The organism is Photobacterium sp. (assembly GCF_033720175.1).
GTDB lineage: Bacteria > Pseudomonadota > Gammaproteobacteria > Enterobacterales > Vibrionaceae > Photobacterium.
Genome location: NZ_JAWWDA010000004.1, coordinates 173,015 through 230,685, shown reverse-complemented (window position 1 = coordinate 230,685; position 57,671 = coordinate 173,015). Strand labels below are relative to the sequence as shown.

The window sequence follows — 57,671 nt, the reverse complement described above, 5'->3', positions numbered from 1 at the left end:
GGACAGTTCGCGTACCTGCTGGTTGTTATAAATACCCGACTCAGAAATGACAATCGTCTCTTGCGGCAGGCGAGGAGCCAGCACTTTGGTGCGGTTGAGATCAATACTTAAGTCGCGCAGGTTGCGGTTGTTGATACCCACAACCCTGGCCTGCAGTGCGATGGCGCGTTCCAGCTCTTGCTCGTTGCTGACCTCGGTCAAAATACCCAGGTTGAGTTTTTCAGCTACGGCGGCCAGTTCACGGTATTTATCATCATCCAGAACCGACAGCATCAGCAGGATGGCATCGGCCTGATAATGGCGCGCCAGATACACCTGATAGGTATCGATCATAAAGTCTTTGCACAGCACCGGTTGTTTTACCTGACGCCGAACCAGTGGCAGGAAATCAAAATTGCCCTGGAAGTATTTCTCGTCAGTCAATACTGAGATCGCATTGGCATGGCCGTTATAAACCTGCGCAATGTAATCGAGGTCGAAGTCATCACGGATCAGCCCTTTTGATGGCGACGCCTTTTTACACTCAAGAATGAAGACTGCCGTATCCGTTGACAGTGCGTCATAAAAGCTGCGATCGCTCGGCTTCAATTGTTCGATAAAGCTGTCTAATGGTTGTTGCTTTTGGCGTTCGTTAACCCAAATACGTTTATCAGCAACAATTTTCGCTAGTACTGTTTCCATGATTAACCTCGTGCTGCCAGTTTTTCAACCAGTTCATATGCTTTGCCAGATTGCATGGCATCAATCGCTTTTTGGGTGTTGGCTTTTAAATCCTCCTGGCCAAACAGACGCAGCAACAGTGCAACATTCACGGCGACGGCACCTTGCTGGGCGTCAGTCCCTTTACCGGTCAGGATATTGGTGATAATGGCGCAGTTTTCTTCCGGATCGCCACCTTTAATGGCTTCCAGAGGGTACGTTTCAAGGCCAAAATCAGCGGGTGTTAAGGTGTATTCTTTGATTTCGCCATTAATGATTTCGGCAACATGGGTTTCACCGTGAATAGCCACCTCGTCCAGCCCCGAACCGTGAACCACTGCCGCACGTTTCATGCCCATGGCTGCCATGGTTTCGGCGATAGGACGAACCAATGCCTCGTCATAGACACCCATCAGTTCAATCTTAGGGCGTGCCGGGTTGATCAACGGGCCAAGCACGTTAAAGATAGTCCGGGTTTTCAGTGTCTGGCGAACGGGCATCGCATGGCGGACGCCGCCGTGATATTGCGGCGCAAACAGAAAGCATACGCCCAGCTCATCCAACGCGCTGCGGGCATTCTCAGGGCTCATCGCCAGGTTGATACCGAATTTATCCAGCAGATCCGAGGAGCCGGATTTACTTGATACTCCACGGTTACCGTGTTTAGCGACTTTAACGCCGCAGGCTGCCGCAACGAAAGCCGCGGTGGTCGAAATATTGATGGTGTTAGCACCATCGCCGCCGGTACCAACAATGTCGGCAAAATCATAGTCAGGGCTTGGGAACGGATTGGCGTTTGCCAGCAATGCACGTGCTGCGCCTGCTATCTCTGCCGGTGTTTCCCCTTTAATTTTCAGCGCCGTCAATACCGCGGAAAGTAATATAGGGTCAACGTCACCTTTAATAATCGCATCAAACAGCGTCTGACTTTGATCCTGAGTCAGTGCTTGTTGCTGGTATAATTTATTTGCAATGGTGTAGATTGCTGCATCCATGATCTGTTTTCCTTTATCTTATTTGTTGCTGGTGCCCGCGCTTGTCTCTGCTGTTGACGTCACCCAGTCCAGTGTGTTGGTGAGTAGTTGTGCGCCTTGAGTGGTGAGAATTGATTCGGGGTGGAACTGGAAGCCACAAACGCGATCGGCATCATTGGTAACCGCCATCACCAGGCCATTCACATCGGCAATATTTTCCAGGCTTTCCGGTACACGGGTAGCGACTAAGGAATGGTAACGGGCAATGGAGAGCGGATTGGGTAAATCACCGAATACCGGGTGATGGTTATGGGTCATCATCGCCGCTTTGCCGTGAACGATATCACCGGCCCCTTCGACCTTACCGCCGTATGCTTCAACAATGGCCTGATGGCCGAGGCAGATACCAATGATTGGCACTTTTCCTTTAACGCGCTGTATCAGCGCTGGCATACAACCGGCATCGGCCGGTGCGCCCGGACCTGGCGACAGTACCAATACCGGATTGTCTTTTTCACCCAGCGCACGTTCCATCTGGATAACACTCAGGCTGTTACGGTAAATAGTGACCGGATAACCCAGCGAGCGGAATTGATCGACCAGGTTATAGGTAAAGGAGTCAAAGTTATCCAGCAGGACGATATGTGCTTGTGTCATTTCCGGCTCCTTATTTATTCGATTTATGGTGGGATTGGCAGTACTGAGCCTGAAGCGGTGCACTGTGCGCCTTGCGAATGGCGGTGATTACCGCTTGCGCCTTGCTACGGGTTTCATCGGCTTCGGCTTGCGGTATAGAGTCGTACACCACACCGGCTCCTGCCTGAACACTGGCGATCCCCTTTTCAACATAAGCAGAGCGGATAACGATACAGGTATCCATGTCACCGTGACCGGTCAAATAGCCCACCGCGCCGCCATAACTGCCGCGGCGACGCTGCTCGACATTGCGGATTAGTTGCATTGCGCGGATTTTGGGCGCGCCGGTCAGGGTTCCCATGTTCATGCATGCCTGATAGGCGTGCAGGGCATCTAAATCGTCGCGCAACTGGCCAACCACACGCGATACCAGGTGCATGACATGACTGTAGCGGTCAACTTTCAATAAATCAGCGACGTAACGACTACCCGGCGTACTGATACGTGCCACATCATTACGGGCCAGATCGACCAGCATCATGTGTTCGGCGTTTTCTTTTGTATCGCTGCGCAGTTCAAGCTCGATACGGCCATCTAAGTCGAGGTTGATTGAGCCGTCTGGATTTGTGCCGCGATGGCGGGTACCTGCAATCGGGTAAATTTCGACCTGATTGCTCTGGGTGCAGTATTTAAGTGCACTTTCCGGCGATGCGCCAAACAGGGTAAATTCAGCATCTTGCAGGAAGAACATGTATGGACTCGGGTTGCCGATTTTCAGCTCTTTATAAGCGATCAGAGGTGAAGGGCAAGGCAGGCGAAACTGACGTGAAGGTACGACCTGAAATACATCGCCGGCGATGACATATTGCTTTAACTTTTTGACCGTCTGGCAAAACTCGTTGTCACTGATGCTGACTTCCGGTTCGCAACTTTCCAGTAGCTCAGCCGCCGGAAGCGGTTTAGGCTCCAGACAGGCTTCTTTGATGTGCTGCAGACGACGGCTTAGCTCGAAATAGCTGGCGGCATAGTCATCACCACCAAACAAGGTTGCCTGCAATTTACCTTTACGACGCTGGTGGTCGATAACCAGCAGTGTTTCAGCAATATAGAACAGGTAATCAGGGCAGTTGTTATCCTGCTCAACGTCCGGTAGCGGTTCGAAACCGGCGACTAAATCGTAGGCAAATAAACCACCGAGGAACAGCGCTTCTTGCGGATGCCCTGAGGTATTGAATGCATGCTGGATCATACGCAATGCATCAAATGATGATGTCTGGCGCAGGCGGCTGTCTTCGTCGACGGCACGTTCAGCCGTTGCGAAATTCATGACTAAGCAGCGGCTTTCACGCTCTGTGCTAATGCCGTCAGAAATAGCGGTTTCTATGGTTTGCAGTACGCTCAGACCATTGTCGGTTAATGCCTCTAACCGGACTTCAGTACCGCGGCACACAATGCGTACCGCCGCATCAATCAGCATCAGGCTTTTTAAATCTTGTTTGGAATCGACTTCTGCTGATTCCAATAACAGGTTATGCGAGCGGTTGCCACAAACGGAGTAATAAAGTTCCGTCGGGTCCGCTACATAGGGTACATCAAGGCTGAGCACTTCTAGCTCGCCGACACCTACTGGGGTCGTATTCACAGCGTTCTCCCTGCCGCTTCTACAAACGGTTTTAGTTCTTGCATTAACTGTTCGAACATTGGACCTGTCAGTGCCTGGTGGCCATCGGATAACGCTTCACACGGGTTAAGGTGTGATTCGACAATAATACCATCAGCACCTACAGCCGCCGCCGCGCGCGATAGTGGAATAACCAGTTCACGCACCCCCGTTCCATGGCTGGGATCAACCACAACCGGAAGGTGGGTATGTTGCTTCAGATAAGCGACGGCGTTCAGATCCAGCGTATTGCGTGTTGCTGTTTCATAGGTGCGAATACCGCGCTCGCACAGAATAATATTCGGATTTCCTGCGTCGTAAATGTATTCTGCGGCCAGCAGCAACTCTTCGATAGTGGCTGAAAGTCCGCGTTTGAGCAAGACCGGTTTTTTACTTTCGCCTACTGCTTTTAATAGTGCGTAGTTTTGCATATTGCGGGCACCAATCTGTAAGCAGTCGACATATTCACACATCGAATCAACCTGACTCACTTCCATAACCTCTGATACCGTAGGCATGCCTAACTGATGATTGGCTTTTTGCAGTAATTTCAAACCCTCGATGCCAAGCCCCTGAAAATCATAAGGGCTGGTCCGTGGCTTATAAGCCCCGCCACGCAGAGCAACCGCACCGTGTTTCTTTACAACTTCAGCGACAGCCATCAGCTGCTCTTCAGATTCGACAGAGCATGGGCCCGCAATCACCGCAAACTTATTGCCGCCGACTGCGGCGTCGCCGAAGCGCACCACCGTATCGTGCGCTTGTACTTCGCGGCTGACCATTTTGTATTTAGTTAAAATAGGTTTAACGGTTTCAACACAAGGATAAGCATCAAGCTGAAGCTTTTGCAGTATCCGTTCATCGCCTAAAGCGCCCAGAACAATGCGTTCTACACCCGGCATATAAAGGGGTTTCAGGCCAGATGTTTGGATTCGGTTCAGAATTTCTTTTGCTTGTTCTTCTGTTGCATGTGGCTTTAGTACGATAATCATCATGTAATCCTGTTGAGTGCGACCCCTGATTGGACGCTGTTTGACCTTCATTGGTCCTGTTTAAGTTCTGGGCATCGTGCTGATAAAATTTTTGTTTAACTTGAATTTTTTATATAAAAAAACCCGCACCAGGCGGGTTTGTGTCTATTCTGTCCGTAAAGTACAGCTAATCACACTACCCGCAGAGGGAAGTGCCACCACCAAGTGATCAAGAAAGCGCAGAGAGGATGATGAATTTGCTGTAACATGTAAAAGTCCTGTGAGTGAATTCTTACAACGAGTAATTGCGTACTAGTAAACTAGTTCGTCAATGTAAAGTCAAGAGATAAAGTCAGAAATAAAATTATGTTGTTTGATTTACATAGTCATACCACTGCGTCTGATGGGAGCCTCTCCCCCCAAGAGCTGGTGAAAAGAGCGGTTGAACGTCGGGTTGATGCGCTTGCAATTACCGATCACGATACGGTGGCGGCGCTACTATTGGCACAACAGGCAATTGATGACGATAAATTGCCTCTAACTCTGATCAAAGGTATTGAAATATCGACGCTTTGGTGTAATTTTGATATTCATATCGTGGGTTTGAACATTGATCCGGATCATCCAGAAATGGTGACGCTGATCCGAGAGCAAGCAGAACGTCGCTCGGTGAGAGCCCAAGAGATTGCCGCCCGCCTGGAAAAAAACAATATGCCGGGTGCCTATGAAGGCGCGATGGCACTTGCTGCTGGCGCAACAATTACGCGTGCACACTTTGCTCGTTGGATCGTTGAGCAAGGTTATGCCAAAAACATGCAGGCAGTATTCAAGAAATTCCTAACCCGCGGTCACCCTGGTTATGTTCCGCCAAGTTGGTGTTCCATTGCTGAAGCCGTGGCCGTTATTCATGCATCCGGCGGACAGGCCGTACTGGCACACCCGGGTCGCTATAAAATGACAGCAAAATGGCTGAAGCGTTTGTTAGCAGCATTTGTCGCGGCCAAAGGCGACGCCATGGAAGTGGCACAGCCGCAACAAGGACAACAAGAACGTCGCACCCTAGGGGATTATGCGATCACTTATAATTTACTGGCTTCGCAAGGCTCTGATTTCCATTATCCGTCGCCGTGGACGGAACTCGGCCGTAACTTATGGTTACCGAAAGGCGTAACAGAAGTTTGGCAAGAGTGGAGTGTTGAAAAGAAGCGAGTCGATGAGCCGGTTCTGATTGAATCGGAATCGTCACCGGAGGAAGAATGAGTCAATTTTTTTATGTTCACCCAGAAACCCCGCAAACCCGTTTGATTAATCAAGCGGTGGCAATTGTGCGCAATGGCGGAGTGGTTATTTATCCAACCGATTCCGGTTATGCCCTTGGTTGCCAGCTTGAAAACAAACAAGCACTAGAGCGTATTTGCCAGATCCGCCGCCTTAATGATAAGCATAATTTTACCTTGTTATGCCGCGATCTGTCTGAGATAGCGACCTATGCCCGGGTTGATAACGTTGCGTTCCGTTTATTGCGTAATAATACGCCGGGCGCTTACACCTTTATTTTTAAAGGCACCAAGGAAGTCCCGCGTCGCTTGATGAATCCAAAACGTAAAACCATCGGTATCCGTATTCCGGATAATGCGATTGCCCTTGCTTTGCTAGAAGCGCTGGGTGAGCCACTGATGTCGACCAGTCTCATTTTGCCGGACAGCGATGTTGCCGAGTCTGATCCGGAAGATATCCGCGATAAATTAGAACATGCGGTAGATTTGATCATGAGCGGCGGTTATTTAGGCGAGCAACCAACCACGGTAATTGATTTCAGCGATGACGAAATGAAAGTGTTGCGAGTCGGAACCGGGGATCCAAGCCCATTTGAATGACGGTAATACTCCGCGGTATGCACAGTAAAGGTCATCCGGACTTATGGTGGTTTTTATGTTTACCGATAGCATCTATGCCAAGTTTTTGGCATAATGCGCGACCGCTTTAAGATGGCTTAAAGTGTTTTTTCGATGATGTTTCGACGCCTGTGAAGGTGACAAAGGTTTGTCTGATGAGTGAAAAATTACAGAAGGTGCTGGCTCGTTCTGGCCAGGGGTCTCGTCGTGAGATCGAATTAATGATCCAGAATGGTCGAGTGAGTATTGACGGTAAGGTGGCAAAATTGGGTGATCGTCTTGATGATCTCAATGTCACTGTTCGTATCGATGGTCACAAGATTGAAATGGTCGCAACTTCTGATGAAGTATGTCGTGTACTGGTGTATAACAAGCCGGAAGGTGAGTTATGTACTCGCAGTGATCCTGAAGGTCGTCGTACTGTTTTCGACCGCTTACCGCGTTTAGAGAGCGGTCGTTGGGTTTCTGTTGGCCGACTCGATGCGAACACATCAGGTCTGCTGTTATTTACCACTGATGGTGAATTGGCTAATCGCCTGATGCATCCAAGTCACAGAGTTGAACGTGAATATATGGTACGCGTTTTCGGTGAAGTGACTGAGCAGATGGTTAAAAACCTGGTTCAGGGCGTGAAGCTGGAAGACGGTATGGCACGTTTCGAAGACGTTGTGTATGCCGGTGGCGAAGGGATGAACCATACTTTCTACGTGATGATCACCGAGGGACGTAACCGAGAAGTACGTCGCTTGTGGGACTCACAAGGGGTAACGGTTAGTCGTCTGAAACGTGTACGTTATGGTGACATCTACCTAACGAAAGATATGCCGCGCGGTGGCTGGATGGAGCTTGAGCTTAAAGAAGTCAACTACCTGCGCGAAGCTGTTGAGCTTGCACCTGAAGAAACAACGTTGTTGACGGTCGAAGGCCTGAAACGCAAGAAAGGTGTTCGTCAGATCCGTCGTGCGGTACGCCGTCATGAAGAGCGTGCGAGCGAAGCGCCTCGTGGTCGTCGTGGTCGTAACAATGAGGAACGTCGTTCTTCAAGCCGTAATGCCGCTGAAGATCAGAAGGCTCAGGGCAAGCGTAAGCCGTCAAATGGCAAACCGAGCGGTAAACCTATGGCTAGCGGTAAACCTACCAGTAGCAAACCATCTACCGGTTCGGCCCCGCAAGGTAAACGTAAGCCTTCAGATAGCCAATCGGCATCTGGTACACCGGGCAAGCGCAAACCTTCAGGTAATGCTGCTAACCGCCGCAACCCGTTAGCCAATAAGCCGGCTAAACCACGTACTCGTAAGTAAGATCCGTCTTACCACGTGAGAATAATAAAGCCGACGCAATTGCGTCGGCTTTTTGTTTGGGGTAAAAACTGGATCGGGTTTGCTCGGGATCAGATCTCAGTCATCTAGTTTCTCGCATCTCGAACCTTGTATCTCATTCCTAATCTTTAGGCTGCGCATCAATACACTGGCCATTCACATCTTTGCTTTCCGGCCCAATCAGATACAGATATAGCGGCATAATATCTTTAGGTGTTTTTAACTGGCTGGCATCTTCTGCAGGGAAGGCCTTGGCTCTCATACCAGTGCGAGTCCCCCCCGGATTGATCGCATTGACACGAACGTTACTGTTGCTGAGCTCGTCAGCCAGTACCTGCATCATTCCTTCGGTCGCAAACTTAGAAATAGAATACGCCCCCCAGAATGCACGGCCTTCATGACCAACGGTTGATGAAGTGAACACAATACGGCCGTCTTCCGCTTTTTTGATTAAAGGCATAACTGCTTGGCTCAGTAGGAACTGTGCTTTGACATTCACCTGCATAACCTCGTCAAAGGTATCTTCGCCCAGCTGATCAAACGGGCTTAATACCCCGAGTAAACCGGCATTGTGCAACACACCGTCTAAACGGCCGAATTGTTCTTCAATGGTTTCAACCATATCAATATAGTGCTGTTTGGTCGCGCCTTGCAGGTCGAGCGGGATGATAGCTGGCCGGGCATATCCTTGCGCCTCTATTTCATCGTAAACGGCTTCCAGTTTTGCAACAGTGCGACCCAGCAAAATAACCGTTGCGCCATGCGCGGCATAGCTAATGGCTGCCTCACGACCAATGCCTTCACCAGCCCCTGTGACCAAAATGACACGATCTTTGAGCGAATCTGCAGCAATTTGATATTCCACGTATAACTTCCTTATCAGTTTTTAGTTTTTCCTATTGTATTGCCATAGCGGTACCGGTGACAACTTGGTTACAATGGGAAATACCAATCGTATGAAATAAGTGCCGTGGGCAACGATTAAATACGAGAGGGATTTACTTCCAAAATGAGGACTCAACATTGGAATTTTTGTTTGATTATGGGCTGTTCCTGGCCAAGATTGCGACGGTTGTCATTGCGATTGCCGGTATTCTCGTTTTAGCGAAAGGGCTGAGCGGACGTCATGGTGCACCAAAGGGTGAGCTTGAAGTCACTGATTTGACTGAGCAGTATAAGCATACGGTCCATCAGATGGAGTCTCATTTATTTGATAAACCGCTTTTAAAAGCGCGTGAAAAAGCAGAGAAAAAAGCGGAAAAAGAAAAAGATAAAGCCCGTCAGAATGAAATTAAAAAGGCGGCGAAAGAAGGCGATTTAGATCATGCACGTGAGTCGCGTCTGTTTGTCCTCGATTTTCACGGCAGTCTTGATGCCCGTGAAGTGGCCTCGTTACGTGAAGAAATCAGTGCCGTTCTTGCTGTCGCGGTTGAAGGTGACGAAGTATTGCTGCGCCTTGAAACCGGCGGTGGCATGGTTCACGGTTACGGACTAGCGTCCTCTCAGTTAGATCGTCTGAAAGCGGCGGGTGTTAAGCTAACCGTTGCGGTTGATAAAGTGGCAGCCAGCGGCGGTTACATGATGGCTTGTGTGGCCGATAAAATCATCTCTGCACCTTTTGCGGTTGTCGGTTCTATCGGGGTGATTGCGCAGTTGCCAAATTTCAATAAGGTATTGAAAAAGAATGATATTGAGTTTGAACAAGTGACCGCGGGGGAGTTTAAACGCACGCTGACCATGTTCGGTGAGAATACCGATAAGGCCCGGGAAAAGTTTCAGTCTGAGATTGAAGAAACCCACGGTCTGTTTAAAGATTTTATTGCGGTACACCGCCCGGAACTTGATCTGGAAAAAGTCGCAACGGGTGAGCACTGGTTTGGTCAGAAAGCCAAAGAATTAGGGCTGGTGGATGAAATTGGTACCAGCGACGATTTTATTGTTCGGGCATGTAAAGAACGTGAAGTACTAGGTATTCACTTTGCCAAGCATAAAAAACTAGCCGAAAAGCTGGCTGGCGTTACGGGGGATGCGGCTGATAACTTGCTATTAAAGTGGATTAGTCGTGGCCAGCGCCCGTTCATGTAATGCGTCAGGCAGAAGGTTGTATTATGGATCAGAAATGGGCGTTATTTTCTCTTAAAGGTCGGTTACGTCGCAGGGATTATTGGCTGTATAGCCTGCCGGTATTACTGATGACTATTCCGGTGTTCTGGTATACCCATCCCGATAATTTGAGTAATAATTCAGTACTGAATATTTTATCAATGCTGATTATGGGGTTTGTGTTTTGGTCATCCATCGCCTTAAATGTAAAGCGACTGCATGACCGAAATAAAAGTGCTTTGTGGGTATTATTGACATTTATGCCTTTGATCGGGCCGGTTTTTGCTCTTGTGGAGCTAGGTATTCTTAGCGGTACCAGAGGAGCGAATATGTATGGTCAGGATCCGAAAGGGCCGACTGAGCCGCCGTCTCAACCCAATAAAAAAGATGAAACGATGACGATTGAAATATAGGATTTGTCGCATCGATTATTAAAATTAACCCGCTGATTATGCGGGTTAATTTTATTTCAGCTTGTTTTTTTCTAGACAGTAACCGGTATTATTGATCTAGAGTGAACTCAGGTGATAGTTGATGCGCCAGATATTTAAACATATTAAATACTGCCGTTGTATTTCCCGTTGGAAGGCCTTTATCGTCGAGGAAATATTCACCCTTAAAGACAAGTACATCTGCTTTTTCTTCAACAGCAGTCGCTCGCATGCCTTCAATATAAGCATCGTGTTCTTGAATAAGTTGATTTGCAATCAGTAGGAGATCGTCTGAAGAAATAGTTTTTTTTCCGCTCATAGTGACTTCTCTGGTATGAAAAACACCGAGCAGTGTATTGATCTTGCCGGTAGAAAACAAATCCTTAATTAAAGACGGGGTGTGGCAAAAATGATGAATGGGTGGTTAAACTAAAGGCAGAAAAAAGTTGATTCTGTGAGCGAAGACAAATAATCGTCAGTTTGAATAGTCAAAGACTATGTGAGGTGGTAATGATTAGCGCCTTCAATGTTATCACTCAGCCTATATTAGATGAATTAAGGGTGAGTTTTGCTGAAAAAAGATGAAATCTTGTTTTTAACTTATGATTAACAACTGGGGAAGGGACAACCAAACAGTTCAATTTCGTCAAAAACCAGTTGACCTTCTTGTAGAGTAGATCACTATTGTAATAGCGTTGCCGTGCCTAAATGATGTTTTTTAACGTGCAACATTATGTTTTTAATTGAAAATTTTGCGAGCACGAGGACGTAATAGAGTCATTATGGGTAAATCTCTCGTTATCGTGGAGTCCCCTGCCAAGGCTAAAACAATTAACAAGTACTTGGGGAAGGACTTCATTGTAAAGTCAAGCGTTGGTCACGTACGTGATTTGCCAACGGGTGCGCGTAGTACCGGAAAGAAAGCAGCTGCGACTTCAACCAAAGGGTTAAGCGCAGAGGAAAAAGCACGTCTCAAAAAACAAAAAGACCGTAAGTCGCTGATCGGTAAAATGGGTGTTGACCCATACAACGATTGGGATGCGCATTACGAAGTGCTTCCGGGCAAAGAAAAAGTCGTAAACGAATTGCAAAAGCTAGCTGCCGACGCTGACTATGTTTACCTAGCTACCGATTTGGACCGCGAAGGAGAAGCTATTGCGTGGCACCTTCGTGAGATCATCGGTGGGGATGATGCACGTTATAAGCGAGTGGTTTTTAACGAAATCACTAAAAATGCAATTCAGCAGGCGTTTGAACAGCCGGGTGAATTGAATATTGATGGTGTTAATGCTCAGCAGGCTCGACGTTTTCTTGATCGCGTAGTGGGTTTCATGGTGTCGCCGCTTCTCTGGAAGAAGGTTGCACGAGGCCTTTCCGCCGGTCGGGTACAGTCAGTGGCGGTAAAGCTGATTGTTGAACGTGAACGCGAAATCAAAGCGTTTACGCCGGAAGAGTTCTGGGACATTCACGCCAATACCTTAACGGTCGGTGAAGATGCACTGCGCCTGATGGTGGCTCAACAGGCGGGTAAAGCTTTCCGTCCGGTTAATGAAGCACAAACCATGGCGGCTAAGTCGGTACTTGATAGTGCGACTTACAAGGTGGTCGATCGAGAAGATCGCCCGACCAGCAGCAAGCCTTCAGCACCGTATATCACATCGACCCTGCAGCAAGCGGCAAGTACCCGTCTTGGTTATGGTGTAAAACGTACAATGGGTCTGGCTCAGCGTCTGTATGAAGCGGGTTACATTACCTATATGCGTACTGACTCGACGAACCTGTCAAAAGAAGCCGTTGAGTCTGCTCGTGAATTTATCGGTAGTGAGTATGGTGAGAATTATCTCCCTAAAGCGCCGATTACTTACGGCAGCAAAAAGAATGCACAGGAAGCGCACGAAGCGATTCGTCCTTCAAGTGTCGACGTACTAGCTGAAAACCTGGAAGGCATGGATAAGGATGCGGTTAAGTTGTATGACTTAATCTGGCGTCAGTTTGTCGCTTGTCAGATGGTTCCGGCTAAATACGACTCCAGCACAATCACTGTTCAGGCCGATGAGTTTACGCTGAAAGCGAAAGGGCGTACTTTGCGCTTTGCAGGTTGGACACATGTGCAACGACCTTCTGGCAAGAATGAAGATACGACGTTGCCTATAGTTCACGTAGGCGATACGTTGAAGCTAGAAGACGTTGAGCCTAAACAACACTTCACTAAGCCGCCAGCGCGCTTCACAGAAGCGGCATTGGTTAAAGAGTTAGAGAAGCGCGGGATTGGTCGTCCTTCTACCTATGCATCGATCATTTCAACGATTCAGGATCGTGGCTATGTCCGTGTTGATCAGCGCCGTTTTTATGCTGAAAAAATGGGTGAGATCGTTTCGGACCGTCTTGACGGGAGTTTCCCCGATCTGATGGACTTCGACTTTACCGCTCGCATGGAAGGTAACCTGGATAAAATCGCTGAAGGTGAGAAGAATTGGAAAGCGGTTCTGGATGACTTCTTCCGTGACTTCAGCGCCGAGCTTGAAAAAGCCGAGTTGGATGAAGATCAGGGTGGGATGCAGCCGAACAATATCGTATTAACCGATATTAAGTGTCCGACTTGTTCCCGCCCGATGGGTATACGTACTGCGTCGACAGGGGTCTTCCTCGGTTGTTCAGGTTACGCATTGCCGCCTAAAGAGCGCTGCAAAACCACCATTAACTTAGGTGATGAAGAAGGCATTGTTAACGTTCTTGAAGAAGACGTAGAAACCGCGGCTCTTCGTGCCAAAAAGCGTTGTCCTAAATGTGACACGGCAATGGATGCTTACCTGATTGATCAGGATCGCAAGTTGCACGTTTGTGGTAACAACCCGAGTTGTGACGGTTACATTGTCGAAAAAGGCGAATTCAAGCTGAAAGGCTATGATGGCCCTGTGATCGAATGTGACAAGTGCGGCTCAGACATGGAGCTGAAAACGGGTCGCTTCGGGAAATATATGGGTTGCACCAGCGAAAGCTGTAAGAACACCCGTAAGATCCTGAAGAGTGGTGAAATTGCACCGCCGAAAGAAGATCCGGTTCACTTGCCTGAGATCCCTTGCACCCAGGATCCGGATGCCTATTTCGTTTTACGTGATGGTGCGTCAGGTCTGTTTATGGCTGCGAGTACGTTCCCTAAATCACGCGAGACGCGTGCTCCTTACGTCGAAGAGCTGGTTCGCTTTAAAGATCGTTTACCAGAGAAGTTTAAATACCTCGCCGATGCACCAACCGAAGATCCGGATGGTCGTAAGACGGTTGTTCGCTTTAGCCGTAAGAGCAAAGAGAACTATATCCGTTCGGAAATCGACGCGAAGCCTTCTGGCTGGACGGGTTTGTTTATCGATGGTAAGTGGGTAATTACCGATAAACGGAAAAAACCGAAGAAAGAGAAAGAAGAGAAATAATAAAAAACCGCCGGAAGGCGGTTTTTTGTTTTTAAGAGCCTAATCCTCGTATCTGGAATCTCGATACGGCTACGCCGGTACGCCACTATGAAAACGGAAGGTGTTATCCGGCGTTACAATGAGTTCTGCTTCCTTCGCGCCAATCGCCTGTATCCGATCTGATATGTCATTGCCGGCAATTTGTTCGGCTAATGCCAGGTAGTCCTGATAATGGCGAGCTTCTGAACGTAGTAATGAGATGTAGAACTTCTTTAGTTCGTCATCCAGATAGGGGGCTAATTTAGCAAAGCGCTCACAGGAGCGGGCTTCGATATAAGCTCCGATAATGAGCTTGTCGATCAGGGTTGCCGGTTCATGCGTACGTAACGTTTTCATTAAGCTTTTGGCATAGCGGCCCGCATTCAAATTTGAGTAGGGGATCTGGCGGTTTTCCATGATCTCCAATACCTGCTCAAAGTGATGGAATTCTTCTTTGATCAGGCGAACCATTCTTTCAATCAGCTCTTGTCCATAAGCGGTATCCGCTTTTGGCACTAACTCGCCAGATAAACCATTTTTTTTACCGTGAAAGGCTGTCGTGCTGTGCGCTCTGCCGTAAACAAAATCTTCATAAGGCCTTGCCCATTCCAGTAACGCGTTGCCGCTTTCTGTATCTACTGCATATTTACGGATCAGCCAGATTGCGGTCTGGCTGGCTTTGAGTTCACAGTTACAATGATCAACCAGTAAAGCGGTGAGGATTTCAGGTTTTCGGGCCTCATCAATCCAAGCGTCGGGTGTTTCACACTGGAGAAATTGATTAATCGGGGCGAGCAGTCGATCAATCATAGGTTGAGTGTTGTTCATGGGCTATTTTTGCCGAGTTATGTCTTTTAGGTATAAAAAGTAGCGATTAAAAAAGGCCGCATCAGCGACCTTTGGATAACGTGGTGGAAATTACCACTTCTGCTTTGGCTGGAACAAGACATCGAGTTCGTCATGCTCTTTGTCATTCATCAGCTTTCGTTCTTGCTCATGGCTGAGCGATTGATTGCTATCTATCTCACTAAGCATGAGTTGCAGCTTCTCGCGCGTTGTATTCGCGTAGTTATCATTTCTCGTCGAAAGTACATCAATACCTTTCTTTAATAGCTGTTTCGCGGTACCAACCTGACGCTTTAGGATGGAATCATTAGCCCGCTTAATCACGTTTTCTATGTTGATGCGAAGCTGGAGCCCCTCAAGGCGGGCGTTTTCCGTGACAAAGAGCTGAGTTGAGAAGCGGCCTTTACTGTGTTCATTTTTGATAATGTTTTTCAGCCGTTTAACCAGTTGTAGCATGCCAATGGCTTGCTTGTCTGTCGTCGGTACTTTAAAGCCGGCCACATCACTATTTGAATAGTTTGCCTGCAGGTGGCTGATTTGTTCGGCGACATTTTTTATCCGAACCGATAAGCTCTTATCTGAAGGATCGGCTTCCTTCATGCTTTGCAGTGCAAATAAGATACGCTGGTTCAGACAGACCAGCAGTTCTTTACTGTACGGCAAGTGGTGAGCATTACCAATAAGCTCTTCAGTGGCATCGATGATCGAAATATGCTTTGCCATTTCTTGGTTTTTCGCACTTTCTAAACGATGGCGATACTGGATTAATATGTTGTAGCCAACAATTAGCACCAGCAACAAGACGAAAAGGCCTATAGCTAAAGGTATACTCATAAGATATGTTTATCTTCCATGCATTTTTATACAGGGGTTATAAGATACACTATCTGACAATTTGGGGATAGCGAGAACCTTAAAATTGCTACCAGTATCTATGAATAGGTTGTTTTTTCCTCCCGCAGAGAGTGATGCCTGCCGGTTCAATTCAAGGATCATGGGCAAAGGAATGAGACGGGTCATGTCGAGTGTATTTAACCCAGAAGTGGGCAGAGTAGGCCCCCCCGATGAGTGAATTTCCTCCGGAACGCATGCTGAGTCGCTGATTTTTGATGTGAGCAAATTATATGAAACGAGCATCTTGAGCTAACGTGGGTATACTTGCACAGATAAGACTGGCTACATTGAATAATTTCTGCTGAAAGCGCATTTTTCTAATTCAATTGGTACTAAGATGTAACGGACTATAGGCTGGGCGGTGCCATGAAACTACAACAATTAAAATATATCGTTGAGGTTGTTAATCATAACCTGAATGTATCCTCAACGGCGGAGAGCTTATACACCTCACAGCCGGGGATCAGTAAACAGGTACGTTTGCTTGAAGATGAGCTGGGTATTCAGATTTTTGAACGCAGTGGCAAGCACCTGACCAAAGTGACGGCGGCGGGAACGGATATTGTGCAAATTGCTCGGGATATTTTATCGCGGGTTGAAAGCATTAAAACGGTGGCGGGGGAGCATACTCATCCTGAGATGGGAACGCTGAATATTGCCACGACTCATACCCAGGCTCGTTATGCTTTACCCCCCGTGATTGAATATTTTATGACCCGCTATCCGAAAGTGTCGTTACATATGCACCAGGGAACGCCATCCCAGATAGCAGATGCGGTGGCTAAGGGCACCACGGATTTTGCGATTACGACAGAAACGGGGCATCTGTGTCAAAATATGATTATGTTGCCTTGCTATCACTGGAATCGCTCTATTGTCGTTCGCTCCGATCATCCGCTGGCAAACAAAGCTGAAATCACGATCTATGATTTGGCTGCTTATTCCCTGATGATATATGTATCTGGTTTAACGGGTCGCTCAGAGCTGGATAGTGCGTTTCACCGTTCAGGTTTAACGCCTCGGGTGGTCTTTACCGCCACCGATGCTGATGTCATTAAGACCTATGTCCGGCTCGGAATTGGGGTGGGCGTTATGGCCAGTATGGCAATGGATCCTGAAAAGGATAGTGATCTGGTTGCTATCGATGCCAGCCACCTTTTTGCAGCGAGTACAACTCAGATCGGCTTTAAGAGAGGCACCTTCCTGCGTAGCTATATGTATGACTTTATAGAGCATTTTGCACCTCATCTGGTACGGAATGTGGTCGAGCAGGCTGTTGCGCTAAAAACCAGTGGCGAGATTGAGGCGATGTTCGCCAGTATGGACTTACCGGTCCGGTGATAAATTAAAGATACCTAAGTACCTTAAAGTCGCTGAGAGATACATATTTATGAAGCCGCAGGATCCTGCGGCTTTTTTATTGCATGACAGTTATGACTTTTTTCATCACTGTAATTGGTTGGAATTTCAAATCAGAACCACTACTATAGCCGGTCGATTTAGTAACTACCGCAACCTAAGAGCCACCTCATGCCAGGGCATATCCACCAGTTTCGCCAGCTAGATAAGTTATTGACGAAAAATCGTGAGTTTTGGCAGTTTATGCCCTTTGCCGAACGGAGTTTTGTCTGGGGGCAGACCCATCCGGCGTTGTGTCAGTGGCTAATCAGCTTAACTGAAGAGCAGACCGCGTATTTTAATGAAGATAATGCAGCGTTAGCCGAGGCCTTATCAACGTGGATCCCCGATGCTCCTGAGCTGTATCAATTATCGCAATGCCCATCACTGCCAGTTAAAAATGCCGCTATCCCCAAAGGGCTTGATGTTGGTATTCCGGGCCGGAAGTGGACCCAAATCTGTGCATTTAGCGCGGTGCTACCGCAGCTACAATTACCGTGGTTAGAATGGTGTGCGGGTAAAGGTCATCTGGGTCGGGTACTTGCTGCGAACCATCACATGCCGGTAACCAGTCTTGAATGGCAACATCAGTTATGTATTGAGGGTGAGGCAACGGCTAAGCGATTAGGTTTACCGATCACCTTTATTACTGCCGATGCCTTTGATAAGAGTAGCGAGCAATATATTCAGCCCCAGCAGCATGCGGTTGCTTTGCATGCCTGCGGTGATTTGCATGTATCACTGCTGCAGCGTGTCGTTGCTGAACAAGGCGCCGCGGTCAGTATTTCACCTTGCTGCTACCACCTGATCCGCGCAAAACACTATCAGCCCCTGTCAGATATTGCGAAGCAGAGTGGGATCACCTTGTCTAAGCATGATCTGCGTTTGCCTCTGCAAGAAACGGTTACGGCTGGCCAGCGTGTTCGCCGTCAGCGTTTTGTGGAAGTCAGCTACCGTCTTGGCTTTGACTTGCTGCAGCGTGAATTACGCGGTTGCGATGATTATTTACCAGTACCTAATGTACAGAAAGCGTTGCTCAATGAGGGGTTTGCCGCCTTCTGTTTCTGGGCGGCTGAGAAAAAGGAACTGTCGTTGCCTGGCGATACCGACTTCGCTTATTGGCAGCAAGAAGGTGAAGCAAGATACCGGATCACTGAGCGCATGGAGTTAGTTCGCCAGCTATTTCGGCGACCGCTGGAAATGTGGCTGGTCTATGATCGGGTCTGTTTCTTAGAACAATCCGACTATCAGGTTTCACTCGGTACATTTTGCGATAAACCGGTCACGCCGCGAAATATACTTATTCATGCAGAGCTGAAATAATCGCCGTCATTCCAGAAACAAAGCAAATAGCCAGGGATGCAAGACGAACCGTCTTCCTGGGAATCCGGTCGATATAATGCATTGCTGCTCTGTAACCCAGAAATGAAGCCGGTAATAGAGGTAGTGACAGATAAAAGTGGTGAAGGCTCATATAACCAATCGGTACTTGTACCGCTAACGAGAGCAAACTGCTGACCACAAAAAATGCAGATAGGTTTGCCCGGATCAAGTTGGCTTCCTGATGTTGCAAAAGCAGTGCTATCGGTGGGCCTCCGATCCCTGAGCTGGTACCAAAGAAACCAGAGAAAAAGCCTGCAATCATCATTCTGTTGGGATTTGGCTGGATACGAATAGGGAGCAAGCTGATGCCGACCGCTAAAAGAACCATCACCCCGAGCCAGAGTGATAGCTGATTCGCATCGACCCAATATAAAAGAAAACCACCAGCGATAGAGCCGGGTACACGGCCAAGAAATGCCATCCATAAACCGTTCAGCGAAATCGTTGCCTTGTGACGATTTGCATTTATCAATGACAGGAATAAAGCCACAGTGGTGATGGGTGCCGGGACATAATCCGGTGAGATTTGAAAAAGTATCGGGGCGGTGACAATGGCCAAGCCAAACCCGATAGAGCTTTGAACGAAAGAGCCGATAAAAATCAGCATCATCGCGAGTAAAATCCCTAAATCCATTTTATCTTCTCATGCGCTACCCAGACGCGACATTATGTAGCAGTCAGCGGTATAACTCACGGTAATTTAGGCATTTAACCTCTAATCAGGAGCGACGTGTTAAAGCGCGCTATATTAATGCTTTTTTCAGTTTTGTCTTTACCGAGCGCCAATGGGTTGTTGGAATTTTTGGTGCACGGTTGAGTAAGTATTGGAGCTCCTGTTCCGAGGGATGAACCTCACCACCATGGGCGAGAAAAATTGAATCTGGCTGTAGTGCTATGACTTTGTTTAATGAAGTACGATATCGGTTGGGATAAAAAACAGGGAATGGGGGAATATAGCGGCCTTTTACCTTGACCATTAAATCTGCGACATAAATACGATTGCTAGGGAGGTGGAGCAAAGACAAATCTCGGTCGGTGTGGCCTTGCGTCGCAAGGGCGACCCATTCAGGAAAGTCGGGTAAAGGATCACCGTCGCCAAGTTTATAGTCAGCGTGAAGCCTACTTGAATACCATACATTGCGCCGTGGCTTGTTCATGCGTTTTGCTACCCATTTCGCCAGCAGCATATCGGTGAAATGCATTAACAGGCCGTCAAGCCCTGCATACCACTGCCCAGACACATCGGCGGCTGCAATTTTACAACCGGTTAAACGGCGTAGCCTGTGGGCGGCTCCTGCATGATCTGGGTGCATGTGGGTAACAACCACGAGGCTGAGATCATTTATAGACCTTTGCAGTGAGCCTGTAATAAATTGTGTTAACAGGGGTATATCAGCACGGCTACAGCCATCGAGTAATAAAAGCTTATCTTGATATTCAGCTAAATAAATCGATTGAATATAACCTTCTAGGTGATGTAACTTCATAAAGTAAGAGGGTCTTTTAATTACTGATTATTTAAGCAATTATTACGGTCTTAAAAATTTATTATGGTCTAACTCATCCGCCCACACAAGTTGCCAGGTTTGTTGGCTTCGCCTACCGAGAGCACTATTGACGATTTTCCCATACCGCGGCAGGCATCAATGTCACTTCAATGCAAACAAGGGAACCACGGTGGGCTCCCAGTCTGGCAAGAGAGAAGGGCTTGCAAGGGAGCACCTTGATAGCGTATGTACGCTTCTCGCATAATCAGCAAGCTACTGGCTGCTCCCCTTGTTGGTCGAAAACCGGTTACTGCAACCTGAATTTCCCAACAATCGATTTTAATTGACTGTTTGCTGCAGCCAGATTGATGGTTTCATTTGTTGTCGCTTCTCCATTAGAAGACAGACTCTCTACGATTTCACGAATAGCAGCCATATTGCGGGTGATTTCGTCTGCAACAGAGCTTTGCTGTTCGGCTGCGGTAGCAATATGGGTATTGAGGTCATTAATGTGGGTGACTGAATGGGCGATAGTATCAAGGTCGCTCTCCACCTGAGACGTACTCTCTGCGGTTTTTTCACATGTTGACTTGGTCGCAGCCATAGCAGCCATTGCGGAGCATGAACCGTTACGTAGTTTACTTAGCGTTTGTTCAATTTCTGCTGTACTTGTCTGTGTTCTGGCTGCCAGTGCCCTTACTTCATCAGCAACAACGGCAAAGCCCCGGCCTTGCTCTCCGGCTCGGGCCGCTTCAATGGCGGCATTTAACGCCAGCAGATTCGTTTGATCGGCTATTTCACCGATAACATTCAGTACATTGGTGATCTCTAAGGTGTCTTTTTCTATTTCGGCAATACTGACAGAGGTGTTTTCAACATTATCAACAAGTTGAGAGACTGTATTTGTAGCAAGGGCGACAACATTTTTAGAGTCTGCCACGCGTGAATTGGTTTTATGGGTAAATTGGGAAGCTTCTGACGCATTACTTGCGACATCATTCGCAGTAGCGCTCATCTCCTCAATCGCAGTAACAATTTGCACCGTCTCAGTCGCATGAGCTGTTAACACCTCGTTGTTTGCGTCGGTTTGGTTTTTAAGCTGGTCGACACTGCGGGAAATATGTTCAGAAGACTGCGAGACCTCAAGCATCAATGATTGCAGGTTCTCGATAAAAATATTAATCCCCTGTGATATTTGGCCAAGATCGTCATTGCTAGTAACAGGTAATCGTCGGGTGAGGTCGCCGTTTCCTTTTGATAAATCAAGTACCACGTCTTTAAGTGTAAGGATTGGACGGTATAGCTGGTTTAACACCACAATGACAATCAGGAGTGCAATGATCAGAATGACAGCGGATGTTGATAATGCATTGACGAGTGCCGCTTCAACATCGGCATAGACCACCGATTTATCAACGCCGACGTAGAGATACCATTTATGGCCGTCAACAAGTGGAATTTCAGAAAAATAGGCGCGTTTATCAGCTCCTGCCCACTGGTAATCGGCAGCACCGGAGCCTAAGCTTGCCATCTGCTGTTCCAATGTCGGAATATCAAAATAGATCCCCAGCTCATCACTGGGATCTGAGGATGCCAGCTGAGAAAACTGTTCACTAAGAATTAAGATCACTGCTCCGGGAAAATAAACATTGTTAATAGCGTAATTAAGACTTTTCAATGAGATATCACCGACCACTACACCCTCGCTGCCCATTGGGGTCGCGATGCTCACCATCAAATCGCCGGTCGTATCATCGGTATAGATATCGGTCAGTATGGTTTCTTTTCTCGCTAATGCTCGCTGGTACCAATCACGGGTACGCGGATCATAATCCCGGACATCAAAGACACCATTGTTACCACCGGAGTCACCGAAGGCACGGCCATCACTGTAGCCCACGGTAAAGCTGGAATATCCAACCGATTCGGTGAGCAACCTTGCTATCTCGACATATTCGCTATTTGAGTGGCTGGATCGGAAAAAGGCTTTGCTTGAGCCCAGTGCATCAATTTTGGTCTGCATCGATAATTCGATTTCACGCTTTGCACTTTTTACAATTAATTGCGATTGTTCTTCAATCGAGGCAATTTTGTCGTTTTTGAAATTGTTATAAGACAGCCAGTTGGTGACCAACAGTGCCGCGGATACCAGTAGAGCAACGGTAAAAATAATACGTTGCTTAAAACCAATACGTCGAAATGAGAGGTCTTTCATATCTGCCTTCTTAGTGACTGCAATAAAAAATATATAAATTATCAAACAGATAAAGATTCTAATCTTAAATTGATGCACTGTAGAGGGATGAAATGACTAAGACTCTATCAGATTGAAATACCAGTAGAATATTATGATAAAGGATACTTTTGGTGGTGACGCGATGTTTTATCTTTCTATACAATAAATTAGCGAATAATTTAGCGGCTTACATAAGCTAAAATCAGATGGTGAGTGAAAATATAAACAATCCTGTTGCATACAAAACTACATGCATTTGTGTGTTGAAAGTTTATGATATTGTCAGTTTTGTGATGTGTGACCGATTGGGTAGCCGTATTACTGGCTCTGTACTAAAGCTGGGCGTTGTTTTTAATAAAGGCTATCGGTGAAATAAGGCCCGTTAGCGGCCTTATTTGTTAGTGGATGTATTTTGTTACGGGGATCTCATTGAGCAAGGCAAACTTAGTTGCTTCCAGTTCCCCCGGCGGCATTGGCTTGCCGAGAAAGTAGCCCTGGCAATAATCGAAATTACATGTTTGCAGGTATTCCAGCTGGCTGGCGGTTTCGACGCCTTCTGCTATGATTTTCAAATCGAATTTTTCACAGATGGCCCGAGTTGCTTCAACGATAGCCTGGCTGCCTTTGTGCTCGCCCTGAACAAAACTTTGGTCCAGTTTGACCGTACTGATTGGCAGATCCTGAAGTTGTGAAAGAGAAGAGTATCCGGTTCCGAAATCATCAAGATAGAGCTCTAATCCCAACGCTGCCAAATCTTCCAGACACTGTTTAGCGTCGTCATATTCCTGCAGCATGGTTGATTCAGTTAGCTCCAGCGCTAACTGGGCAGGATCGATATCAAACTGCTCTATTATCGATTTAATTGTCGGCGCCAGAGTGGATTGAAGCTGGGCACGTGACAAGTTAATGCTCATTATAAATTTATCATCATACCGGCTCTGCCATGAGGCAAGTTGCTGGCAGGCCGTTTTCAGAATCCAGGTCCCCAACGGGACTATTTGACCTGTTTCTTCCGCCAGTGGAATAAATTCAGCCGGCGAAACCTGTCCCAGCTCTTCGTCGTACCAGCGAATCAATGCTTCAAAGCCTTTTAGTTTCCTGGCTTTTAAATCAACAATTGGCTGGTAGTAGAGTTCAAAAGCGTCAGCTTCAAGTGCCAATGTCAGGTGATGACGTAACGTCATCTTTCGATATAAGGCATCAGCCATATCTTGCGAAAAATGGTGACTGCGATTACGGCCTCGTAATTTAGCCCGGTGCATTGCCATATCGGACTGGGTGATCAGCGTTTCAATCTCTTGGGCATCAACGGGGTAGCTAGTCGTACCGATACTACACCCAATAGAAAGTTCACCGACTTCTTTGATATGAAAAGGTTTATTCAGTTCTTTGATGATTGTCTTTGCAAACGATGGGATGTTTGGGACATTACGATGTTCAACCTGAATAATAAACTCATCGCCACCAAAACGGGCTAACAAGCCTTTGTGTTGCAGCATTTCTGTTAACCGTAGTGCAATGGCGCGTAGCAGCTTATCGCCGATGGCATGGCCATAGGCATCATTCACCAATTTAAATCCATCAATGTCGAGAAATAGCAAATCGTAAGGTTGCTGACTATGATGCGACTCATTTATCGCACTGGAGATCCCATGACGGCTCAACAATCCAGTCAAAAAGTCATGTTTTGCATGGTGTATAGCTTGTTTAAGCCTTTCTTTTTCAGGGCTAATATTGATCAGATGAAGTAAAAGCTGCTGGTTGTCTTGCAGCCATTTTCCTCTGATGTCAAACCAAAGGTGGTTTTGTCCGGTCCAGCACAATTTTTCATGGTTAATTGAACCTTGCTGCTTGGCATCTTCTATCCATGCACTCGCGAGCTCAGTATCACCAAGGAAGCTCCCAAGATCATGCAAAGACTGACCAAAAGAGTGACTAAAGGTATTATTGGCACTGATCAGATCGCCTTGGTCGGAAAATAGCAGAGCAAGATTGGAACAATCTGAAAAGGCAAGATCGCGACGCATGCTGGATTCTTCGGCAATCACTTCAACCAGCATCACAACACGTCCATCAGGTAAGCTAATCCCCGAGAATATGCAGAGAGCATTTTTCAATATTTGCTTAGGGGTAAAGTTCCACCACGTTTTAATCGCTTCTCCGTTCTCAAATCGCTGGCGATAACCCTTCAAGGTGGCTTCAACGGCCTGTGACATGTCCTGGGCGAAATCTCGGGCAGTTAACTCTTCTAAAGACCTGGCTTCCCATAAAGATAAAGAGGTTTTGTTGGCCCAGATTATTTTTTTGTAGTCGAGATCAAACACCCATATTGGCGATTGAATATGATCAAAAAGAGAAAAGGTATCGTTCATCACCAGGGTTTAGGCATTGATTGGCTTGAAAGTAACAGGAGAGTAACGTAAAAATAATGGTATAAATATTGAATTAATAGAAAAGCGTGATATTACTTCATCAACTGCAAAAGTTTGCGTATAAATTCTTGAAAATTAAAGGTAAAAGTTGTATATATAAGATTGTTAATATAGTAAATATAGTTAATATAGTTAATATAGTTAATATAGTTAATATAGTTAATATAGTTAATATAGTTAATATAGTTAATATAGTTTTACTATGTACTGCTGTATTTGTTACTTAAATTCGATTTTTAACTCTAAGCCAATAAACTGTTTGTCATACGGTGCGCCAGCCTCTAATGCAAAATTTGCCGCATTAGCATTCCCAAACCAAGGGGTATAGATAAAGCTGACGTTGGTATCACCTTTCCACCAATCTGAAACCCAATAATGGATATGACCGACGGGGTTGAGGAAAAACAGGCTGACTCTGCCCAGAGTTTCAGAGCCGAGTACTTCACCACCATTTGCTGTGATATCTAATTCAGTCTGGAACATGGCCTCACCCACCGCAGCACCGAATAAAGGTGTGACGATAATATCCTGTATCGAGGGGACTTCCGCGAAGGCTTCGACGCCATATTCATAGAAGAATGTTGACATAGTGGCTGAATATAAAAATGATTCCCATTCATCAAAACCTGAATGACGAGCCGCCGTATAGTAAACACCACCAAAATAAGGGTGCATGATGTAGTTCAGATAATGATCGTCATTATCCCATACCGGACCCTGGCTGACGTTATCCCACCACTTGCTGCCGAGATTGCTTAAGTTGCGATCTTCTTCATCCCAATTGGTCACACTTTCAGGCAGTAAGGTCATCATACCGACCATTGCCACACTCAGGCCTAAAATGGTGTAAGACTGTTCCATAAGGTAATCCCAGTTCTGTTCTGGTGCCGCAGAAAGATGCATTGGAATCGTATTGACGGAATTCGCAGAGAATAAAGGGTCGACTTTTATATTGCTGTGATTTGTATTGCCATCATCAGATAAAGCCTGGTAACCGGAGTGAAAATTATACTCGAGAAAAAGACTCTGGCCATCATAACGGTTGTTGCTGACGGGGGGCTCACTCCGTGCATAAGCCGGAGCGGTTAGCGTGCAACTAAGTAAAAATGATGCGTAAAATTTATTGCGCAACTTATGCTCCAGAAAGTAAAAACGAAGGCTGGTTCCAATATTGATGAGTGCAAATAGCCGTGACTTAATGGGTGTACTGATAATTATTGATAAAACTTAAAGCAATATATGCACAATAAGTATCCCGTACAATCAGTAATATTCCTAGCATTAATATGCGTTTGATTGGCTATGTTAAGGCTCGTGCTGCCGAGCCTTAACAAGGGGAGGAATGGGGATTTAATTAGCAGGATAAATAGTTGCGTTGAAAGATGAACAGACCCTAGCCAACCGCAGGAATAAGGCCGGCCATCTGCAGGAACTGTGCGCTGATAATAAGAATACCTGCGCCAGTAACGGCAATCAGAGCTGGCGTACCACCACGAACACGATAGCCCAAGCCCGTCTGTTTCCGCTGCACGTTCACCATGGCTACCGGTAAGAAAATAGCCAGAATTACCAAAGCAACTGCCGCATAGCCCAGTGCCGTAATAAAGCCTTGTGGATAGAAAAGTGCAAAACCCAATGGAGGAATGAAAGTGACCAGCGCAGTTTGCAGGCGCCCTTTTACTTGATTGTCGCGGCTTAAAATATCAGATAGGAAATCAAACAGGCCCAGGCTTACACCAAGAAAAGAGGTCGCCAGTGCCAGATCCGCAAAAACAGAGACCGATTTACTGACCAACGGGTTATGAAGCATTTCACTTAACGTGCTAATGAATGAGCCTAGTGTGGTGCTGGCCATTAAATCAGGCTGACTCAATACTCCCTGACTGGCAATTTGCCACAGAATATAAACGGTCAGCGGAACAGCTGAGCCTATCACCATTATTTTGCGCAGCACTTTAATATCTAACCCGACATAACGAACAATTGAAGGGATGCTACCGTGGAAGCCAAAAGAGGTGAAGATCACTGGCAGAGCAGAAATAATGAGTCCGTTCTGTACGGGCATATCAACGAGGTGCTGGCCTTGAACATGCGGAACGAGTAAACCAAGCATTACAGCCAGTGCAATGACTTTCAGGGTGAACAGAATACGATTCACGATATCGACCGAGTGTGTACCAATAGAGACAGCTGTCGCAATAATCAGGGTAAAGCTAATTACGCCAACCTGAGGAGCCACGTTCAATCCCATCCAGTTATTGAGTTTGTTGTTTAACTGCTCGCCGCCACCGGCAATGTAAGCTGCACATAATGCATAAAATAAGAACATCATAGCAAAGCTGGCGATAATTTGACCTTTGCGGCCGAGTAGCTGATGGGCCAGGCTATGTAAGGTCGCATTTTGGTCCGCATGCTGGTGGACTTCGAGCATGAGCAACGCGGTATAAATCATTAAAGCCCAAATGGCGAACATAGTGAGAGTTGCAGCGGTAAACCCAAGCCCGGCAGAAGCCAGTGGTAATGCCAGCATGCCTGCGCCGATCGTGGTTCCGGCAATGATCAGCATGCTGCCGAAAGTTTTGTTCATGGTCATTAAAGTTGTAGTTCCCAGATTTATAATCGTTTTTGTGGTTAGGGAGAGGCGTGTACACCCGTGGTTAATCTCCCTGTCGGAAAATAAAGCCACAGCGGCGTAATCGAGTTCAAACTGTTAATTTAAGTTTACACCTGATCGTGCCGTTGTGGCTGGCGATAAGAGATGTAGTAATAGGTGATATTCACAATTCTTGCTCTTTAATTAGTGGTAACGGGTAGTATGAAGATGAAAAGGTACTTTTATCTGCTGGTCGATACCTTAAAGCCAGTTAGCTTGGCTGTCAACTTTAACGATCACGGGTGTAAATTTATATTTACAGTTAAGGGTGTTTTCTTGTGTGTCTATTGTGTTTCGATCCTGTGGAGTGGTTCTGTAACCACTGAATGTCGCATAGTGAAGTAATTTGGGTATATATTGTTAGCTGATCAATTACAGAAGAGGGAAGTCATGTTGCAGATTGCGATGATCAGTACTGGTGAAGAAGTGCTGCACGGAGATATTTTGGATACGAATGCGGCATGGTTATCACGTCTTTTTTTTCAGCAAGGCTTTGCGTTATCCCGTCGTACGACGGTGGGTGATCAGCTAGAAGCGCTAGCGACTGAAATAGAACACTGCAGTCTTACCTCTGATATTGTTGTTATTAATGGCGGTTTAGGCCCAACCAGTGATGATTTAACGGCCCAGGCAGCGGCGATAGCCAGCGATGTCGGCCTTGAGCAGTCTGATTACTGGGTAGAGCAGATGCAGGCTAAGTATCAGAAATTGGGCCGGGAAATGCCAAAGACTAACCTGAAGCAAGCCATGTTGCCTGAAGGGGCAGAGTTGTTAGAAAACCCGGTAGGTACAGCTTGTGGTTTTGCGATCAAACTGAATCGCGCCTGGTTGTTCTTCACCCCGGGAGTTCCCAGTGAATTTAAACAGATGGTGCAAGTTGAAATTATTCCTCGCTTAACCTGTGCCTTTCCTACGGTAGCAGCGCGTGATTGCCTCCGTTTTTATACGTTTGGTTTATCCGAATCGGGCATTAGCGAGACATTATCTCCGCTATCTTTGCCCAAAGGGTATGAAATTGGCTACCGCTCGGCATTGCCGTTTATTGAGGTAAAACTGTTTGCACCGAGAGGAAATGAGCACGCCCTTTCTTTGCAGCAAACAATGGTGTTACAGCTGGGTGATAATGTCGTCGGTGTTGGAAAAACGCTGCCTGAGCAGGTTGGAGAGTTACTGGTTAAGCAAGATCTTAGCTTAACCATTGCAGAGCAGTCTACCGGTGGCTGGTTAACCAGTTGGCTGCAGGACTTCCCGAACGCCAAGGCTAAACTCCGCCAGGGCTGGATGCTGGCGGCGAATGCCGAGCCTGAGATGGCGACAAAGGATCTGCTGGCGTCTGCGTTCGCCATGGCGACAGCAGCCAGGGGTGATACGGCATCCGATATTGTATTGGTATCAGGGCCTGTTCACGACGATAAAGTTGCTGTGGCATTATCTACGCCACAAGGTGATTGGGCGCAGCTAATTAAAACCAAACGTCGCTATGGATCAAATGACTACAGGAATGTGGTCGCGACAGTGATGCTTGATATGTTACGCCGCTGGCTGGATGACAGAGAGGTGATCGGTCAGTATGAATCGATCCAGCGTGAGAGCGAGATGTTTTTGCCAAAGGGTTGACTGAAAAAGTACGCAATGCCTACCCGGAGGAAAATATACCGGAGCCGGAAGTGATTGAGTTGCAGAAAGTAGTGGAAATTTATCGAGAGGAGTAATTAGGCTCTGTTGCCAAGCCTCGTAAAGATGCGAGGTTCAGGACTTACGACTTACTCCGGGAATTCTCGTCGAACGGAATGTGTGCAGAAATCGCAATCCCTTCGTGGGAGTGGGTTCCCTAAGCAACTCTCAAAGGGGAGTTTGATGTGCGGCATCTCAGCCCGCTTGAGACTTCAAGGAAGCGATAAGTTGGTAATTGAACGCTATCTCGACATCTGCCTTGGGGATTGAACGGCAAGCCAGAATTTCATTTTGACCAACAAAAGCCATAGCATTTTGCTGATCGACAGCGCCGGCTGTGAGTTGGCAGCGGCAAGCGCCACACATGCCATTGCGGCATTGGTACTCTGGCTGTATTCCGGCATTTTCTAACTGTACGAGCAGAGGTTCACGGCTATTGCCATGAACCTCTTGTCCGTTAACCGTAATGGTTAGTCGACTCACAGCTCGAAATCAACCAGATCGTCGGCACTGACATCGTTATCAATCTGGCCGACAAGGTATGAGCTTATCTCTGCTTCCTGCGGAGCAACCTGAACATTGTCTGATGACAACCAGGAGTTAATCCACGGAATTGGGTTTTGCGTCGCGCCCGGGTAGGCATGTTCAAGACCCACCGTGTTCATGCGCAGGTTAGTGATGTACTCAACGTACTGGCAAAGAATATCTTTGTTCAGACCAATCATCGAGCCATCTTTGAACAGGTATTCAGCCCACTCTTTTTCCTGCTCTGCCGCTTCTTTGAAAATATCAAAGCATTCTTGCTTGCATTCCGCGGCAATCTCTTCCATTTCAGGATCGTCATGACCGTAGCGAAGAAGGTTAAGAATATGCTGGGTTCCAGTCAGGTGCAGAGCTTCATCACGGGCGATCAGCTTGATGATTTTCGCATTGCCTTCCATTAGCTCGCGTTCAGCGAAAGCAAATGAGCAGGCAAAACTGACATAGAAGCGAATCGCTTCCAGCGCGTTCACCGACATCATGCAGAGGTACAATTTTTTCTTGATCTCACGAAGGTTTACCGTAATGGTTTTGCCATTAATGGTGTGCGACCCTTCGCCTAAGCGGTGATAATCGTTGGTTGCTGCGATCAGATCGTCATAGTACTTGGAAATGTCACCTGCACGTTTGATGATGTATTCGTTTTCGACGATATCATCAAAAACTACCGCAGGATCATTAACAATGTTACGGATGATATGGGTATAGGAACGCGAGTGGATCGTTTCAGAGAACGACCATGTCTCAATCCATGTCTCTAACTCTGGGATAGACACAATGGGCAGCAGGGCGACATTCGGGCTACGACCCTGAATAGAATCCAGTAACGTCTGATATTTGAGGTTACTGATGAAAATGTGCTTCTCATGATCAGGCAGATTGTTGTAATCAATACGATCGCCTGATACGTCTACTTCTTCTGGTCGCCAGAAAAAGGAAAGCTGTTTTTCGATGAGCTTTTCAAAAATCTCAAATTTCTGCTGGTCATAGCGAGCAACGTTGACTGACTGGCCAAAGAACATGGGCTCTTTTAGCTGATCGTTATTGGTTTGACAAAAAGTGCTATATGCCATCATTTCCTCAAAATCAAAGGGGAGCTGACGCTCCCATTTAATGTTTAAATACTCATTGTTCAGTGCTGTGCAGTTCACACAAGATCTGGATCAAAAAAGCGCATCTGTCGCTGTATTAACCTATAGCGCTTAGATCTTACAGCTGGTGCAGTCGTCTGTAGTATCGTTCTGGCTATCAGAAGCGCCATCACGCGTATTATGGTAGTAAAGCGTTTTTACGCCAAGCTTATACGCGTTTAGCAGGTCTTTTAGCAACAGTTTCATCGGCACTTTGCCACCAGGTTGACTGCTTGGGTCATAATTGGTGTTGGCAGAAATCGACTGATCAATAAACTTCTGCATAATGCCCACAAGCTGCAGGTAACCATCGTTGCTGCCGATATTCCACAGTAGTTCGTAGTTATCTTTGTACTTGGTGTACTCAGGAACAACTTGCTTCAAGATACCGTCTTTCGAAGCTTTCACTGACACATAGCCACGTGGCGGTTCAATACCATTGGTTGCGTTAGAGATCTGAGACGATGTCTCAGAAGGCATAAGCGCAGACAGGGTTGAATTACGCAGGCCGTGAATCTTAATTTCCTCACGCAAGGTTTCCCAGTCGTAGTGAAGCTCTCCACTACAGATTTTATCGATCTCTTTTTTGTAGGTATCGATAGGTAAAATCCCTTGCGAATACGTTGTTTCATTAAACGCAGGACAAGCACCTTGTTCTTTTGCCAAGCCGACAGATGCTTTCAACAGGTAGTACTGAATCGCTTCAAAAGCCTGGTGAGTAATATTGTTTGCACTGCCGTCAGAATAACGAACACCGTGTTTGGCAAGATAATAGGCAAAGTTGATAACACCCACACCAAGGGTGCGACGGTTCATGGTTGAACGTCGTGCAGCCGGTAGCGGGTAATCTTGGTAATCCAGCAGGGCATCTAACGCACGAACCGTCAGATCGGCAAGCTCTTCAAGATCGTCTAACGTATCAATGGCGCCTAAGTTGAATGCCGACAGCGTACATAGTGCAATTTCACCATTTTCGTCTTCGACATTGCTTAATGGCTTGGTTGGCAATGCAATTTCAAGACATAAGTTAGATTGACGGATCGGCGCCACACTTGGGTCAAACGGGCTGTGGGTATTACAGTGATCGACGTGTTGAATGTAGATACGGCCGGTAGAGGCTCGCTCTTGCATAAGCAGCGAGAATAGGTCGATGGCCTTAATGGTTTTACGTTTGATGCTGCTATCTTGTTCGTATTTGACGTACAGACGTTCAAATTCGTCTTGATCGGCAAAGAATGCGTCATAAAGACCCGGTACATCAGAAGGCGAGAACAAGCTGATGTTTGCCCCTTTGATCAGGCGGGTGTACATCAGTTTGTTGATTTGTACGCCGTAGTCCATATGACGGACACGGTTTTCTTCAACACCACGGTTATTTTTCAGTACCAGCAGCGATTCAACTTCGCCGTGCCAGATTGGGTAAAACAAGGTTGCTGCGCCGCCGCGAACACCACCCTGAGAACAGCATTTAACTGCCGTCTGGAAGTACTTGTAGAATGGAATACAGCCGGTGTGGAAAGCTTCACCACCACGGATTTCAGACCCTAATGCGCGAATACGGCCGGCATTGATACCGATACCAGCACGCTGAGAAACATAACGAACAATTGAACTTGCGGTTGCATTGATTGAATCGAGGCTATCGTCACATTCGATCAGGACACAAGAACTGAACTGGCGCGTTGGCGTACGTACACCAGACATAATTGGCGTAGGCAGTGAAATCTTGAATGTTGATGCCGCATCGTAGAAACGTTTGATGTAGCTAAGGCGCGTTTCTTTTGGATACTTACCGAACAGGCAGGCAGCAATCATGATGTAAAGGAACTGGGCACTTTCAAAGATCTCACCGGATACACGGTTTTGTACCAGATATTTACCTTCAAGCTGCTTGACCGCGGCGTAAGAGAAGTTCATATCGCGCCAGTGATCGATGAAGCTGTCCATCAGGGCAAATTCTTCTTCGCTATAGTCTTCAAGCAGATGTTGGTCGTACTTACCTTTTTCAACAAGCGTAGTAACGTGCTTATAAAGTGTTGGCGGCTCGAATTGACCATACGCTTTCTTACGCAGGTTAAAGATCGCGAGGCGTGCTGCAAGGTACTGGTAATCTGGTGACTCTTCCGAGATTAGATCTGCTGCTGCTTTGATGATGGTTTCGTGGATGTCTGCAGTCTTAATACCATCGTAGAACTGGATGTGAGATTTCAGTTCAACTTGAGATACCGATACGTTGACTAGGTCTTCTGCAGCCCAGGCAATAACGCGGTGAATTTTATCTAAATCGATAGTTTCTTTGCGGCCATCACGCTTGGTAACAGTGAGTTGTTGATTCATTTTTTGTCGTTTTCCCGAAATTTCATACATCCGGTGTTTTTTTGCAACTTTAATAATAAGGGTAGCAAAGATTGTGATCTTTGTTACATTTCTTGTTGCGTGTGAAAACACTATATATGGTGGTGTTGAGCTTATGGGGTTACAAGATAGTGATGAAGAGACTACTTTGCAAGGTGGTAGTTTTTGACCGGTTGTGGATAACTTGGGGATTCAAAATAAATAGTTAGTGCCTACTAACCCGTTCTGGTTAGATGTAGCAATATTAATGAAAAAAGCAACCCGTATATGATTGCTTTTTTTTAAAATAAAAATTTATTTTTCTTGATTTTTAGTGGTTTTAAAGCAGCTCGGTCAACCCCTGAAAATTGCTTGAAATATAGCTTATTTGCGTTCATTTTGACTTTTCAGGGTGGTGATAAATGCTTCGGGTGTTTGCAGAATGCCATGCGCTTCCCAGTGCTCCGGTGTATGCGATTCGCCAATATAGCCCCAGCCAGCAATATAACGATGCATATTTGCTGCACGAGCAGCAATCATGTCTTTTTCGATATCGCCAATATAGGCACATATCTCGTGGTCGACACCAAGTAACTTACTGGCATAAAGCAGGGGCTCGGGGTGAGGCTTCGCTAAGGCGAGCGTATCACCACATACGATGGCTTGTGCTTTCAGCAGTTCCGGAAAAAACGGCAGCAGCATATCTGTCAGGAACCGAGGCTTATTGGTCATAATGCCCCAGGGGATCCCTTGTTGTTCAAGGTATGAGAGTAATTGACGAATACCTTGGTAAATAGACGTGCCGACACAGATATTTTGCTGATAGTAATCGAGGAACTCCTGCCTGAGCTTGTGCAGATCAAGATGCGGAGGTATAACGCCGAAGCCTGCAGAGAGTAATCCTTTTGCACCATAGCTGGTATTGGCTTTAATTTGGGGGGCGGTGAGCGGGCCATGACCATAATCGGCCAGTACTCGGTTGGCCGCTTCTGCCATATCTGGCGCGGTATCTAATAAAGTGCCGTCGAGATCAAACAGAACGGCTTGGATAATTTTTATCATGCTTAAATGTCCATATAACAATCACAAAAAGAAAGCTCTAATAGAAAGCATATACTCAAAACATCTCAAGATGTAGAGACGAGCAAGGATTCATTAGCTTTTAGTCAAGACGCTATCTGAGTGAATAATGGTTCTTTTTGGAGTAAGGTCGTGAATGGGGGGATCTGAATGTTGAGCTGAAATAACAGTAGGATACATAAAAGGGCAATAGCATGCCCTGTTATGAGAAACTCAATACTGAAGTGAAAAAATTAAGCTTTGACAGTGTGGACAATATAATTCACATCAACGTTGTTACCTAACCAGTAGTGATCCGTTAACGGATTATAGTGAAGGCCAGTAATGTGGCGATCTTGAAGCGGGGTCGGGTCAATCATGCCAATCAATTCCGAGGGACGAATAAACTTTTTGTGATCGTGTGTCCCTTTAGGTACCAACTTGAGTAGGTGCTCTGCACCCACAATGGCAAAGAGGAAAGATTTGGTATTGCGGTTCAAAGTGGAAAAGAACACATGGCCGCCTGGTTTAACCATCTTGGCACAAGCCGCAATCACTGACGCCGGATCGGGGACGTGCTCCAACATTTCCATACAGGTGATCACATCATAGGTTTGCGGATGCAGCTCGGCGTGTTCTTCCGCTGTGCATTGGACATACTCTAGTTTTGTACCTGTCTCTAATGCATGCAGGCGGGCAACGGTCAGGGGTTCTTTGCCCATATCTAATCCGATAACATCGGCACCTTCCACAGCCATGCTTTCTGCCAGAATGCCGCCTCCACAGCCAACATCCAGTACTTTCTTGCCAAACAGCCCGTCGCAACGGTCAATAACATAATTCAGGCGAAGCGGGTTGATTTGGTGAAGGGGTTTGAATTCGCCTTCGAAATCCCACCAGCGTGACGCCATATCTTCAAATTTACTGATTTCTGCCGGATCGACATTTAACTGCTTGGTCATTGTTATCGCCATTTTCCTTAACTGGATGGCGCATTATATACCCAAACTATCTCAAGATGCAGAGTTCAGCGACAATTATTCTGACGATTCAATGATAGGAAAAGCCAGCACTTCAGGATTAAATGAACCTGAAAAAATGGTCATTGCTGCCAGAATTAGCATAAGTACATATTTCCCGCAGATGATGCACAATCCGATGGTATTTATTACAGAACTTAACATGCCAACCCCACTTATTTATTTACGATAAATTTCCCTGTGTGCAAGATCGATTTTACGCCTGGCGCTGACAAGAAAGGTGACAGCGGTCTGAATTCACTCAGATCATGTGCTCAATGTGCATAAAAGTCGCATCGATCGAATATTTACAATTGGTTGCAATTTTGTGTCCAACACAGGGGTTAAATAGAGTTTGGTGGTCAAGAATTAACCAGTAAAGGTTAGGAATTCACCTAAATGTCGATCGTATGGTTTCTGATTTTTCGTAAATACGCTAAATTACTCACAACTGCAGTGAAAGGTGTGCCTATTAAGTCGGAATTATGCTACATTCTCGCACCTTAACGTATTATACCTAACGTCATAGTTATCTGCTCCAATCAGAGCGGTCTCAGCAGTTTGAGAGCAATCCAAAAGGTTGAAGATGTAGGGGGCTACATCAAAGCCATTTGAGGCCGTTATCAACGAATGATGCGCTGATAGGCGAGATAACTATGCCGTTTGGTATACGTATACGACAGAAATTACCTGAGGGATATTGGCTCAATGAGCGATCTTGCAAAAGAGATCACGCCCGTCAACATTGAAGATGAGCTGAAAAGCTCTTATCTCGACTACGCGATGTCAGTTATCGTGGGTCGTGCTCTTCCGGATGTGCGTGATGGCCTTAAGCCAGTGCACCGTCGCGTATTATTCGCGATGAATGTGCTAGGCAATGACTGGAATAAAGCTTACAAAAAATCTGCCCGTGTGGTTGGTGACGTAATCGGTAAATATCACCCCCATGGTGATAGTGCTGTATACGATACTATCGTACGTATGGCGCAACCATTCTCGCTACGCTACATGCTTGTCGATGGTCAGGGTAACTTCGGTTCCGTTGACGGCGACTCAGCTGCAGCAATGCGTTATACCGAAATTCGTATGGCAAAAATTGCCCACGAACTTTTGGCAGACCTCGATAAAGAAACGGTCGACTATGTGCCTAACTATGATGGCACAGAATATATCCCGGCGGTTATGCCAACTAGGGTTCCTAACCTTTTGGTTAACGGTTCATCGGGCATTGCGGTTGGTATGGCAACGAACATACCGCCTCATAACCTGGGTGAAGTCATCAATGGCTGTCTGGCATATATCGATAATGAAGAGATCACTATCGATCAGCTGATGGATTATATTCCTGGCCCTGACTTCCCGACGGCGGCACAGATCAATGGCCGTAAAGGTATCATTGATGCCTACCATACTGGTCGCGGTAAAGTTTACATGCGTGCCAAAGCTGATATTGAAGTTGAGAAAAATGGTCGTGAAACCATTATTGTCACTGAGATCCCATATCAGGTGAATAAAGCCCGTTTGATCGAAAAGATCGCCGAGCTGGTTAAAGATAAGAAAGTTGAAGGCATCAGTGCATTACGTGACGAGTCTGATAAAGACGGTATGCGTATTGTTGTTGAATGTAAGCGTGATGCGGTTGGTGAAGTTATTCTCAATAACCTTTATTCACAGACTCAGCTGCAAACGACATTCGGTATTAACATGGTTGCACTTGACCATGGCCAGCCGAAGCTCTTTAACTTAAAAGAGATGCTGAAGTGCTTCGTGAATCACCGCCGTGAAGTGGTAACGCGTCGTACAATCTTCGAATTACGTAAAGCGCGTGAGCGTGCACACCTCCTTGAAGGTCTGGCCATTGCACTGGTTAACATCGATCAAATTATCGAGTTGATCCGTAATGCTCCAACACCACAAGTTGCGCGTGAAGGGCTTCTTGCTCGTCCGTGGCAGTTAGGTGATGTTGCTGCCATGCTTGAGCGTGCTGGTGTTGATGCTGCACGTCCTGAATGGTTAGCGCCTGAGTTTGGTATTCATGGCGGTCAGTACTTCCTGACAGAGCCACAAGCACAAGCCATTCTTGAGCTGCGTCTGCACCGCTTAACCGGTCTGGAACACGAGAAGATCCTTGAAGAATACAAAGGTCTTCTTGATGTCATCGAAGAATTACTATTCATCCTTGGTAGCCCTGAGCGCCTGATGGAAGTCATTCGCGAAGAACTCTTTGCCGTTAAAGAGCAGTTTAACGATGAACGTCGTACTGAAATTACGGCAGCGAGCCATGATATCGATCTTGAGGATCTAATTACTCAAGAAGATGTGGTTGTTACGCTTTCTCACGAAGGCTATGTGAAGTACCAGATTCTGAGTGACTACGAAGCTCAGCGTCGTGGCGGTAAAGGTAAAGCGGCTACGCGCATGAAGGAAGAAGACTTCATCGAGCGTCTGCTGGTAGCCAATACTCACGATACTATTTTGTGCTTCTCTAGCCGTGGTCGTATGTACTGGCTGAAAGTGTACCAGTTACCATTAGCGAGCCGTACTGCTCGTGGTAAGCCAATCGTGAACATTCTTCCGTTGGAAGAAGGTGAGCGCATTACCGCGATACTGCCTGTACGTGAGTACGAAGAAGATAAGTTTGTCTTCATGGCAACCGCTGACGGTACTGTGAAGAAGACACCTCTGACTGATTTCAGCCGCCCTCGCAGCGCTGGTATCATTGCAGTGAACCTGCGTGAAGGAGATTCGCTGATTGGTGTCGATGTCACTGATGGCACACGCGATATCATGTTGTTCTCTTCTTACGGTAAAGTGGTCCGATTCTACGAAAGCCCTGTCATTGACGAAGACGGCAATGCAAAAGGCGGTGTTCGTGGCATGGGCCGTACTGCAGCGGGTGTTCGTGGTATTAAGCTGGCTGAAGGTGACAAAGTTGTCTCACTGATTGTTCCACACAACGAAGGTGACGTATTGACAGTAACTGAAAATGGTTACGGTAAACGTACTTCACTAGAAGAATACCCAGCGAAGAGCCGTGCGACACAAGGTGTTGTATCTATCAAGGTTTCTGATCGTAACGGGAAAGTTGTTGGTGCAATTCAGGCTGAAGATGGCGATGAGTTCATGATGATCACCAATGGTGGTACATTAGTACGAACTCGTGTTTCTGAAGTAAGCCGTGTTGGTCGTAACACTCAAGGTGTAACGCTGATTCGTACTGCTGAAGAAGAACTTGTTGTTGGTCTTCAGCGTATTGATGAGCCAGAAGAAGTTGAACTGGATGAAGACGCTATCGAAGATGGTGAAATCGCAGTCGACGGTGAGCAGGCGATTGATACGGAAGCGACGCAACAACCTGAAGCGGATTCAGAGCAAGACGCATCAACTGACGAAGACTAATCGTTAGTTTGCTATGCTGATAAAAACGCAGCCTACGGGTTGCGTTTTTTTATACCTGAAAAAGCGGAAACTGCCGATGATGGCAATGATCACAGCCGAGTCGACCTTTTTTCGACAAATAGTTGCCTCCAGGGGTTTTCAGATCCGCGATAAAGGTGTAAAAAATGATAAGTTGATCCTTGTCACAGCCTGTTGCCCTAAAGGCTTGTGATAAGAAATATAAATATCCCCCCAATTGCACTGCAGGAGCACGTTTTTCATCATGGAAAAAGTCTATAACTTTTGCGCTGGCCCAGCGATGATCCCAGCGGAAGTTTTAAAAAAGGTTCAGGAAGAGCTCGTTAACTGGAATGGTTTAGGAACATCGGTGATGGAAATCAGCCACCGCAGTAAAGAGTTTCTTGCGGTTGCACAGCAATCAGAAAAAGATCTGCGTGAGCTATTAGCAATTCCTGCCAACTATCATGTTCTTTTTTGTCATGGCGGTGCACGTGGTCAGTTTGCTGCAGTACCAATGAATTTATTGGGTGAGGCTCAAACGGCCGACTATATGGATGGTGGTTATTGGGCACACAGTGCGATTGCTGAAGCGAAAAAATATTGTGAGCCCAATGCGGTGGATATCACTTGTGTGCGTGATGGTAAAAAAGCGATTCTGCCAGCCAGTGAATGGTCACTTTCTGATGATGCACCTTTTGTCCATTTCTGCCCTAATGAGACGATTGACGGCATTGAAATCCGTGATTTACCGGAGACGGACAAACCCATCGTTGCAGATATGTCATCAACGATTTTGTCTCGTCCTATCGATGTGTCAAAGTATGGTGTCATTTATGCGGGAGCACAGAAAAATGTGGGTCCTGCTGGGTTAACCATCGTCATAGTTCGCGATGATTTACTGGGTAAAGCGAAGCAAGAGATCCCTAGTATCCTTGACTATAAAGTACTGTTCGATAAAGAGTCGATGTTCAATACACCGCCGACATTTGCCTGGTATCTGGCTGGTGAAGTGTTTAAGTGGCTGAAAGATCTCGGTGGCTTGGAAGCGATGCAAAAAAGGAATGAAGCAAAAGCGAATTTGCTTTATGACTTTATTGATAGCTCAGACTTCTATGAGAATAAAGTACATCCGGATAACCGTTCATTAATGAATGCACCGTTCCAGTTAAAGGCTCCGGAACTTGACGGAAAATTCTTGGAGCAAGCTGATGCTGCGGGCTTGAAAGCGCTGCAAGGTCACCGTGTTGTTGGCGGTATGCGGGCATCGATTTACAATGCGATGCCGATTGAAGGCGTACAGGCCCTGGTTGATTTCATGTTGCAGTTTGAGCAAGAAAATGCGTGATCTTACTTGAATATGGGAAACCGCCATTTGGCGGTTTTTTTTATTTATTTATGCAGAATTTTTTTGTGAGATAACAGCGAATCGATTGTTCGCTGGCATCAAAATGCGGGTAGGGTAGACGGTTAGGTTCGACCCACTGCCAGCCCTCACATTTGTCGGGCTCTTTTAATTCCGGCTCACCGCTGAAGTCGGTCACAAGCAGGGCGACACTGATGTAATGCTTGCCTGATTCCCGGTAAGTCGCGAGGTTATTGGTCACTGCAATAACTTCTGGGTTATAAATGGTTAGTCCTGTTTCTTCCATCATCTCCCGAATGGCACATTCAGAGAAGGTTTCGCCAATTTCCAGGTGGCCGCCCGGTATTGAATAGTACGGTGCATGGCTGTTCTTTCGTTTGCCGATAAGGATCTCACCGCTGTCATTGACAACGATGATGCCAATGCCGACCTTGGGTGTCACAAAACTCACGTTTGATCCCTTTTTTTATGATTGAAACTTAGTACAGGTATTGCCTGTAATAATTCATAAGATTGATCCGGTTAGGTTACCTTCAGGTTTGGCCAAAATCTATAGGGATATAACCCAAGCCACTTCATTATTCAGTGTTCAGTGAGAATCCGGGCCTTTTCGGCAAAGGTACTAGCGAACTGAATCATTATTCGCTAATCTGCAGGAACGCCCAAAATACAGGATTGAATAAATAACAGATGGAAAGTTTAACGTTACAGCCGATAAAGATGGTCAATGGGGAAGTGAATTTACCGGGTTCGAAGAGTGTTTCTAATCGCGCACTATTATTGGCAGCGTTAGCGCAAGGTAATACTCGCCTCACTAACTTGTTAGACAGCGATGATATCCGCCATATGCTGAATGCACTAAAACAGCTGGGTGTGAATTATCAATTATCGGCTGACAAGACCGTATGTGAAGTGGAAGGATTGGGCTCAGCATTTCAAGCGGAAAAAGCGCTCGAGTTATATTTAGGCAATGCCGGAACGGCCATGCGTCCGCTAGCTGCGGCGTTATGCTTAGCGGATGGTGAGTTTGTACTGACGGGTGAGCCCCGCATGAAAGAGCGGCCAATCGGACATCTTGTTGATGCATTACGTACTGCGGGCGCAGATGTGACTTATCTGGAGAGTGAAAACTACCCGCCGCTGAAAATTAAAGGGACAGGATTGCAAGGTGGTGAGGTTGACATAGATGGCTCGATTTCTAGCCAGTTTTTAACCGCATTTTTGATGGCAGCACCATTGGCTAAATCAGAGACCGTTATTCGTATTAAAGGTGATTTGGTTTCAAAACCTTATATTGACATTACGTTGCATATTATGGCGCAGTTCGGTGTCACCGTCGAAAACCGGAATTATCAGGAGTTTGTTGTTCCCGCCGGTCAGACTTATCAGGCTCCTGGCGAATTTCTGGTCGAAGGGGATGCGTCATCGGCATCATATTTCTTAGCCGCAGCGGCGATAAAAGGCGGCGAAATTAAAGTAACCGGCATAGGCAAGAAAAGCATTCAGGGTGATGTACAGTTCGCTGATGCGCTTGCCGCCATGGGCGCTGAGATTGAATGGGGTGATGACTTCGTGATTGCCCGTCGAGGTGAATTGAAAGCCATTGATATGGACTTTAACCATATTCCTGATGCGGCAATGACGATTGCCACCGCGGCCCTTTTTGCTGAGGGTACCACCTCTATTCGCAACGTTTATAACTGGCGTGTGAAAGAGACGGATCGATTAGCCGCAATGGCAACAGAGTTACGTAAAGTGGGGGCTGACGTTGAAGAGGGCGATGACTACATTACGATTACGCCTCCGACTCAGCTTAAACATGCCGCCATTGATACCTATGATGATCATCGCATGGCGATGTGTTTTTCATTAGTGGCCCTGAGCGATACGCCTGTGACTATCAACGATCCTAAATGTACCTCAAAGACCTTCCCAGACTATTTCGAGAAGTTAGCCATGTTGAGTCAGCCAGCATAATGGCTGAAAGCCTTTAGCTTGCAGAAAAAGCCCGTCACCATGAGTACGGGCTTTTTTGTTTGCAAGGGTTTATTTCAAACAGCAACAGAATGGGCATCTGTGTTTTTAGGTGTAAATTTGTTATTTCTCACGTATAATATGCCCCCGTTTGATAGGCAGTTATTCTGCTTAACGAAATGATTGTTGTAACAATTTCGGAGAAACCTATGTCTAATTACGCTCCAGTTATCACTGTTGACGGTCCCAGTGGTGCCGGTAAAGGTACGCTATGTATGCTGTTAGCAGAAAAGCTGGGCTGGAATTTACTCGATTCTGGTGCAATTTACCGCGTATTGGCACTGGCGGCCATTCATCACGGTGTTGATATTGCGTCAGAAGACGCCTTGGTTCCGCTTGCGGCGCATTTAGATGTCCAGTTTATCGCTGAAGGTGAACTGGTAAAGGTTATCCTGGAAGGTGAAGACGTATCTAACACGCTTCGTACTGAAGAAGTGGGAAATACCGCCTCAAAAGTGGCTGCGTTACCGCGGGTACGAGAAGCCTTGCTTCGTCGCCAGCGTGCCTTTAGTCATCCCCCCGGCCTGGTGGCTGACGGGCGTGACATGGGTACGGTGGTATTCCCGAGCGCTGAGGTGAAATTCTTTCTCGACGCGAGCGCAGAAGAACGCGCTAACCGCCGTATGAATCAGTTGCAACAAAAGGGCTTAGATGTTAACTTTGACAGCCTTTTAAGTGAAATTCAGGAACGTGACGAACGCGATCGTAATCGCTCGGTGTCTCCGTTACGTCCCGCAGACGACGCTTTGGTGCTAGACTCTACTGATATGTCAATAGAGCAAGTGACGGCACAAGCGTTGGCTTATATTGAACAGAAAATAGATACAAAATCATTATTTGCTGAGTGATCAGCGATGCCGTCGGTTTCATGGAAGAAAACCGACATTACTTTCAACCCCATGCGGTAGGATACCCATGGTTGTTTATCATATTGAAGATTAATTAAATGACTGAATCTTTTGCTTTACTCTTTGAAGAGTCTCTAAACGAAATCGAAACTCGCCCGGGTGCGATTGTTAAAGGTACTGTAATCGGTATCGAGAACGGCTATGTTCTTGTTGATGCGGGCCTTAAGTCTGAGTCTTCTATTCCAGTTGAAGAATTCAAAAACGCTGCTGGCGAACTTGAAATCGAAATTGGTCAAGAAATCGACGTAGCACTTGACGCAATCGAAGATGGTTTCGGTGAGACTAAACTTTCTCGTGAGAAAGCTAAGCGTCATGAAGCTTGGATCCAGCTTGAAAAAGCTTACGAAGAAGCTGAAACAGTTGTTGGTATCATCAACGGCAAAGTTAAGGGCGGCTTCACAGTTGAACTTAACGGCATCCGTGCGTTCCTTCCTGGTTCACTAGTTGATGTACGTCCAGTTCGTGACACTGCTCACCTGGAAAACAAAGAGCTAGAGTTCAAAGTAATTAAGCTTGATCAGAAGCGCAACAACGTTGTTGTTTCTCGCCGCGCAGTTATCGAATCTGAAAACAGCGTTGAGCGTGACGAGCTACTTGCATCTCTACAAGAAGGCATGGAAGTTAAAGGTATCGTTAAGAACCTTACTGACTACGGTGCATTCGTTGATCTTGGCGGTGTTGACGGTCTGCTACACATTACTGATATGGCTTGGAAACGCGTTAAGCACCCAAGCGAAATCGTTAATGTTGGCGACGAAATCAACGTTAAAGTTCTTAAGTTCGACCGTGAGCGTACTCGCGTATCACTAGGTCTTAAGCAACTTGGCGAAGATCCATGGGTTGCAATTGCTAAGCGTTACCCAGAAAGCACTAAGCTTACTGGCCGTGTAACTAACCTAACTGACTACGGTTGCTTCGTTGAAATCGAAGAAGGCGTTGAAGGTCTAGTACACGTTTCTGAAATGGATTGGACTAACAAAAACATCCACCCATCGAAAGTTGTTAACGTTGGCGACGAAGTTGAAGTTATGGTTCTTGATATCGACGAAGAACGTCGTCGTATCAGCCTAGGTCTTAAGCAATGTAAAGCTAACCCATGGCAGTCATTTGCAGAAATGCAAGCTAAGGGCGACCAAGTAACTGGTAAGATCAAGTCAATCACTGACTTTGGTATCTTCATCGGTCTTGATGGCGGCATCGACGGTCTTGTTCACCTATCTGACATTTCTTGGAATGTTTCTGGTGAAGACGCAGTTCGTGACTTCAAGAAAGGCGACGAAATCTCTGCAGTTGTTCTAGCTGTTGATGCAGAGCGTGAGCGCATCTCTCTAGGCGTTAAGCAGATCGAAGAAGACCCATTCAACGGTTACGTTGCAGCGACTAAGAAAGGCGCTCTTGTAAACGGTACTGTTACTGCAGTTGACGCTAAAGGCGCAACAGTAGAACTAGCTGAAGGTGTTGAAGGTTACCTACGTGCTTCTGAAGCATCAGTTGACCGTGTTGAAGACGCAACTTTAGTTCTTTCTGTAGGCGATTCTGTTGAAGCTAAGTTCACAGGTGTTGACCGTAAGAACCGCGTAATCAACCTATCAGTTCGTGCTAAAGATGTTGCTGAAGAGCAAGAAGCAATGGCTAGCCTAAACAAGCAAGAAGATACTTCTTTCGGTAGTGCTATGGCTGACGCTTTCAAAGCGGCTAAAGGCGAATAATTGAGCTCAGGGGGACGCATTTTCCTCCTTAACGGTTATACTATTGAGAAACATACTAAAAAACGGAGTGTTTATGACAAAGTCTGAGCTAATTGAAAGACTATGTAGTCAACAAACACATCTTTCTGCCAAACAGGTAGAAGATGCAATCAAGGAAATCCTTGAGCACATGGCGGGCACCCTCGCAGAAGGTGATCGTATTGAAATCCGTGGCTTTGGTAGCTTCTCTTTACATTACCGTGCTCCTCGTGTAGGTCGTAACCCTAAAACAGGTGACAAAGTTGAGTTGGACGGCAAGTACGTTCCTCACTTTAAACCTGGTAAGGAATTACGCGACCGTGTTAACGCAGCGGTTGCTGGTTAACAGCGAATAGAACAAAAAAACGGCATGCTGTGTAGTATGCCGTTTTTTTATGTCTATTGATCATGGTCTGACGAGTGAAAATCTTGCATAATCAACCCATCAAATTTTTGATCTAGTGAGAGGATCCACGATGAAGATAATTAGCATTCTTATTCTAGTTGTTTGCTTTTTGATCACGCTGGCACTCGGGGCCCAGAACCAGGAGTTGGTTAATTTTAATTACCTGGTTGCTCAAGGTGAGTTCCAGATGTCGACCTTATTGGGAATTGCATTTGGCTCGGGCTTTGCTATAGGCTGGCTCATTTGTGGCATGTTATATTTAAAGGCGCGCTTTTCTCGTAACCGCCTGAATAAGAAAGTCGTAAAACAGCAAAAAGAATTGGATCAGCTTCGTGCCGAGCCTGTTAAGGAATAAGATTTAATGCTAGAGCTGTTGTTCCTGTTACTTCCTATTGCCGCCGCCTATGGCTGGTATATGGGTAACAGGAGCGCTCAAAATCAACGTCAAGAGCAGTCTCATCACCTGTCACGTCAATACGTAACGGGTTTAAACCTGCTGTTATCAGATCAGTCGGATAAAGCAGTCGATCTCTTTATTGAGTTGCTTCAGGTCGATAGTGAAACCATTGATACTCACCTTGCTTTGGGTAATCTCTTCCGAAGCCGGGGTGAAGTCGATCGCGCAATTCGCATTCACCAAAACCTTATTGCCCGTCCGAATCTGACCATTGACCAACGTAACCTCGCGTTGCAGCAGCTGGCAAAAGACTATATGGCTGCTGGTTTTCTTGATCGCGCAGAAAAAATTTTTGAACAGTTACTTGACGAGCCCGATCACCGTAAAGCTGCGCTGCAGCAATTGTTGTCTATCTACCAGCAAACACGTGAGTGGGAAAAAGCCATCGAGACGGCAAATCAGCTAGTGAAAATGGGTAAGCCAAAACTTAAGCATGATATCGCTCATTATTGGTGTGAAATTGCAATGATTGAGATGGGCGCTCAGAACCAAGATAAGGCAAAGCAATGTTTGAAAAAGGCTTTGTCTGCTGATAAAAGCTGTGTACGGGCCTCTATAACCATGGCACGTATCCTGATAAATGATGGTGAATATAAAGCCGCCGCGAAACAGCTGGAGCGCGTGGCGGAGCAGGAAATCGATTTTGCCGGCGAGGCCCTGCCGCTTCTTCTTGAATGTTATGAAGCAACAAATAATGAATCAGGATGGCTGAAGTACTTACAGCATTGTGTTGAAATGAAAGCAGGATCTACCGCGGAGCTAATGCTTGCGGATGAAATATATAAACGAGATGGTGCCGTTATGGCCCAAACGTTTATGACTCGGCAGCTGTCAAAAAACCCGACCATGAAAGGTTTCTATCAGTTGATGGACTATCATCTTGATGAAGCCGAAGAAGGCCGTGCCAAAGAAAGTTTAACCACGTTACGAGGCTTGGTGGGAGAGCAGCTTAAAATGAAGCCTCATTACCGCTGTCGTAAATGTGGTTTTGCCACTCACTCTTTATACTGGCAATGTCCATCATGTAAAGGCTGGGGGGCGGTGAAGCCGATTCGAGGCTTGGATGGTGAGTAATGCCGTTCGGTATTTTACTGACTATTGGATTGGATAATAAGGAGGGCTTCGCTTACGGTGAGCCCTTTTCTTTAAGCTGTCTTGTCCATCATGAATTAGAAAGACGAAGTCTAAGCAGGAGATTGAATGTTAGACCCAAAAGTGATTGTTGCACTCGACTACCCGAATCAAGATGAAGCGTTGGCTTTTGTCGACCGTATTGAGCCGGGAAGTTGTCGGCTTAAAGTCGGCAAAGAAATGTTTACTTTATATGGCCCTGATTTTGTGCGTAAACTGCATGAACGGGGGCATTCCGTATTTCTTGATTTGAAATTTCACGATATTCCCAATACCTGTTCGCGTGCCGTGGCAGCCGCAGCTGAGCTTGGTGTCTGGATGGTGAATGTTCACGCCAGTGGCGGTGAGCGTATGATGACAGCTTCACGTGAAATTCTCGAACCTTACGGCAAAGACCGGCCATTGCTGATTGCAGTGACGGTACTGACAAGCATGGAAGCATCAGACTTGGCGGGTATTGGTATTTCACGCCAGCCACAAGATCAGGTATTAAGCCTGGCCAGGCTGACAAAAAATAGTGGCCTTGATGGTGTTGTGTGCTCTGCGCAGGAAGCCAGTATGCTTAAAACTGAGCTGGGCAAAGAGTTTAAATTGGTTACACCGGGCATTCGCCCTGCAGGCAGCGCCGCTGGCGACCAGCGCCGCGTCATGACCCCGGTTGAAGCTGTTCAGGCCGGGTCAGATTATCTGGTAATCGGGCGTCCAATCACCCAGGCAGTAGATCCTGCGGCAGTTCTGGCTGAGATCAACAAGTCACTCGCCTAATGATTTAGCCAAAAAAGCAAACGTTTGACTTACCCCGCACAAGCGGGGTTTTTTTAGTGATTTTCACCGTAATTTCTTTTGTATCACATACACTTATATTTGTGTATATGACATCAGGGATAGGCCATGGACCAGCCATTTGATCTTTCTTCGCCTTTCTTGGGGCTGATAATCTCGCTGCTGCTAGGTGCCATTATTGGTACTCAGCGCGGCTGGGTATATCGCAATGAAGCTGCGGGGTCGCGGGTCGCCGGGATCAGAACCTACTCATTGATTGGTTTGATGGGGGGGATTTCAGGACTGTTAGCACTGACGTTTTCTGAATTGATTTTTGCTTTTTCACTGATCGCGTTGGCGGTTGTTATTGCTGTTGCCTATGTCTATAGCCAGAAAGTGAAAGCTGATCTGAGCATTACCGGACTGATTGGTATGCTTATCACCTTTATGCTGGGCTCATTGGCGGTTGTCGGTGAGCCTGTGATTGCCGCTTCGGCAGCGGTGATCACCGCACTTATTCTGGATAACAAAAAAGAACTCCATGACGCACTGAAAAAGCTGCAGGCATATGAATTGGACGCGTCTTTGCGCTTTCTGCTGATTTCAGTCGTCATGTTGCCGCTATTGCCAAATCAGGGGTTCGGCCCCTGGCTGGCGATTAATCCCTATGAGATTTGGTGGATGGTGGTGTTGATTGCGGGTATTTCATTTGTCGGTTATTTTGCAATCAAAATTGGCGGGCCTGAAAAAGGTATCTTGTTTACCTGCCTTTTTGCCGGATTGAGCTCGTCGACCGCATTAACGTTACAGTTTTCTAATTTGTCGAAACAACAGTCGCACTTAAGCGGGCTTTTAGCCAGCGGGATACTGATCAGTTGCGGTACCATGTTTCCGCGAATTCTGTTTGTTTGCTCGGTCGTAAACAGACAGCTGGTGGAATTACTGTGGCTGCCGATGGTATTAATGATGGTTGGCTTCTATTTGCCGGCGTGGTGGATTTGGCGTCACAATAAGGTTATGGATTGTGAGCAGCCTCAGGTAACCCAAAACCCGCTGGCGCTGACATCGGCCTTATTTTTTGGTTTAGTGTTACTGCTTATTATGCTGCTATCACAGGCACTGCAACAGTGGTTTGGTAGCACCGGGGTTTTGTTGTTATCGGCGGCGTCAGGGATCACCGATGTCGATGCGATCACTCTGGCATTAGGGCGACAGAGTAAAGCTGAGCTCTTAATTGCAACGGCAGGTTTGGGAATTTTTATTGCCGCAGCGGTCAATAGTCTGGTCAAAATGGGTATGGCATTAACAATCGGGTCTAAAGCGTTGGGCAGGTATGTGGTGATCCCGGTGATCAGCTCGGTTATTCTCGGTGGCAGTGCCGTTTTTCTCGCATCGTAGTAGCCAGAGACTCGGAAATGAATGGAATGGTATATGCCCCAAAGCCACCTCAAGATGCAGAGTGTAAGCTTTGAAGCTTTCCTTGTCTCAGAATCCGTCAATTTACGTTGATAGGTCTATTGTGTTAGTGGCTGATCTTCGGCGTCGCACGACTGATACGCGTGGTTCTGTCGAGGGTCGGTGCTGCAAAGTGGCTATCGAGCAACTTCTGCGTTAACGGGTGTTGCGGATTACTGAATACTTCATTTGTCAGCCCTCGCTCAACCACCTCGCCATCTTGCATCACCATGACTTTATCGCTGAAGTGTTTAATCACGCCCATATGCTGGGAAACATAAATATATGACAGCCCCATCTCTTCTTGCAGCTCAAGCAACAGGTTGAGGATCTGCGAGCGCATTGACATATCCAGGCCGTTTAAGGCTTCATCGGCCACAATGATACAAGGTTGTAGAATTAATGCGCGAGCCAGTGAGACACGCTGTTTCTGGCCTGTCGCGAGCATTTGCGGGTAAAAGTAGGCATGCTCGGGTAATAGACCGACGCGTTTGAGGGTTTGCATAATACGACGCTCACGCTCTTGCGGCGTCATATTGGTGTTTCGCTTCAGTGGGCCTTCCAGGATACGGCCGATCTGAATTCGCGGATTTAGCGAAGTATTCGGATCTTGAAAAATCATCCGGATGAGTTTACAGCGGGTCTTAAAATCTTTTGGTTCAAGTACCTCACCGTTGACTCGGATAATGCCATCAGTTGGCTCTATGACACCCGCGAGCATTTTGGCCAGTGTCGACTTACCTGAGCCGTTTTCACCCATGAAAGCGATAGTTTCACCCGCATCGAGAGAAAACGAAACGGGTTTGACGGCTTCAATCGTACGGCGGCGAAACAGCCCGGATCGGTAATGATAATCTTTTTTCAGATTTTCGACTTCGAGTAGTGCACTCATTTCTTTGTTTCCTCCATATTTAGCGGGAAGTGGCAGCTAAACTTATGGCTTTTGATTTTCTGTCGTTTAGGTACCTCAACACATTTACGCTGCGCATGCGGACAGCGCGGGCCGAGTCGACAGCCAATGGGTAAGTGCTGCAGTGGAGGAATTGATCCCGGTAAGGTTTCCAGCTTACTTTTGTGGGCGATATTCAAGCTAAAATCAGGCATTGCGCGCAATAATGCTTCAGTGTACGGATGGTGGGGCGATTCAAGTAATTGCTTACGGCTGCCAGACTCGACCGATTGTCCGCAATACATTACCGTTATCCGGTCTGCCCATTGGGTAACCGTGGTTAAATCATGGCTGACTAAGAGAATGGTCGTATTACTCAGCTGATTCATGCGACTTAGCAAGCGAAAGATCTGAGCCTGAGTGATTGGATCCAGATCATTGGTCGGCTCATCGGCAATGAGCAGGCGCGGACGGTTGGCGATAGCCATCGCAATCATTACTTTCTGGCATTCACCATCGGTCAGTTCATACGAGTAACTATTCATGACCCGCTTATGATCTTTGATCCCCACTTTGTGCAATAGGGCAATGGCTTGTTTTTGACGCCAGCGTAACCGGTGCCACCATTTACCGGAAAAGGATGATGACGGAATTGCTTCTTCAAGCTGTTCACCCGCCTTTTCTGACGGGTCAAGACACGATGAGGCTTCCTGAAAGATCATTGCAATTTCACGTCCGACAATTTTCCGGCGTTGGCGTGGCGAAAGTGTGAGCAAATCGATATCACCTAACCGCATACGGTCAGCGCTGATTCGCCAGTTATCTTTGGTTACACCGGCGATTGCTTTGGCGACCAAGCTTTTACCGGACCCAGATTCACCCACTAATCCGCGAATTTCGCTCTCGTTAATGGTCAGGCTCATGCGATCGACGGCCTTTACCATTCCTTGAGGAGTATCTATTTCGATGGTCAGGTTTCGAATATCGAGTAATGGCATTAATCTATTCCCGCATTTAAAGCTTGGCGGAGTCCGTCTCCTACTAAGTTTACGACTAATACACTGAACGTGATTGCCAATCCTGGCAATGTGACTGTCCATGGTGCCAGGTAAATCAATTCAATTGAATCGCCGAGCATCGCTCCCCATTCTGAAGAAGGCGCTTGTGCTCCTAATCCCAGAAAGCCTAAAGCGGCAATATCTAAGATAGCGATAGAAATTGCCCGGGTTAACTCGGTGGTGACGACCGTTAAAATATTGGGCAAGATCGAGTTATACAGCAGATAATAATTATTGGCACCGTCTAAGCGCGCCGCGATTATGTAGTCTTTTTCGACCTCGTTATGTACGGCGGTATAAATCGCGCGGATAAAGCGAGGGATCAACGCCAGCCAGATCGCTAACAGAATATTGTTTTCCCCAGGTCCCATATATGCCACCACAATAATGGCGAGAAGCAGCGAGGGAATAGAGAGTACCGTGTCCAATGCATGATTAAGGATACTGGATTTGAGGCCTCGGGTCATACCGGCCAGGACACCGATAGTAAAGCCGATTACAGCGGATGCGAAAGCGATAAGCAGCGCGTAGCCAAAAGTAAGCTGAGACCCTAGCAGTAAGCGCGTTAACATATCGCGGCCTAAATCATCGGTCCCAAAGAAGAAGGACACATAGCCGGCCGGATCCCACGATGGCGGCATCAACAGTTCGCCAACTTGCTGGTGGGGTTGATACGGTACCAGCCATTGGGCCGTGATGGTGATTAAAAGCAGAAACAGCAAGAGCCACAGGCCGAACATTGCAAGCGAATTAGCGCGGAAATTCAGCCAGGAGCGCTCCCACTGGGTCGGAATTTTCTGCTCCTGGTAAACGTTACTTGATAGCATACCATTCCTTCCTTACCAGTGGGTTAACCACTGCACCCGCAAGATCCGAGAGGATATTGGCAAGCAGTGTAAAGCTCGCCACGGTAATGACTCCAGCCTGAATGGCAACGTAGTTTTGCTCAGAAATAGCATTCAGCAGCCAGCGGCCTATTCCCGGCCAGTTGAAGATAGATTCAGTCAGCATGGCGAAGGTCATCATGGTTGAAAACTGCATCCCGAGTTTTGGAATAATGGGGGGAATGGCGTTTTTCATGCCGTGGCGCATTACAATTTCAAACATCGACAAACCTTTAGTTTGTGCCACTTTAATGAAGTTTTGGGTCATGACTTCCGAGAATGATGAACGGGCTAAACGAATAACTTCGGTTGTCGGGGCCATGGCCAATACCAGCGTTGGCAGAATCAGGTGCTGAATAACATCAAAAAGCGCTTCGGCACGATAAGGTTTGTCTGACAGCATCACATCAATAATAGCAACCCCGGTAACATGATCAATCTCATACAGTAAGCTGTATCTGCCTGCGACAGGTAGCCAGCCTAAATTTAGAGAAAACAAAAAAATCAGCAGCATTGCAAGCCAAAACAGGGGAATAGAATATCCCAGCAAGGTTATGGAGGAGATAACGGTATCAACGATACGACCTCGGCGTACGCCTGCCAGTGTGCCAACCGGAATACCAATCAGTAATGACAGCAGGAAAGCAAAGAAGCACAGCTCCAAGGTTGCTGGGAAGACGGTTAAGACTTCCTGAGTGATCGGTTCTCCATTGAGATTCAAGCCCAGGTTACCCGACGCCAAATTCTCTACATAGAGTAGCCAGCCACTCCATAATGGCTGGCTACTCCATAATGAGTTCTGGTCTAGGCGTAAGATACTGAACCCGATCATCGTTAGTATGGCGAGCGTAATGATAAAGAGATTCAGGCGACGAATGGTATAAATAAACATGTTCTACTCGCTTCGGTAAACGCTTGAGAAAGAGCGAGTGCCAAAAGGACTCATCTGCAATCCACCTAATGACTTGTGGTGAACCTGAAAGTGCACACCATGTGCGAGTGGAATGATTGGTACTTGTTCATCCAGCACATCCTGGGCAAGTTGGTAATAATTCAAACGCTGACCGATTTTAGTGGTACGTAAGGCAAGTTCAAGCAGGTTATCAAATCTCAGGTTACACCAATTTGCGACATTTAATCCTGCTTGTTTGGCGTTACATGAGAGCAACGGACGAAGGAAGTTATCGGGATCACCGTTATCGGCAATCCAGCCCGTTAAAATTAGATCGAAACCCGTCGAGTCATCGATACTGATGCGATCCCGCTTTTCCTGATGCGAGACGCTGACCTCAATACCGACGGCATTGAGATCAGCCTGGATCAGTTCGGCGGTCTTATTCGGGCTGGGGTTATAAGGTCGAGCCTCAAGAGGCACCATCATGGTTAAGTACAGATTTTTATCATAGCCAGCTTCTTTTAATAGGGCGACCGCGCGCTCCGGTGAAAAATCCAGCGCCTGGCTATTGTGGTTATAGGCCCACGACAACGGAGGTAACAGGCTTTTGGCTTTGGTACCGGTACCGTAATATACCGAGTTCAGCAGGTTTTCTCGGTTTATCGCCAAGCTGATGGCTTTTCGTACTCTTAAGTCTTGCAGTACAGGCTTGTTGTTATTGATAGCAAGGAAAGCCACATTCATCCCTGTCTGAGCCATTAATTCAAAATCCGGGTTATCAGTAATAACCGGTAGCTGGCTGGCAAGCGGGGAAGACAGAACATCGCACTCGTGGCTTAATAGTTTGGCTAACGTCCCAGTGCCGCGAGAGGAAATATCAAATACCACCTGTTCCATCGGCGCGGCACCTTGCCAGTATCCCCAGTGGCGCTTAAGGCGGATCAAGTCACTCGGGATGTATTGATCAAGATAAAAAGGTCCGGTACCAATCGGCTTCATATCAAGTTGATTGAGCTGACCTGCTTTAAACAGCTGCTCACCATATTCCTGCGAATATATGACGGCATAACTGGTTGCAAGGTTTGACAGGAAGGAATTATCCGGCCGGAGCAGAGTGAACTTCACGGTGTGTGGATCCAGCGCCTGAATATCTTCAATCAGATGACTAAAATCGAGGCTTTCAAACCAGGGATAACGGCCTCCGGACACTTTGTGGAAAGGGTGGTTGGGCTCAATCACCCGCTTGAAACTGAATATGACATCTTGGGCGTTGAGCTGGCGGCTTGGCGTAAACCAGTCTGTAGACTGAAATTCAATGCCTGTACGCAGAGAGAATGTATACTCAAGCCCGTCATCACTGACGGACCAGCTACGAGCGACACTTGGTAATGGCTGGTGGCTGACGGGATCTAGCATTAACAGTCGGTCGAAGATTTGTGCTGCTAGGGTATCGACAGTAAGCCCGCCATCAGTTAATTGTGGATTGAACGTCTTCGGCGTATCTTGCCCACAATAGACAAAGCCGCGGCTACGAGTATTGCTATCTTGTTGAGGTTCACTGCACCCCAGTAGGCCGAGAAGGCTGAAACAAGTAAGGAGCAGACGCGAATAGGCACTCATATTGAAAAGGAATTTATTGAAAACAAGTGGGTAAATTTAACATTTTCCATCACTGTCACCAAGCTATCATCCTTAATAACTGTTTATTTCTAAGGTTTTGTTGCTAATAATTAGTATTAATTATCAAGACTGCCACCGACTAACTGGTATTTACGCAGTAAACCTCTTAGTTGATGGTAGCTTAATCCCAACAGTTCAGCGGCTTTTCGCTGATTAAATTTAGCGTGAACCAATGCGTTATGTATAATTTTGATCTCTTGATCTTGTTGCCACTGGCGCAGATCAACCGGGAAGCTGATATCGGTAGCTGAGCGACCCGCTACCTCGATATCGCTCTGTTCACTTTCCGCCGGCTTGGTGTGCCAGGGGGCATGAAAAGGGTCAACAATGATTTCGCTGACTGGTTCATCTTCACTACTGTGGCGAAACACCGAACGTTCGACCACGTTCTTCAGCTCCCGAATATTCCCGGGCCAGCGGTAGTGGAGTAATTCACTTTTGGCTTCCGGTGAGAAGCCTGCGAAATAACCAAAACCTAATTCTCGGCACATACGTACGGCATAATATTCAGCCAGCGGAAAGATATCTTCCTGGCGTTCACGCAATGGCGGAAGATGAATAATATCAAAGGCCAAGCGATCGAGAAGGTCGGCGCGAAACGTACCGTCTCGGGCCAACTGCTGTAAATCCGCGTTGGTTGCGCAAATTAAACGGACGTTAGCCTGACAGGTTTTACTGCCTCCCACGCGTTCATATTCACCATATTCGATCACTCTTAATAGTTTTTCTTGCACGCCAAGCGGAGCGGTAGCTAATTCATCAAGAAAGAGTGTTCCGTCTTCAGCCCGTTCAAAACGTCCCTGATGACGACCTTTTGCGCCGGTAAATGCGCCGGCTTCATGGCCGAAAAGCTCTGAGTCGATGAGCCCTTCGCTCAGTGCTGCGCAATTTAAGGTGATCAACGGTTGATCCCAGCGGCGTGATAAATAGTGGATGCGCTGTGCAATCAGCTCTTTCCCCGTTCCTCTTTCGCCAAGAATAAGAATAGGACGGTCTAGAGGAGCAAGCCGGGAGGTCTGATCAAGTACGGAAAGAAACGCTTCTGATTCACCGATTAAATTATCTGCCTTACGCATGGTCAATCTCGCTAAATATTGGCGTGTGTATCCACACAATAACAGCCTGTTTACGGAGATGTAAAGCTAAGTACATGATTTATATTCAACAATAAACTGGCACAGTACTTGATATATTTATGGTGTGTTATTAAGTTAGTCAACAAAAAATCAGCCAGAAGCTTAAGCAGCGGCGGGTTTAACTAAGGAGTTTTATTATGGGTATTTTTTCTCGCTTTGCAGACATTGTAAATGCAAATGTAAACTCATTGCTTGATAAAGCTGAAGATCCGCAGAAGATGATCCGTCTGATCATTCAGGAAATGGAAGATACACTCGTTGAAGTTCGCACCACATCAGCCCGGGCTTTGGCTGATAAGAAGGAACTGCAACGCCGTATCAATGCAATCGAAGCACAAACCGATGACTGGCAGCAAAAAGCGAGCCTGGCACTGCAGAAAGGCCGTGAAGATCTGGCTCGTGCTGCCTTGATTGAAAAGCAAAAAATCAGTGATGTGGCGCTAACACTGAATGAGGAATATAAGTTAGTTGAAGAAACTATTGATAAGCTTAGCGGTGAAGTTGCCGAGCTTGAAACTAAGTTGCAAGAAACACGTGCCCGTCAACAAGCGTTGGTGATGCGTCATAAAGCGGCAGGTAACCGTCGTGATGTACGTCGTCAGCTTGATACCGGCAAAGTGGATGAAGCATTGTCGAAATTTGAGCAATATGAACGTCGTATTGATGAAGTGGAAGCCGAAGCTGACAGTTACAGCCTGGGCCGTGGTCAAAACTTGGAAGATGAGTTTGCCAATCTCCAAGCTCAGGATGAGATCGAAAAAGAACTGGCTCGTATGAAAGCGAACATTAAAGATAAAGAATAATAGCGGTGAGTTAAACGGCTACAAGAAAAATCACAGCGAATAACAAACTGATTCTGCGGAGAAAAGGAGAGAACAATGTCGATGGGTTTTATTGTTGGTCCAATAATGGTGTTTTTAATATTTGTTGCACCGCTGTGGCTTATTCTTCACTACCGCAGTAAGCGGAATGTGGGACAGGGTTTGTCAGGTGAAGATCAAGAAAAGTTACAGGCGTTAGTCTCTCGCGCAGAACAGATGCAGGAGCGTATCGTGACGCTCGAGCGTATTCTTGATGCTGAAGCGCCGCAGTGGAGGCAAAAACCATGAGTAAAATCCTATACCGCGATCCGAAGAACGGCAAACTGGGTGGGGTGTGTGCAGGTATTGCCGAATATTTCGGTGTTGAGATTTGGCTGGTGCGGATATTAACGGTATCCGCCTTTTTGTTCGGCGGCGGTTTTTTTGTAACGTTGGCTTATATTGCCGCTTGTCTGATCTTAGATAAAATGCCTGAAGAGCGCCTCCAGCAGCAAAATATTTACAAAGAACATAATGTGAAACAAAAGCCGTGGCAGGCAGGAAGACCACCAGAGCAAGTACTGGAGAGCGTGGAAGCTGAGTTGAATAGTATGGAGATAAACTTGCGCAAAATGGAAGCGTATGTGACGTCATCGGCTTTTAAAGTGGCACGTGAATTTAAAAATCTTTAGTGCGTACGGTTGGGCAACGTGGTCGAGCAAGAATGAAAAACAGAAGCAGGCTCTCGGCCTGCTTTTTGGTCTTTGATTGGGTTTTCAGTTTAGTAGAAAGAACTGAGTCAGATATTCATTACCCGTTCATATTGGTTGCGGTATAAAGTGGTTAAGAGCAGTCGTTGAATAACGCAGGAAAGAGTATGAATCGAATTAGTCGTGAGCTGAACAAATTAGTGAACCGGAGTTTAGACCGTCATGTCCGTCTGGCGGTAACAGGGTTATCCCGAGCCGGTAAAACGGCGTTTATTACTTCTCTTGTTAATCAGCTTCTGCATGTAAGTACTAACCCCCGTCTCCCTCTTTTCTCAGCGGTTCGTGATGGTAACTTGTTGGGATCTAAGCGTGTTCCACAGCTTGATATGCATGTGCCGAAGTTCGCTTATGATGAAGGAATGAATGCGTTACTGTCTTCCCCCCCGAGCTGGCCGGAGCCTACTCGAGATGTCAGTCAGACCCGTTTGGCTCTCAGGTATAAACCGCAAAAGGGGCCGATGAAGTTACTGCAGGAAACGGCAACCTTATATCTTGATATTGTTGATTATCCGGGAGAGTGGTTACTGGATTTACCCTTACTGAACCTGGATTACCTCACCTGGTCTCGTCAGCAAGCGCAGTTACTGAAGGGAAAACGCCTGACGCTGGCTCAAGATTGGCTGGCGCTAGGGGATGGGTTCGATCCACTTGCACCGGCAGATGAAGCCTTGATCGAGCGCCTTTCGGCAGCATTTACC

Annotated in this window: 51 protein-coding genes and 1 other annotated feature (2 of these 52 running past the window's edge); of the genes, 23 read left to right on the top strand and 28 right to left on the bottom strand. The window is 46.7% G+C overall.

The annotated features are described in order from the left end of the window. The 5 genes in view from trpCF to R3289_RS06800 are tightly spaced (at most 18 nt apart) and all read right to left on the bottom strand, a layout consistent with a single transcriptional unit that may run on beyond the window. Positions 1-681: the start of a bifunctional indole-3-glycerol-phosphate synthase TrpC/phosphoribosylanthranilate isomerase TrpF gene (gene trpCF / locus R3289_RS06820; protein ID WP_318924751.1), read on the bottom strand. Its footprint begins 690 nt before the window's first position; 681 of the gene's 1,371 nt are visible here — the first part of the coding sequence; the start codon lies at positions 679-681; the stop codon falls past the left edge of the window. A 2-nt stretch (positions 682-683) separates the two neighbouring features. Continuing rightward, complete coding sequence (gene trpD / locus R3289_RS06815) at positions 684-1,694, bottom strand: anthranilate phosphoribosyltransferase (RefSeq protein ID WP_318924750.1); 1,011 nt, start codon at positions 1,692-1,694, stop codon at positions 684-686. Between the two features lie 18 nt (positions 1,695-1,712). Next, positions 1,713-2,330: an aminodeoxychorismate/anthranilate synthase component II gene (locus R3289_RS06810; RefSeq protein ID WP_318924749.1), complete on the bottom strand. Its 618-nt coding sequence runs from the start codon at positions 2,328-2,330 to the stop codon at positions 1,713-1,715. Between the two features lie 10 nt (positions 2,331-2,340). Beyond that, a complete protein-coding gene (locus R3289_RS06805) occupies positions 2,341-3,951 on the bottom strand; it encodes an anthranilate synthase component 1 (RefSeq protein WP_318924748.1) in 1,611 nt (536 codons plus the stop codon). After that, the gene (locus tag R3289_RS06800) at positions 3,948-4,961 is read right to left on the bottom strand and encodes a bifunctional 3-deoxy-7-phosphoheptulonate synthase/chorismate mutase (protein WP_318924747.1); all 1,014 of its coding nucleotides are present in this window, start codon (positions 4,959-4,961) and stop codon (positions 3,948-3,950) included. Before R3289_RS06800 ends, R3289_RS06805 begins: the two co-directional genes overlap by 4 nt. Positions 4,962-5,074: 113 nt before the next feature. Further along, positions 5,075-5,170, bottom strand: a sequence feature (Trp leader region). A 136-nt stretch (positions 5,171-5,306) separates the two neighbouring features. Between R3289_RS06800 and rnm the strand changes: the two genes are divergently transcribed. The 3 genes from rnm to rluB all read left to right on the top strand — a co-directional run bounded on the left by rnm (position 5,307) and on the right by rluB (position 8,136). Next, positions 5,307-6,200 carry an RNase RNM gene (gene rnm / locus R3289_RS06795; protein WP_318924746.1) on the top strand — a complete coding sequence of 298 codons (894 nt, stop codon included), beginning with the start codon at positions 5,307-5,309 and terminating at the stop codon, positions 6,198-6,200. Beyond that, positions 6,197-6,817 (top strand): L-threonylcarbamoyladenylate synthase, encoded by a 621-nt coding sequence (locus R3289_RS06790; RefSeq protein ID WP_107281518.1) that lies wholly within the window; start codon positions 6,197-6,199, stop codon positions 6,815-6,817. Before rnm ends, R3289_RS06790 begins: the two co-directional genes overlap by 4 nt. A gap of 173 nt (positions 6,818-6,990) precedes the next feature. Continuing rightward, the gene (gene rluB / locus R3289_RS06785; protein ID WP_318924745.1) at positions 6,991-8,136 is read left to right on the top strand and encodes a 23S rRNA pseudouridine(2605) synthase RluB; all 1,146 of its coding nucleotides are present in this window, start codon (positions 6,991-6,993) and stop codon (positions 8,134-8,136) included. Positions 8,137-8,275: 139 nt separating this feature from the next. Here the strand turns inward: rluB and R3289_RS06780 are convergent, their stop codons facing one another. After that, complete coding sequence (locus tag R3289_RS06780; RefSeq protein ID WP_318924744.1) at positions 8,276-9,019, bottom strand: YciK family oxidoreductase; 744 nt, start codon at positions 9,017-9,019, stop codon at positions 8,276-8,278. A gap of 158 nt (positions 9,020-9,177) precedes the next feature. On the opposite strand from R3289_RS06780, the gene sohB reads away from it, so the two are divergent. Beyond that, positions 9,178-10,239, top strand: coding sequence for a protease SohB (sohB, locus tag R3289_RS06775; RefSeq protein ID WP_318924742.1), 1,062 nt, complete (start codon positions 9,178-9,180; stop codon positions 10,237-10,239). A gap of 23 nt (positions 10,240-10,262) precedes the next feature. Then, complete coding sequence (locus R3289_RS06770) at positions 10,263-10,670, top strand: DUF805 domain-containing protein (RefSeq protein WP_318924741.1); 408 nt, start codon at positions 10,263-10,265, stop codon at positions 10,668-10,670. Positions 10,671-10,758: 88 nt separating this feature from the next. Here R3289_RS06770 and R3289_RS06765 read toward each other — a convergent pair whose 3' ends face one another. Further along, positions 10,759-11,007: a YciN family protein gene (locus tag R3289_RS06765; protein WP_318924740.1), complete on the bottom strand. Its 249-nt coding sequence runs from the start codon at positions 11,005-11,007 to the stop codon at positions 10,759-10,761. A gap of 463 nt (positions 11,008-11,470) precedes the next feature. Between R3289_RS06765 and topA the strand changes: the two genes are divergently transcribed. After that, on the top strand, positions 11,471-14,116 hold the full coding sequence (gene topA, locus R3289_RS06760) for a type I DNA topoisomerase (protein WP_318924739.1): 2,646 nt from the start codon (positions 11,471-11,473) through the stop codon (positions 14,114-14,116). Positions 14,117-14,185: 69 nt separating this feature from the next. On the opposite strand, the gene miaE is transcribed toward topA, so the two are convergent. Next, entirely contained in the window at positions 14,186-14,962 is a 777-nt protein-coding gene (miaE, locus tag R3289_RS06755) for a tRNA isopentenyl-2-thiomethyl-A-37 hydroxylase MiaE (RefSeq protein ID WP_318924738.1), read from the bottom strand. Positions 14,963-15,052: 90 nt separating this feature from the next. Next, positions 15,053-15,814, bottom strand: a complete 762-nt coding sequence (locus R3289_RS06750) for a DNA repair protein (protein WP_318924737.1) — start codon at positions 15,812-15,814, stop codon at positions 15,053-15,055. A 426-nt stretch (positions 15,815-16,240) separates the two neighbouring features. On the opposite strand from R3289_RS06750, the gene cysB reads away from it, so the two are divergent. After that, a complete protein-coding gene (cysB, locus tag R3289_RS06745) occupies positions 16,241-17,215 on the top strand; it encodes an HTH-type transcriptional regulator CysB (RefSeq protein WP_318924736.1) in 975 nt (324 codons plus the stop codon). A gap of 189 nt (positions 17,216-17,404) precedes the next feature. Then, positions 17,405-18,595 (top strand): methyltransferase, encoded by a 1,191-nt coding sequence (locus R3289_RS06740; protein ID WP_318924735.1) that lies wholly within the window; start codon positions 17,405-17,407, stop codon positions 18,593-18,595. Here the strand turns inward: R3289_RS06740 and R3289_RS06735 are convergent. The 6 genes from R3289_RS06735 to tyrP form a co-directional block, all read right to left on the bottom strand. Next, positions 18,573-19,289: a sulfite exporter TauE/SafE family protein gene (locus tag R3289_RS06735; protein WP_318924734.1), complete on the bottom strand. Its 717-nt coding sequence runs from the start codon at positions 19,287-19,289 to the stop codon at positions 18,573-18,575. The two genes, R3289_RS06740 and R3289_RS06735, sit on opposite strands and share 23 nt — an antisense overlap. A gap of 109 nt (positions 19,290-19,398) precedes the next feature. Then, positions 19,399-20,142 (bottom strand): MBL fold metallo-hydrolase, encoded by a 744-nt coding sequence (locus tag R3289_RS06730; protein ID WP_318924733.1) that lies wholly within the window; start codon positions 20,140-20,142, stop codon positions 19,399-19,401. Positions 20,143-20,449: 307 nt separating this feature from the next. Further along, on the bottom strand, positions 20,450-22,357 hold the full coding sequence (locus tag R3289_RS06725; protein WP_318924732.1) for a methyl-accepting chemotaxis protein: 1,908 nt from the start codon (positions 22,355-22,357) through the stop codon (positions 20,450-20,452). 419 nt (positions 22,358-22,776) lie between these two features. Next, positions 22,777-24,750: an EAL domain-containing protein gene (locus R3289_RS06720; RefSeq protein WP_318924731.1), complete on the bottom strand. Its 1,974-nt coding sequence runs from the start codon at positions 24,748-24,750 to the stop codon at positions 22,777-22,779. 279 nt (positions 24,751-25,029) lie between these two features. Further along, positions 25,030-25,941, bottom strand: a complete 912-nt coding sequence (locus R3289_RS06715; RefSeq protein ID WP_318924730.1) for a DUF3943 domain-containing protein — start codon at positions 25,939-25,941, stop codon at positions 25,030-25,032. Between the two features lie 262 nt (positions 25,942-26,203). Then, positions 26,204-27,403 (bottom strand): tyrosine transporter TyrP, encoded by a 1,200-nt coding sequence (gene tyrP / locus R3289_RS06710; RefSeq protein ID WP_318924729.1) that lies wholly within the window; start codon positions 27,401-27,403, stop codon positions 26,204-26,206. A gap of 450 nt (positions 27,404-27,853) precedes the next feature. On the opposite strand from tyrP, the gene R3289_RS06705 reads away from it, so the two are divergent. Then, complete coding sequence (locus R3289_RS06705; protein ID WP_318924728.1) at positions 27,854-29,080, top strand: CinA family nicotinamide mononucleotide deamidase-related protein; 1,227 nt, start codon at positions 27,854-27,856, stop codon at positions 29,078-29,080. A gap of 252 nt (positions 29,081-29,332) precedes the next feature. On the opposite strand, the gene R3289_RS06700 is transcribed toward R3289_RS06705, so the two are convergent. From R3289_RS06700 to R3289_RS06675, 6 genes are all read right to left on the bottom strand, one after another. Next, positions 29,333-29,620, bottom strand: a complete 288-nt coding sequence (locus R3289_RS06700; RefSeq protein WP_318924727.1) for a 2Fe-2S iron-sulfur cluster-binding protein — start codon at positions 29,618-29,620, stop codon at positions 29,333-29,335. Further along, entirely contained in the window at positions 29,617-30,750 is a 1,134-nt protein-coding gene (gene nrdB / locus R3289_RS06695) for a class Ia ribonucleoside-diphosphate reductase subunit beta (RefSeq protein ID WP_318924784.1), read from the bottom strand. The genes R3289_RS06700 and nrdB overlap by 4 nt, the downstream gene beginning before the upstream one ends. A gap of 129 nt (positions 30,751-30,879) precedes the next feature. Further along, positions 30,880-33,144 carry a class 1a ribonucleoside-diphosphate reductase subunit alpha gene (nrdA, locus tag R3289_RS06690; RefSeq protein ID WP_318924726.1) on the bottom strand — a complete coding sequence of 755 codons (2,265 nt, stop codon included), beginning with the start codon at positions 33,142-33,144 and terminating at the stop codon, positions 30,880-30,882. A 381-nt stretch (positions 33,145-33,525) separates the two neighbouring features. Next, complete coding sequence (locus R3289_RS06685) at positions 33,526-34,203, bottom strand: HAD-IA family hydrolase (protein ID WP_318924725.1); 678 nt, start codon at positions 34,201-34,203, stop codon at positions 33,526-33,528. A 251-nt stretch (positions 34,204-34,454) separates the two neighbouring features. Beyond that, positions 34,455-35,162, bottom strand: a complete 708-nt coding sequence (gene ubiG / locus R3289_RS06680; RefSeq protein WP_318924724.1) for a bifunctional 2-polyprenyl-6-hydroxyphenol methylase/3-demethylubiquinol 3-O-methyltransferase UbiG — start codon at positions 35,160-35,162, stop codon at positions 34,455-34,457. 75 nt (positions 35,163-35,237) lie between these two features. Further along, entirely contained in the window at positions 35,238-35,384 is a 147-nt protein-coding gene (locus tag R3289_RS06675) for a hypothetical protein (protein ID WP_318924723.1), read from the bottom strand. 543 nt (positions 35,385-35,927) lie between these two features. Between R3289_RS06675 and gyrA the strand changes: the two genes are divergently transcribed. After that, complete coding sequence (gyrA, locus tag R3289_RS06670; protein ID WP_318924722.1) at positions 35,928-38,618, top strand: DNA topoisomerase (ATP-hydrolyzing) subunit A; 2,691 nt, start codon at positions 35,928-35,930, stop codon at positions 38,616-38,618. Between the two features lie 262 nt (positions 38,619-38,880). Then, a complete protein-coding gene (gene serC / locus R3289_RS06665) occupies positions 38,881-39,963 on the top strand; it encodes a 3-phosphoserine/phosphohydroxythreonine transaminase (protein WP_318924720.1) in 1,083 nt (360 codons plus the stop codon). Positions 39,964-40,003: 40 nt separating this feature from the next. Here serC and R3289_RS06660 read toward each other — a convergent pair whose 3' ends face one another. After that, positions 40,004-40,432, bottom strand: coding sequence for an NUDIX hydrolase (locus R3289_RS06660; RefSeq protein ID WP_318924718.1), 429 nt, complete (start codon positions 40,430-40,432; stop codon positions 40,004-40,006). 239 nt (positions 40,433-40,671) lie between these two features. On the opposite strand from R3289_RS06660, the gene aroA reads away from it, so the two are divergent. The 8 genes from aroA (at position 40,672) to R3289_RS06620 (ending at position 48,804) form a co-directional block, all read left to right on the top strand. Further along, entirely contained in the window at positions 40,672-41,958 is a 1,287-nt protein-coding gene (gene aroA / locus R3289_RS06655) for a 3-phosphoshikimate 1-carboxyvinyltransferase (RefSeq protein ID WP_318924717.1), read from the top strand. Between the two features lie 206 nt (positions 41,959-42,164). Next, positions 42,165-42,863 carry a (d)CMP kinase gene (cmk, locus tag R3289_RS06650; protein WP_318924716.1) on the top strand — a complete coding sequence of 233 codons (699 nt, stop codon included), beginning with the start codon at positions 42,165-42,167 and terminating at the stop codon, positions 42,861-42,863. 98 nt (positions 42,864-42,961) lie between these two features. Next, the gene (gene rpsA, locus R3289_RS06645) at positions 42,962-44,632 is read left to right on the top strand and encodes a 30S ribosomal protein S1 (RefSeq protein ID WP_318924715.1); all 1,671 of its coding nucleotides are present in this window, start codon (positions 42,962-42,964) and stop codon (positions 44,630-44,632) included. 73 nt (positions 44,633-44,705) lie between these two features. Next, the gene (gene ihfB / locus R3289_RS06640) at positions 44,706-44,996 is read left to right on the top strand and encodes an integration host factor subunit beta (protein WP_107281492.1); all 291 of its coding nucleotides are present in this window, start codon (positions 44,706-44,708) and stop codon (positions 44,994-44,996) included. Between the two features lie 130 nt (positions 44,997-45,126). After that, entirely contained in the window at positions 45,127-45,411 is a 285-nt protein-coding gene (locus R3289_RS06635) for a LapA family protein (RefSeq protein ID WP_318924713.1), read from the top strand. Between the two features lie 6 nt (positions 45,412-45,417). Continuing rightward, positions 45,418-46,587: a lipopolysaccharide assembly protein LapB gene (gene lapB / locus R3289_RS06630; protein WP_318924712.1), complete on the top strand. Its 1,170-nt coding sequence runs from the start codon at positions 45,418-45,420 to the stop codon at positions 46,585-46,587. A 126-nt stretch (positions 46,588-46,713) separates the two neighbouring features. After that, positions 46,714-47,409 (top strand): orotidine-5'-phosphate decarboxylase, encoded by a 696-nt coding sequence (pyrF, locus tag R3289_RS06625; RefSeq protein WP_318924711.1) that lies wholly within the window; start codon positions 46,714-46,716, stop codon positions 47,407-47,409. Positions 47,410-47,535: 126 nt separating this feature from the next. Beyond that, complete coding sequence (locus R3289_RS06620; RefSeq protein WP_318924710.1) at positions 47,536-48,804, top strand: MgtC/SapB family protein; 1,269 nt, start codon at positions 47,536-47,538, stop codon at positions 48,802-48,804. 124 nt (positions 48,805-48,928) lie between these two features. Here R3289_RS06620 and R3289_RS06615 read toward each other — a convergent pair whose 3' ends face one another. From R3289_RS06615 to pspF, 6 genes are all read right to left on the bottom strand, one after another. Further along, complete coding sequence (locus R3289_RS06615; protein ID WP_318924709.1) at positions 48,929-49,753, bottom strand: ATP-binding cassette domain-containing protein; 825 nt, start codon at positions 49,751-49,753, stop codon at positions 48,929-48,931. Next, positions 49,750-50,748 (bottom strand): oligopeptide/dipeptide ABC transporter ATP-binding protein, encoded by a 999-nt coding sequence (locus tag R3289_RS06610; protein ID WP_318924708.1) that lies wholly within the window; start codon positions 50,746-50,748, stop codon positions 49,750-49,752. Before R3289_RS06610 ends, R3289_RS06615 begins: the two co-directional genes overlap by 4 nt. Further along, positions 50,748-51,635, bottom strand: coding sequence for a putrescine export ABC transporter permease SapC (sapC, locus tag R3289_RS06605; RefSeq protein WP_318924707.1), 888 nt, complete (start codon positions 51,633-51,635; stop codon positions 50,748-50,750). Before sapC ends, R3289_RS06610 begins: the two co-directional genes overlap by 1 nt. Next, on the bottom strand, positions 51,622-52,584 hold the full coding sequence (locus R3289_RS06600) for an ABC transporter permease (RefSeq protein WP_318924706.1): 963 nt from the start codon (positions 52,582-52,584) through the stop codon (positions 51,622-51,624). Before R3289_RS06600 ends, sapC begins: the two co-directional genes overlap by 14 nt. Before the next feature lie 3 nt (positions 52,585-52,587). Then, on the bottom strand, positions 52,588-54,207 hold the full coding sequence (sapA, locus tag R3289_RS06595; protein WP_318924705.1) for an ABC transporter substrate-binding protein SapA: 1,620 nt from the start codon (positions 54,205-54,207) through the stop codon (positions 52,588-52,590). A gap of 116 nt (positions 54,208-54,323) precedes the next feature. Then, the gene (gene pspF, locus R3289_RS06590) at positions 54,324-55,343 is read right to left on the bottom strand and encodes a phage shock protein operon transcriptional activator (RefSeq protein ID WP_318924704.1); all 1,020 of its coding nucleotides are present in this window, start codon (positions 55,341-55,343) and stop codon (positions 54,324-54,326) included. A 197-nt stretch (positions 55,344-55,540) separates the two neighbouring features. Here pspF and pspA point away from each other — a divergent pair, with 197 nt between their 5' ends. The 4 genes from pspA to R3289_RS06570 all read left to right on the top strand — a co-directional run. Next, positions 55,541-56,206, top strand: coding sequence for a phage shock protein PspA (gene pspA / locus R3289_RS06585; protein WP_318924703.1), 666 nt, complete (start codon positions 55,541-55,543; stop codon positions 56,204-56,206). Between the two features lie 75 nt (positions 56,207-56,281). Continuing rightward, on the top strand, positions 56,282-56,512 hold the full coding sequence (pspB, locus tag R3289_RS06580) for an envelope stress response membrane protein PspB (RefSeq protein WP_318924702.1): 231 nt from the start codon (positions 56,282-56,284) through the stop codon (positions 56,510-56,512). Then, on the top strand, positions 56,509-56,895 hold the full coding sequence (gene pspC / locus R3289_RS06575; protein WP_318924701.1) for an envelope stress response membrane protein PspC: 387 nt from the start codon (positions 56,509-56,511) through the stop codon (positions 56,893-56,895). The genes pspB and pspC overlap by 4 nt, the downstream gene beginning before the upstream one ends. A 185-nt stretch (positions 56,896-57,080) precedes the next feature. Further along, positions 57,081-57,671, top strand: partial view of a YcjX family protein gene (locus R3289_RS06570; protein ID WP_318924700.1) — the 5' end (the start) only. The gene runs 807 nt beyond the window's last position; the window shows 591 of its 1,398 coding nt (coding positions 1-591); it begins with the start codon at positions 57,081-57,083; its stop codon lies off the right edge, out of view.

Bases quoted from the DNA above. Each gene is read 5' to 3' on its own strand.
- trpD (WP_318924750.1), bottom strand. From the start codon at position 1,694: ATGGATGCAGCAATCTACACCATTGCAAATAAATTATACCAGCAACAA.
- R3289_RS06810 (WP_318924749.1), bottom strand. From the start codon at position 2,330: ATGACACAAGCACATATCGTCCTGCTGGATAACTTTGACTCCTTTACC.
- R3289_RS06800 (WP_318924747.1), bottom strand. From the start codon at position 4,961: ATGATTATCGTACTAAAGCCACATGCAACAGAAGAACAAGCAAAAGAA.
- rnm (WP_318924746.1), top strand. From the start codon at position 5,307: ATGTTGTTTGATTTACATAGTCATACCACTGCGTCTGATGGGAGCCTC.
- R3289_RS06790 (WP_107281518.1), top strand. From the start codon at position 6,197: ATGAGTCAATTTTTTTATGTTCACCCAGAAACCCCGCAAACCCGTTTG.
- rluB (WP_318924745.1), top strand. From the start codon at position 6,991: ATGAGTGAAAAATTACAGAAGGTGCTGGCTCGTTCTGGCCAGGGGTCT.
- R3289_RS06770 (WP_318924741.1), top strand. From the start codon at position 10,263: ATGGATCAGAAATGGGCGTTATTTTCTCTTAAAGGTCGGTTACGTCGC.
- R3289_RS06765 (WP_318924740.1), bottom strand. From the start codon at position 11,007: ATGAGCGGAAAAAAAACTATTTCTTCAGACGATCTCCTACTGATTGCA.
- topA (WP_318924739.1), top strand. From the start codon at position 11,471: ATGGGTAAATCTCTCGTTATCGTGGAGTCCCCTGCCAAGGCTAAAACA.
- miaE (WP_318924738.1), bottom strand. From the start codon at position 14,962: ATGAACAACACTCAACCTATGATTGATCGACTGCTCGCCCCGATTAAT.
- R3289_RS06750 (WP_318924737.1), bottom strand. From the start codon at position 15,814: ATGAGTATACCTTTAGCTATAGGCCTTTTCGTCTTGTTGCTGGTGCTA.
- cysB (WP_318924736.1), top strand. From the start codon at position 16,241: ATGAAACTACAACAATTAAAATATATCGTTGAGGTTGTTAATCATAAC.
- R3289_RS06740 (WP_318924735.1), top strand. From the start codon at position 17,405: ATGCCAGGGCATATCCACCAGTTTCGCCAGCTAGATAAGTTATTGACG.
- R3289_RS06735 (WP_318924734.1), bottom strand. From the start codon at position 19,289: ATGGATTTAGGGATTTTACTCGCGATGATGCTGATTTTTATCGGCTCT.
- R3289_RS06730 (WP_318924733.1), bottom strand. From the start codon at position 20,142: ATGAAGTTACATCACCTAGAAGGTTATATTCAATCGATTTATTTAGCT.
- R3289_RS06725 (WP_318924732.1), bottom strand. From the start codon at position 22,357: ATGAAAGACCTCTCATTTCGACGTATTGGTTTTAAGCAACGTATTATT.
- R3289_RS06720 (WP_318924731.1), bottom strand. From the start codon at position 24,750: ATGAACGATACCTTTTCTCTTTTTGATCATATTCAATCGCCAATATGG.
- tyrP (WP_318924729.1), bottom strand. From the start codon at position 27,403: ATGACCATGAACAAAACTTTCGGCAGCATGCTGATCATTGCCGGAACC.
- R3289_RS06705 (WP_318924728.1), top strand. From the start codon at position 27,854: ATGTTGCAGATTGCGATGATCAGTACTGGTGAAGAAGTGCTGCACGGA.
- nrdB (WP_318924784.1), bottom strand. From the start codon at position 30,750: ATGGCATATAGCACTTTTTGTCAAACCAATAACGATCAGCTAAAAGAG.
- nrdA (WP_318924726.1), bottom strand. From the start codon at position 33,144: ATGAATCAACAACTCACTGTTACCAAGCGTGATGGCCGCAAAGAAACT.
- R3289_RS06685 (WP_318924725.1), bottom strand. From the start codon at position 34,203: ATGATAAAAATTATCCAAGCCGTTCTGTTTGATCTCGACGGCACTTTA.
- ubiG (WP_318924724.1), bottom strand. From the start codon at position 35,162: ATGACCAAGCAGTTAAATGTCGATCCGGCAGAAATCAGTAAATTTGAA.
- R3289_RS06675 (WP_318924723.1), bottom strand. From the start codon at position 35,384: ATGTTAAGTTCTGTAATAAATACCATCGGATTGTGCATCATCTGCGGG.
- gyrA (WP_318924722.1), top strand. From the start codon at position 35,928: ATGAGCGATCTTGCAAAAGAGATCACGCCCGTCAACATTGAAGATGAG.
- serC (WP_318924720.1), top strand. From the start codon at position 38,881: ATGGAAAAAGTCTATAACTTTTGCGCTGGCCCAGCGATGATCCCAGCG.
- aroA (WP_318924717.1), top strand. From the start codon at position 40,672: ATGGAAAGTTTAACGTTACAGCCGATAAAGATGGTCAATGGGGAAGTG.
- cmk (WP_318924716.1), top strand. From the start codon at position 42,165: ATGTCTAATTACGCTCCAGTTATCACTGTTGACGGTCCCAGTGGTGCC.
- rpsA (WP_318924715.1), top strand. From the start codon at position 42,962: ATGACTGAATCTTTTGCTTTACTCTTTGAAGAGTCTCTAAACGAAATC.
- ihfB (WP_107281492.1), top strand. From the start codon at position 44,706: ATGACAAAGTCTGAGCTAATTGAAAGACTATGTAGTCAACAAACACAT.
- R3289_RS06635 (WP_318924713.1), top strand. From the start codon at position 45,127: ATGAAGATAATTAGCATTCTTATTCTAGTTGTTTGCTTTTTGATCACG.
- lapB (WP_318924712.1), top strand. From the start codon at position 45,418: ATGCTAGAGCTGTTGTTCCTGTTACTTCCTATTGCCGCCGCCTATGGC.
- pyrF (WP_318924711.1), top strand. From the start codon at position 46,714: ATGTTAGACCCAAAAGTGATTGTTGCACTCGACTACCCGAATCAAGAT.
- R3289_RS06620 (WP_318924710.1), top strand. From the start codon at position 47,536: ATGGACCAGCCATTTGATCTTTCTTCGCCTTTCTTGGGGCTGATAATC.
- R3289_RS06615 (WP_318924709.1), bottom strand. From the start codon at position 49,753: ATGAGTGCACTACTCGAAGTCGAAAATCTGAAAAAAGATTATCATTAC.
- R3289_RS06610 (WP_318924708.1), bottom strand. From the start codon at position 50,748: ATGCCATTACTCGATATTCGAAACCTGACCATCGAAATAGATACTCCT.
- sapC (WP_318924707.1), bottom strand. From the start codon at position 51,635: ATGCTATCAAGTAACGTTTACCAGGAGCAGAAAATTCCGACCCAGTGG.
- R3289_RS06600 (WP_318924706.1), bottom strand. From the start codon at position 52,584: ATGTTTATTTATACCATTCGTCGCCTGAATCTCTTTATCATTACGCTC.
- sapA (WP_318924705.1), bottom strand. From the start codon at position 54,207: ATGAGTGCCTATTCGCGTCTGCTCCTTACTTGTTTCAGCCTTCTCGGC.
- pspF (WP_318924704.1), bottom strand. From the start codon at position 55,343: ATGCGTAAGGCAGATAATTTAATCGGTGAATCAGAAGCGTTTCTTTCC.
- pspA (WP_318924703.1), top strand. From the start codon at position 55,541: ATGGGTATTTTTTCTCGCTTTGCAGACATTGTAAATGCAAATGTAAAC.
- pspB (WP_318924702.1), top strand. From the start codon at position 56,282: ATGTCGATGGGTTTTATTGTTGGTCCAATAATGGTGTTTTTAATATTT.
- pspC (WP_318924701.1), top strand. From the start codon at position 56,509: ATGAGTAAAATCCTATACCGCGATCCGAAGAACGGCAAACTGGGTGGG.